The organism is Paludibacterium denitrificans, assembly GCF_009707705.1.
GTDB classification, from domain to species: Bacteria; Pseudomonadota; Gammaproteobacteria; order Burkholderiales; family Chromobacteriaceae; genus Paludibacterium_A; species Paludibacterium_A denitrificans.
Map to the genome: position 1 here is coordinate 2,972,395 of NZ_WLYX01000001.1, position 51,847 is coordinate 3,024,241.

General features: G+C 55.9%; 85 protein-coding genes, 1 other RNA gene and 2 pseudogenes (2 of these 88 running past the window's edge). 38 read left to right on the plus strand and 50 right to left on the minus strand.

All coding sequences use genetic code 11. The features are described from left to right. From GKE73_RS25135 to GKE73_RS19325, 29 genes and pseudogenes are all read right to left on the minus strand, one after another. Positions 1–426, minus strand: the 5' end (the start) of a protein-coding gene (locus tag GKE73_RS25135) for a DUF3486 family protein (protein ID WP_312854519.1). Its footprint begins 456 nt before the window's first position; 426 of the gene's 882 nt are visible here — the first part of the coding sequence; its start codon is at positions 424–426; its stop codon lies beyond the left edge, outside the window. After that, the gene (locus GKE73_RS19185) at positions 423–989 is read right to left on the minus strand and encodes a TraR/DksA C4-type zinc finger protein (protein WP_312854520.1); all 567 of its coding nucleotides are present in this window, start codon (positions 987–989) and stop codon (positions 423–425) included. Before GKE73_RS19185 ends, GKE73_RS25135 begins: the two co-directional genes overlap by 4 nt. Positions 990–1,008: 19 nt before the next feature. Beyond that, entirely contained in the window at positions 1,009–1,227 is a 219-nt protein-coding gene (locus GKE73_RS19195) for a hypothetical protein (RefSeq protein WP_230371148.1), read from the minus strand. Between the two features lie 31 nt (positions 1,228–1,258). Continuing rightward, on the minus strand, positions 1,259–2,086 hold the full coding sequence (locus tag GKE73_RS19200; RefSeq protein ID WP_230371149.1) for a DUF7940 domain-containing protein: 828 nt from the start codon (positions 2,084–2,086) through the stop codon (positions 1,259–1,261). Continuing rightward, positions 2,086–2,439 carry an N-acetylmuramoyl-L-alanine amidase gene (locus GKE73_RS19205; protein ID WP_312854596.1) on the minus strand — a complete coding sequence of 118 codons (354 nt, stop codon included), beginning with the start codon at positions 2,437–2,439 and terminating at the stop codon, positions 2,086–2,088. Before GKE73_RS19205 ends, GKE73_RS19200 begins: the two co-directional genes overlap by 1 nt. A gap of 5 nt (positions 2,440–2,444) precedes the next feature. Further along, the gene (locus tag GKE73_RS19210) at positions 2,445–2,612 is read right to left on the minus strand and encodes a hypothetical protein (RefSeq protein WP_230371150.1); all 168 of its coding nucleotides are present in this window, start codon (positions 2,610–2,612) and stop codon (positions 2,445–2,447) included. Positions 2,613–2,728: 116 nt separating this feature from the next. Beyond that, a complete protein-coding gene (locus GKE73_RS19215) occupies positions 2,729–3,160 on the minus strand; it encodes a hypothetical protein (protein WP_230371151.1) in 432 nt (143 codons plus the stop codon). Between the two features lie 9 nt (positions 3,161–3,169). After that, on the minus strand, positions 3,170–3,625 hold the full coding sequence (locus GKE73_RS19220) for a Mor transcription activator family protein (protein WP_230371152.1): 456 nt from the start codon (positions 3,623–3,625) through the stop codon (positions 3,170–3,172). After that, complete coding sequence (locus GKE73_RS19225) at positions 3,613–4,044, minus strand: gp16 family protein (protein WP_230371153.1); 432 nt, start codon at positions 4,042–4,044, stop codon at positions 3,613–3,615. Before GKE73_RS19225 ends, GKE73_RS19220 begins: the two co-directional genes overlap by 13 nt. Positions 4,045–4,202: 158 nt before the next feature. Then, a complete protein-coding gene (locus GKE73_RS19230; protein WP_230371154.1) occupies positions 4,203–4,613 on the minus strand; it encodes a DUF7694 domain-containing protein in 411 nt (136 codons plus the stop codon). A 9-nt stretch (positions 4,614–4,622) separates the two neighbouring features. Further along, a complete protein-coding gene (locus tag GKE73_RS19235) occupies positions 4,623–5,120 on the minus strand; it encodes a DUF7168 domain-containing protein (protein WP_446686356.1) in 498 nt (165 codons plus the stop codon). Positions 5,121–5,154: 34 nt separating this feature from the next. Further along, positions 5,155–5,331, minus strand: a complete 177-nt coding sequence (locus tag GKE73_RS19240; RefSeq protein ID WP_230371156.1) for a DUF2786 domain-containing protein — start codon at positions 5,329–5,331, stop codon at positions 5,155–5,157. Further along, positions 5,331–5,579, minus strand: a complete 249-nt coding sequence (locus GKE73_RS19245; RefSeq protein ID WP_230371157.1) for a hypothetical protein — start codon at positions 5,577–5,579, stop codon at positions 5,331–5,333. The genes GKE73_RS19240 and GKE73_RS19245 overlap by 1 nt, the downstream gene beginning before the upstream one ends. Before the next feature lie 7 nt (positions 5,580–5,586). Then, positions 5,587–5,651, minus strand: an RNA gene (locus GKE73_RS19250) — hammerhead ribozyme type II. A 19-nt stretch (positions 5,652–5,670) separates the two neighbouring features. After that, positions 5,671–6,105 (minus strand): HU family DNA-binding protein, encoded by a 435-nt coding sequence (locus GKE73_RS19255; RefSeq protein ID WP_312854521.1) that lies wholly within the window; start codon positions 6,103–6,105, stop codon positions 5,671–5,673. Beyond that, positions 6,018–6,629, minus strand: coding sequence for a DUF3164 family protein (locus GKE73_RS19260; RefSeq protein WP_230371159.1), 612 nt, complete (start codon positions 6,627–6,629; stop codon positions 6,018–6,020). The genes GKE73_RS19255 and GKE73_RS19260 overlap by 88 nt, the downstream gene beginning before the upstream one ends. Positions 6,630–6,631: 2 nt before the next feature. Further along, on the minus strand, positions 6,632–6,991 hold the full coding sequence (locus GKE73_RS19265; protein WP_230371160.1) for a hypothetical protein: 360 nt from the start codon (positions 6,989–6,991) through the stop codon (positions 6,632–6,634). After that, complete coding sequence (locus tag GKE73_RS19270; protein WP_230371161.1) at positions 6,988–7,533, minus strand: hypothetical protein; 546 nt, start codon at positions 7,531–7,533, stop codon at positions 6,988–6,990. Before GKE73_RS19270 ends, GKE73_RS19265 begins: the two co-directional genes overlap by 4 nt. Positions 7,534–7,553: 20 nt before the next feature. Continuing rightward, positions 7,554–7,808: a hypothetical protein gene (locus tag GKE73_RS19275; RefSeq protein ID WP_230371162.1), complete on the minus strand. Its 255-nt coding sequence runs from the start codon at positions 7,806–7,808 to the stop codon at positions 7,554–7,556. A gap of 16 nt (positions 7,809–7,824) precedes the next feature. Then, on the minus strand, positions 7,825–8,211 hold the full coding sequence (locus GKE73_RS19280; RefSeq protein WP_230371163.1) for a helix-turn-helix domain-containing protein: 387 nt from the start codon (positions 8,209–8,211) through the stop codon (positions 7,825–7,827). Positions 8,212–8,224: 13 nt separating this feature from the next. Next, complete coding sequence (locus GKE73_RS19285; protein WP_230370791.1) at positions 8,225–8,539, minus strand: HI_1482 family protein; 315 nt, start codon at positions 8,537–8,539, stop codon at positions 8,225–8,227. 174 nt (positions 8,540–8,713) lie between these two features. Beyond that, positions 8,714–8,857 carry a hypothetical protein gene (locus tag GKE73_RS19290; protein ID WP_230371164.1) on the minus strand — a complete coding sequence of 48 codons (144 nt, stop codon included), beginning with the start codon at positions 8,855–8,857 and terminating at the stop codon, positions 8,714–8,716. Then, the gene (locus tag GKE73_RS19295) at positions 8,847–9,356 is read right to left on the minus strand and encodes a hypothetical protein (protein WP_230371165.1); all 510 of its coding nucleotides are present in this window, start codon (positions 9,354–9,356) and stop codon (positions 8,847–8,849) included. Before GKE73_RS19295 ends, GKE73_RS19290 begins: the two co-directional genes overlap by 11 nt. Before the next feature lie 120 nt (positions 9,357–9,476). Continuing rightward, entirely contained in the window at positions 9,477–10,190 is a 714-nt protein-coding gene (locus tag GKE73_RS19300) for an AAA family ATPase (protein WP_230371166.1), read from the minus strand. A gap of 11 nt (positions 10,191–10,201) precedes the next feature. Beyond that, positions 10,202–10,573, minus strand: coding sequence for a hypothetical protein (locus GKE73_RS19305; protein ID WP_230371167.1), 372 nt, complete (start codon positions 10,571–10,573; stop codon positions 10,202–10,204). A gap of 119 nt (positions 10,574–10,692) precedes the next feature. Then, positions 10,693–12,249: a Mu transposase C-terminal domain-containing protein gene (locus tag GKE73_RS25140; RefSeq protein ID WP_312854597.1), complete on the minus strand. Its 1,557-nt coding sequence runs from the start codon at positions 12,247–12,249 to the stop codon at positions 10,693–10,695. A 199-nt stretch (positions 12,250–12,448) separates the two neighbouring features. Continuing rightward, the gene (locus tag GKE73_RS19315) at positions 12,449–12,865 is read right to left on the minus strand and encodes a hypothetical protein (protein WP_230371168.1); all 417 of its coding nucleotides are present in this window, start codon (positions 12,863–12,865) and stop codon (positions 12,449–12,451) included. Next, a complete protein-coding gene (locus GKE73_RS19320; RefSeq protein WP_230371169.1) occupies positions 12,862–13,344 on the minus strand; it encodes a hypothetical protein in 483 nt (160 codons plus the stop codon). The genes GKE73_RS19315 and GKE73_RS19320 overlap by 4 nt, the downstream gene beginning before the upstream one ends. A gap of 60 nt (positions 13,345–13,404) precedes the next feature. Next, positions 13,405–13,735 (minus strand): annotated as a pseudogene (locus GKE73_RS19325) (helix-turn-helix domain-containing protein). A 120-nt stretch (positions 13,736–13,855) separates the two neighbouring features. Between GKE73_RS19325 and GKE73_RS19330 the strand changes: the two are divergent. After that, on the plus strand, positions 13,856–14,554 hold the full coding sequence (locus GKE73_RS19330) for an XRE family transcriptional regulator (RefSeq protein ID WP_230371170.1): 699 nt from the start codon (positions 13,856–13,858) through the stop codon (positions 14,552–14,554). Between the two features lie 296 nt (positions 14,555–14,850). On the opposite strand, the gene GKE73_RS19335 is transcribed toward GKE73_RS19330, so the two are convergent. The 16 genes and pseudogenes from GKE73_RS19335 to GKE73_RS24295 form a co-directional block, all read right to left on the minus strand. Next, positions 14,851–15,873 (minus strand): tyrosine-type recombinase/integrase, encoded by a 1,023-nt coding sequence (locus GKE73_RS19335; protein WP_230371171.1) that lies wholly within the window; start codon positions 15,871–15,873, stop codon positions 14,851–14,853. A gap of 2 nt (positions 15,874–15,875) precedes the next feature. Next, positions 15,876–16,118 carry a DUF4224 domain-containing protein gene (locus GKE73_RS19340; protein ID WP_230371172.1) on the minus strand — a complete coding sequence of 81 codons (243 nt, stop codon included), beginning with the start codon at positions 16,116–16,118 and terminating at the stop codon, positions 15,876–15,878. Between the two features lie 565 nt (positions 16,119–16,683). After that, positions 16,684–17,175, minus strand: coding sequence for a hypothetical protein (locus GKE73_RS19345; RefSeq protein ID WP_230371173.1), 492 nt, complete (start codon positions 17,173–17,175; stop codon positions 16,684–16,686). Positions 17,176–17,210: 35 nt separating this feature from the next. Beyond that, positions 17,211–17,678, minus strand: a complete 468-nt coding sequence (locus tag GKE73_RS19350; RefSeq protein WP_230371174.1) for a hypothetical protein — start codon at positions 17,676–17,678, stop codon at positions 17,211–17,213. A gap of 194 nt (positions 17,679–17,872) precedes the next feature. Further along, positions 17,873–18,382: a class I SAM-dependent methyltransferase gene (locus GKE73_RS19355; RefSeq protein WP_230371175.1), complete on the minus strand. Its 510-nt coding sequence runs from the start codon at positions 18,380–18,382 to the stop codon at positions 17,873–17,875. Further along, on the minus strand, positions 18,379–18,987 hold the full coding sequence (locus tag GKE73_RS19360; protein ID WP_230371176.1) for a DUF551 domain-containing protein: 609 nt from the start codon (positions 18,985–18,987) through the stop codon (positions 18,379–18,381). Before GKE73_RS19360 ends, GKE73_RS19355 begins: the two co-directional genes overlap by 4 nt. Positions 18,988–19,191: 204 nt before the next feature. Continuing rightward, positions 19,192–19,458, minus strand: coding sequence for a hypothetical protein (locus GKE73_RS19365; protein ID WP_230371177.1), 267 nt, complete (start codon positions 19,456–19,458; stop codon positions 19,192–19,194). A gap of 136 nt (positions 19,459–19,594) precedes the next feature. Continuing rightward, positions 19,595–19,732, minus strand: a complete 138-nt coding sequence (locus tag GKE73_RS19370) for a hypothetical protein (protein ID WP_230371178.1) — start codon at positions 19,730–19,732, stop codon at positions 19,595–19,597. A gap of 157 nt (positions 19,733–19,889) precedes the next feature. Next, a pseudogene (ssb, locus tag GKE73_RS19375) lies at positions 19,890–20,370 on the minus strand (single-stranded DNA-binding protein). After that, on the minus strand, positions 20,370–20,645 hold the full coding sequence (locus tag GKE73_RS19380) for a hypothetical protein (protein WP_230371179.1): 276 nt from the start codon (positions 20,643–20,645) through the stop codon (positions 20,370–20,372). Before GKE73_RS19380 ends, ssb begins: the two are co-directional and overlap by 1 nt. Positions 20,646–20,686: 41 nt before the next feature. Further along, positions 20,687–21,019 (minus strand): hypothetical protein, encoded by a 333-nt coding sequence (locus GKE73_RS19385; protein WP_230371180.1) that lies wholly within the window; start codon positions 21,017–21,019, stop codon positions 20,687–20,689. A 184-nt stretch (positions 21,020–21,203) separates the two neighbouring features. Continuing rightward, positions 21,204–21,719 (minus strand): siphovirus Gp157 family protein, encoded by a 516-nt coding sequence (locus tag GKE73_RS19390; RefSeq protein WP_230371181.1) that lies wholly within the window; start codon positions 21,717–21,719, stop codon positions 21,204–21,206. Positions 21,720–21,744: 25 nt separating this feature from the next. Further along, a complete protein-coding gene (locus tag GKE73_RS27060) occupies positions 21,745–21,891 on the minus strand; it encodes a hypothetical protein (protein ID WP_512698908.1) in 147 nt (48 codons plus the stop codon). 55 nt (positions 21,892–21,946) lie between these two features. Beyond that, the gene (locus tag GKE73_RS27065; RefSeq protein WP_512698909.1) at positions 21,947–22,258 is read right to left on the minus strand and encodes a DUF4884 domain-containing protein; all 312 of its coding nucleotides are present in this window, start codon (positions 22,256–22,258) and stop codon (positions 21,947–21,949) included. Further along, complete coding sequence (locus GKE73_RS19400) at positions 22,255–22,545, minus strand: hypothetical protein (RefSeq protein ID WP_230371183.1); 291 nt, start codon at positions 22,543–22,545, stop codon at positions 22,255–22,257. The genes GKE73_RS27065 and GKE73_RS19400 overlap by 4 nt, the downstream gene beginning before the upstream one ends. Beyond that, positions 22,542–22,670, minus strand: coding sequence for a hypothetical protein (locus tag GKE73_RS24295; protein ID WP_280955036.1), 129 nt, complete (start codon positions 22,668–22,670; stop codon positions 22,542–22,544). Before GKE73_RS24295 ends, GKE73_RS19400 begins: the two co-directional genes overlap by 4 nt. A 505-nt stretch (positions 22,671–23,175) precedes the next feature. Between GKE73_RS24295 and GKE73_RS19405 the strand changes: the two genes are divergently transcribed. Next, positions 23,176–24,420: a hypothetical protein gene (locus tag GKE73_RS19405; protein ID WP_230371184.1), complete on the plus strand. Its 1,245-nt coding sequence runs from the start codon at positions 23,176–23,178 to the stop codon at positions 24,418–24,420. A gap of 372 nt (positions 24,421–24,792) precedes the next feature. Here the strand turns inward: GKE73_RS19405 and GKE73_RS19410 are convergent, their stop codons facing one another. The 5 genes from GKE73_RS19410 to GKE73_RS19430 all read right to left on the minus strand — a co-directional run bounded on the left by GKE73_RS19410 (position 24,793) and on the right by GKE73_RS19430 (position 28,749). Further along, positions 24,793–25,353: a hypothetical protein gene (locus tag GKE73_RS19410; protein WP_230371185.1), complete on the minus strand. Its 561-nt coding sequence runs from the start codon at positions 25,351–25,353 to the stop codon at positions 24,793–24,795. Positions 25,354–26,194: 841 nt separating this feature from the next. Next, on the minus strand, positions 26,195–27,046 hold the full coding sequence (locus GKE73_RS19415) for a DUF4760 domain-containing protein (RefSeq protein WP_230371186.1): 852 nt from the start codon (positions 27,044–27,046) through the stop codon (positions 26,195–26,197). A 509-nt stretch (positions 27,047–27,555) separates the two neighbouring features. Further along, positions 27,556–27,801 (minus strand): DUF3761 domain-containing protein, encoded by a 246-nt coding sequence (locus tag GKE73_RS19420; RefSeq protein ID WP_230371187.1) that lies wholly within the window; start codon positions 27,799–27,801, stop codon positions 27,556–27,558. A gap of 149 nt (positions 27,802–27,950) precedes the next feature. Beyond that, positions 27,951–28,199, minus strand: coding sequence for a S24 family peptidase (locus tag GKE73_RS19425; RefSeq protein ID WP_230371188.1), 249 nt, complete (start codon positions 28,197–28,199; stop codon positions 27,951–27,953). Then, positions 28,081–28,749, minus strand: coding sequence for a helix-turn-helix domain-containing protein (locus GKE73_RS19430; RefSeq protein WP_230371189.1), 669 nt, complete (start codon positions 28,747–28,749; stop codon positions 28,081–28,083). The genes GKE73_RS19425 and GKE73_RS19430 overlap by 119 nt, the downstream gene beginning before the upstream one ends. 212 nt (positions 28,750–28,961) lie before the next feature. Here GKE73_RS19430 and GKE73_RS19435 point away from each other — a divergent pair, with 212 nt between their 5' ends. The 36 genes from GKE73_RS19435 to GKE73_RS19610 form a co-directional block, all read left to right on the plus strand. Next, positions 28,962–29,165: a hypothetical protein gene (locus GKE73_RS19435; protein ID WP_230371190.1), complete on the plus strand. Its 204-nt coding sequence runs from the start codon at positions 28,962–28,964 to the stop codon at positions 29,163–29,165. Between the two features lie 481 nt (positions 29,166–29,646). Next, entirely contained in the window at positions 29,647–30,495 is an 849-nt protein-coding gene (locus GKE73_RS19440) for a replication protein (RefSeq protein WP_230371191.1), read from the plus strand. Beyond that, positions 30,492–30,911 (plus strand): DnaB-like helicase N-terminal domain-containing protein, encoded by a 420-nt coding sequence (locus tag GKE73_RS19445; protein WP_230371192.1) that lies wholly within the window; start codon positions 30,492–30,494, stop codon positions 30,909–30,911. The genes GKE73_RS19440 and GKE73_RS19445 overlap by 4 nt, the downstream gene beginning before the upstream one ends. Further along, positions 30,826–31,098 carry a hypothetical protein gene (locus GKE73_RS19450; protein ID WP_230371193.1) on the plus strand — a complete coding sequence of 91 codons (273 nt, stop codon included), beginning with the start codon at positions 30,826–30,828 and terminating at the stop codon, positions 31,096–31,098. The genes GKE73_RS19445 and GKE73_RS19450 overlap by 86 nt, the downstream gene beginning before the upstream one ends. Before the next feature lie 11 nt (positions 31,099–31,109). Continuing rightward, a complete protein-coding gene (locus GKE73_RS19455; RefSeq protein WP_230371194.1) occupies positions 31,110–31,868 on the plus strand; it encodes a replicative DNA helicase in 759 nt (252 codons plus the stop codon). Then, positions 31,865–32,311 carry a recombination protein NinB gene (locus tag GKE73_RS19460; protein ID WP_230371195.1) on the plus strand — a complete coding sequence of 149 codons (447 nt, stop codon included), beginning with the start codon at positions 31,865–31,867 and terminating at the stop codon, positions 32,309–32,311. Before GKE73_RS19455 ends, GKE73_RS19460 begins: the two co-directional genes overlap by 4 nt. A 34-nt stretch (positions 32,312–32,345) precedes the next feature. Next, complete coding sequence (locus GKE73_RS19465; RefSeq protein ID WP_230371196.1) at positions 32,346–32,924, plus strand: hypothetical protein; 579 nt, start codon at positions 32,346–32,348, stop codon at positions 32,922–32,924. Positions 32,925–33,029: 105 nt separating this feature from the next. Next, entirely contained in the window at positions 33,030–33,440 is a 411-nt protein-coding gene (locus GKE73_RS19470; protein ID WP_230371197.1) for a nuclease domain-containing protein, read from the plus strand. Continuing rightward, entirely contained in the window at positions 33,437–33,616 is a 180-nt protein-coding gene (locus tag GKE73_RS19475) for a hypothetical protein (RefSeq protein ID WP_230371198.1), read from the plus strand. The genes GKE73_RS19470 and GKE73_RS19475 overlap by 4 nt, the downstream gene beginning before the upstream one ends. Beyond that, a complete protein-coding gene (locus GKE73_RS19480) occupies positions 33,616–33,960 on the plus strand; it encodes a DUF1064 domain-containing protein (RefSeq protein ID WP_230371199.1) in 345 nt (114 codons plus the stop codon). Before GKE73_RS19475 ends, GKE73_RS19480 begins: the two co-directional genes overlap by 1 nt. A gap of 60 nt (positions 33,961–34,020) precedes the next feature. Further along, positions 34,021–34,509: a hypothetical protein gene (locus GKE73_RS19485; protein WP_230371200.1), complete on the plus strand. Its 489-nt coding sequence runs from the start codon at positions 34,021–34,023 to the stop codon at positions 34,507–34,509. Positions 34,510–35,355: 846 nt separating this feature from the next. After that, positions 35,356–35,874, plus strand: coding sequence for a BRO family protein (locus tag GKE73_RS19490; RefSeq protein ID WP_230371201.1), 519 nt, complete (start codon positions 35,356–35,358; stop codon positions 35,872–35,874). A 122-nt stretch (positions 35,875–35,996) separates the two neighbouring features. Beyond that, positions 35,997–36,557, plus strand: a complete 561-nt coding sequence (locus tag GKE73_RS19495) for an HGGxSTG domain-containing protein (RefSeq protein ID WP_230371202.1) — start codon at positions 35,997–35,999, stop codon at positions 36,555–36,557. Then, positions 36,541–37,053 carry a hypothetical protein gene (locus GKE73_RS19500; protein ID WP_230371203.1) on the plus strand — a complete coding sequence of 171 codons (513 nt, stop codon included), beginning with the start codon at positions 36,541–36,543 and terminating at the stop codon, positions 37,051–37,053. Before GKE73_RS19495 ends, GKE73_RS19500 begins: the two co-directional genes overlap by 17 nt. Then, positions 37,005–37,568: a hypothetical protein gene (locus tag GKE73_RS19505; RefSeq protein ID WP_230371204.1), complete on the plus strand. Its 564-nt coding sequence runs from the start codon at positions 37,005–37,007 to the stop codon at positions 37,566–37,568. Before GKE73_RS19500 ends, GKE73_RS19505 begins: the two co-directional genes overlap by 49 nt. After that, positions 37,565–39,067, plus strand: coding sequence for a phage portal protein (locus tag GKE73_RS19510; protein ID WP_230371205.1), 1,503 nt, complete (start codon positions 37,565–37,567; stop codon positions 39,065–39,067). The genes GKE73_RS19505 and GKE73_RS19510 overlap by 4 nt, the downstream gene beginning before the upstream one ends. 216 nt (positions 39,068–39,283) lie before the next feature. After that, positions 39,284–40,063: a hypothetical protein gene (locus GKE73_RS19515; RefSeq protein WP_230371206.1), complete on the plus strand. Its 780-nt coding sequence runs from the start codon at positions 39,284–39,286 to the stop codon at positions 40,061–40,063. After that, the gene (locus tag GKE73_RS19520) at positions 40,051–41,259 is read left to right on the plus strand and encodes a hypothetical protein (RefSeq protein ID WP_230371207.1); all 1,209 of its coding nucleotides are present in this window, start codon (positions 40,051–40,053) and stop codon (positions 41,257–41,259) included. Before GKE73_RS19515 ends, GKE73_RS19520 begins: the two co-directional genes overlap by 13 nt. A 146-nt stretch (positions 41,260–41,405) precedes the next feature. Continuing rightward, positions 41,406–42,065, plus strand: coding sequence for a hypothetical protein (locus GKE73_RS19525; RefSeq protein ID WP_230371208.1), 660 nt, complete (start codon positions 41,406–41,408; stop codon positions 42,063–42,065). Next, entirely contained in the window at positions 42,062–42,247 is a 186-nt protein-coding gene (locus GKE73_RS19530; protein ID WP_230371209.1) for a hypothetical protein, read from the plus strand. Before GKE73_RS19525 ends, GKE73_RS19530 begins: the two co-directional genes overlap by 4 nt. Positions 42,248–42,349: 102 nt before the next feature. Continuing rightward, positions 42,350–42,565 (plus strand): hypothetical protein, encoded by a 216-nt coding sequence (locus GKE73_RS19535; protein ID WP_230371210.1) that lies wholly within the window; start codon positions 42,350–42,352, stop codon positions 42,563–42,565. Between the two features lies 1 nt (position 42,566). Continuing rightward, the gene (locus GKE73_RS19540; RefSeq protein WP_230371211.1) at positions 42,567–43,466 is read left to right on the plus strand and encodes a hypothetical protein; all 900 of its coding nucleotides are present in this window, start codon (positions 42,567–42,569) and stop codon (positions 43,464–43,466) included. After that, entirely contained in the window at positions 43,463–43,810 is a 348-nt protein-coding gene (locus GKE73_RS19545; protein WP_230371212.1) for a hypothetical protein, read from the plus strand. The genes GKE73_RS19540 and GKE73_RS19545 overlap by 4 nt, the downstream gene beginning before the upstream one ends. Further along, positions 43,810–44,304, plus strand: coding sequence for a hypothetical protein (locus tag GKE73_RS19550; RefSeq protein ID WP_230371213.1), 495 nt, complete (start codon positions 43,810–43,812; stop codon positions 44,302–44,304). The genes GKE73_RS19545 and GKE73_RS19550 overlap by 1 nt, the downstream gene beginning before the upstream one ends. Before the next feature lie 64 nt (positions 44,305–44,368). Continuing rightward, a complete protein-coding gene (locus GKE73_RS19555) occupies positions 44,369–44,698 on the plus strand; it encodes a phage tail terminator-like protein (protein ID WP_230371214.1) in 330 nt (109 codons plus the stop codon). Between the two features lie 167 nt (positions 44,699–44,865). Continuing rightward, on the plus strand, positions 44,866–45,966 hold the full coding sequence (locus GKE73_RS19560; RefSeq protein WP_230371215.1) for a phage tail tube protein: 1,101 nt from the start codon (positions 44,866–44,868) through the stop codon (positions 45,964–45,966). A gap of 66 nt (positions 45,967–46,032) precedes the next feature. Beyond that, positions 46,033–46,452: a phage-derived protein YdaY family protein gene (locus GKE73_RS19565; RefSeq protein WP_230371216.1), complete on the plus strand. Its 420-nt coding sequence runs from the start codon at positions 46,033–46,035 to the stop codon at positions 46,450–46,452. Between the two features lie 77 nt (positions 46,453–46,529). Further along, positions 46,530–46,790, plus strand: coding sequence for a phage tail assembly chaperone (locus tag GKE73_RS19570; protein ID WP_230371217.1), 261 nt, complete (start codon positions 46,530–46,532; stop codon positions 46,788–46,790). Positions 46,791–46,815: 25 nt separating this feature from the next. Further along, positions 46,816–47,199 carry a hypothetical protein gene (locus GKE73_RS19575; RefSeq protein ID WP_230371218.1) on the plus strand — a complete coding sequence of 128 codons (384 nt, stop codon included), beginning with the start codon at positions 46,816–46,818 and terminating at the stop codon, positions 47,197–47,199. Positions 47,200–47,257: 58 nt separating this feature from the next. After that, a complete protein-coding gene (locus tag GKE73_RS19580; RefSeq protein WP_230371219.1) occupies positions 47,258–47,599 on the plus strand; it encodes a superinfection immunity protein in 342 nt (113 codons plus the stop codon). Between the two features lie 80 nt (positions 47,600–47,679). After that, complete coding sequence (locus GKE73_RS19585) at positions 47,680–48,138, plus strand: hypothetical protein (protein ID WP_230371220.1); 459 nt, start codon at positions 47,680–47,682, stop codon at positions 48,136–48,138. Positions 48,139–48,152: 14 nt separating this feature from the next. Further along, positions 48,153–49,484, plus strand: coding sequence for a phage tail length tape measure family protein (locus GKE73_RS19590; RefSeq protein ID WP_230371221.1), 1,332 nt, complete (start codon positions 48,153–48,155; stop codon positions 49,482–49,484). Beyond that, the gene (locus GKE73_RS19595) at positions 49,484–50,530 is read left to right on the plus strand and encodes a phage tail tape measure C-terminal domain-containing protein (RefSeq protein WP_230371222.1); all 1,047 of its coding nucleotides are present in this window, start codon (positions 49,484–49,486) and stop codon (positions 50,528–50,530) included. The genes GKE73_RS19590 and GKE73_RS19595 overlap by 1 nt, the downstream gene beginning before the upstream one ends. Further along, positions 50,530–50,874, plus strand: a complete 345-nt coding sequence (locus GKE73_RS19600; RefSeq protein ID WP_230371223.1) for a phage tail protein — start codon at positions 50,530–50,532, stop codon at positions 50,872–50,874. Before GKE73_RS19595 ends, GKE73_RS19600 begins: the two co-directional genes overlap by 1 nt. A 2-nt stretch (positions 50,875–50,876) precedes the next feature. Further along, complete coding sequence (locus GKE73_RS19605) at positions 50,877–51,584, plus strand: phage minor tail protein L (protein WP_230371224.1); 708 nt, start codon at positions 50,877–50,879, stop codon at positions 51,582–51,584. 56 nt (positions 51,585–51,640) lie between these two features. After that, positions 51,641–51,847 carry the 5' portion of a C40 family peptidase gene (locus GKE73_RS19610; RefSeq protein WP_230371225.1) on the plus strand. The gene runs 510 nt beyond the window's last position, so 207 of the gene's 717 nt are visible here — the first part of the coding sequence; it begins with the start codon at positions 51,641–51,643; its stop codon lies off the right edge, out of view.

A 51,847-nucleotide genomic window follows, 5' to 3' on the forward strand; every position in this document is an offset into this window, starting at 1 on the left:
GCGCAGGGCTTCTTCCAGCGCCTGGTAGCCGCTGAAGTTACCCTCGACCAGCGCATTCTCCAGCCATTCACGCACCTCGGCCGGAAGCATGGAAACACTATTGCGAGCGGCCATGTCAGCTCCAGTATTTCTCAGGGCGGGCAATGCCGGCTGGCAGTCGATGGTGTACTCGGCCAGATCCACACCATAGCGGGTGATATCGGCCCACCAGCGGCCACCCGGCTCCTTGCGCAACTTCACCATGGCGCGATCTTCCAGATAATCCAGTTCTTTGCGCACCTCCAGTGGAGACACATCAGGATAGATCGCTCGCATGGTTTGCTGGATCACATCTTCGACGACCTCGGTAGGCCGGGCGTTGTACGCTGCCAGCACTAGATACCAGCGCAGGCTTTCGCGGCGGATTTTGGCGGCATCGATATTCATTGCTGCAGTCCTTTCAGTTGGACGTTTTCAATTTTGAGAGCGACCGAGTCCAGCTTGGCTTCGATCACGGTCTGGTTACGAACGTAGTCCTCACGGCGCACATAGTTGATGGGTAAATCCGCCTGAAATCGCAGGAAATCCCGTTCCAATGACTGCCAGCCATCTGTCTCGCGCTGGTTCTGATCCATTAGCTGATTAAACCGGGACTCCCAGTTTTTATTAGCGGTCTCCTGTGACTGCTCCATGGTTTTAAAGCGCTGGCTCAACTGGTTATCGACCTGTGCCAGCAAAAGCCGGACAGCGACAAAACAGAAGGACATAAACGCCAGCAGCAGGCCAATCAGGAAAGTCAGCAATTGCCATAGATCCAACTGGATACTCATCGATGTGATCTCCCGAATCGTTCCCACGATGATTGGCAATCCACGCAGCGCCGACAGCCCTGGGACGGCTTTCTGTCGCTGTTCGGAAATCGCCTCACCACAGTCCTCACAGTGGCTTAGGCCCATACCGTGGCAGGACTTGGCCAACTGATCCGCAATGGCCTGATCGCGCTCTTCCACTTCCAGTTCCTGTGCGCGATCAAATTGATCCATCGAACGACTCCGTCGCCTTGTCGATCCACATTTTTGCTTCCTCAAACCGCTTGGTAGCTTCCATGGCCAGCACACGATTCCCTCCTAGCGGGGGAATCCGCTGGATCAGTTTTTCCAGGCGGTGGGTGGCTTCAGACAGGTCATCCAGCAGCTGGGCTTGTTCGTTCTGACGGACGCCAAGGTCCGCCGGTGGGAGTTGAGTCATGGGGTCTCCGATGCTTGAGTGTGAAACGTGATCAAGCTGTCAAACTTCGCTTCCAGCGCGCCGCACCAGGCGCCGTAATCACTGGCGTGAGCCAGGATGTCTTCTGGTGATAACCCGGCACCGGGGCTGCTTGATCGGCTTTTGCAGCATCTCCGGGCTGGGTTTCGGGCAGACCCGGATCACCTGCGGTTCCGTAGCCGAGTTCGGCTTGGTAGAGGCGCAGGCTGACAGGGCCAAGGCCAGTCCAATGCTGACCATCCATGCGTATCGCATCGGGAATCCTTTGCTTGAGTTGTTGCTGTTTGGCTTTGAGCTGGCTTTCTGTGGCCAGCAAGGTGACGCCTAACTGGTGAGCCAGCTGGGCGTACTTCTGGGTATCGGAAGCCGCCTTGGCCAGTTCGCGGGATTTGGCCTCAGCCTTCTGGCGCAAGGTCGACTCGTAATCCGCCTTTTGCTTGTCCAGCTTGGCTTGCCAGTCATGTGCAGCCGCTTGATAACCGGTGTGGTAGATGCCATAGCCAACACCAGCGAGAACGGTGACGATGGCCAGCGGTTTGACCCACCACGGCAGCAGGGAAACGGAAGGAATATTCATGCTGTCTGGTCCTTGTCGGCTTGCAGGTCGGCAAGCAATTGCCGCGTCGCTCGACTGATGTACCACCCGGCTCACAGCAGACAGAAAGCCAAACACCGTCGACAGGATGGCAAACGGCATCGGAGAAAGCGCGGCCTGCCAAACCGGCAGCAGATCGGTGCCGGTTTGCAGTAGAACTGTGATCAACCCACACATCGCGGACAGCAGCGCAAAGCGGATGGACCACAGGCGGTGCCAGACTGGGGCGATTGGATCGAAGCGCATCACACGCCCCCCAAAATCTTGCCGGACAGTGGCTTCATGCCTCCCTTGATCCAGTCTGCGACGGTGAAGCCGGGGCAAGTCTTGAGCCATTCGTTGGGTTCGATGGTGCCGTCGTGGTTTTTGTCGGGCGACAGATCACGGTGGCCAACAATCCGCGCGGCCGGATACTTCGCCGCCAGCGCTTTGATCAGGCTGGCCAACGCCTGCCATTGCAGCAACGTGAATTGATCGGTCCCGACCATGCAGACGCCGATAGAGTTGGCGTTGAAACCGGACACATGAGCGCCGATTTCATCCAGGCCACGGCCGGTCGACTTGCTGCCATCGGTATCCAGTACAAAGTGGTAGCCAATGGCTTTTAACGTGGGGTTAAACGCGCCGACAGCGGCTTAAGCTGACGGTGAAAACCTCGGGTACTGTGCCAAACGTCAATGGTGGTGGCGGCCGTCTGACCATTCTTGGCCAGCTGCTTGCCATTCGGGCTGGCCGAACAGTGGATGACGATCAAGTTGATAGCGCGGGGCATCATGCCTCCTCATGCTGAAAACATGAGGGCTATCGTAGGGATTCAGGCCGGGAGAGCGGATTGGGAAGGGGTTCGGTAAAAACAAAACCCCGCTGGGTGGCGGGGTTGGATGGCGGTTACTTACAAAGGCTCTGTGCTAGATCGAACAATGGAGACAATGGCTTTTTGGGAGGTCCATAGTAATTGCCACTCGCGTCGTAAAATGATGGATCAGGCGGTTGTACGGCAACAATCGGATCAATGCTTCCATACTGCGAGATGCCAAATCCGTTGATGCCGTATTTTTTACCAGAGTCATCCGTGAAGACCAGCGTGTCGCCGCCGCGTTCGCACGATACCCATCCATGGTCGACAGTTAGAGGCCATGCCTGTTTCATCTGTTCTGCAGATACTTCGATCCGATTGGATGGACCACTATTAGCGACTGTCTCTGATGCTTGAAAGCTGCCATTTCTTTGGTATTGCAGTATCGCGCCGATAATAAAAATAGCGAAAAGGATGACCAACAGTACCTTGATCCTCCTTGTACTTGTGTCAACCTCAACCATTTTCATCTCCTAAAAAAGCTGACCTTGGGGGACGTTATCAGGCAGCAGCTCGTCGGCCTTGCTCAAAATCTCTTCGATCCGGCGGTCACACAGTTTGAACTTTGGCACCAGTATATTATTGACGGTGGCATTATGTCCCAGCTCCCGGCAGTGTCTGTCATAGTCTGCCCGGATCTCTGCATCACGTAGCGCCCGCAACGCGGCGGCGCATTTCGGTACGTATAACCGCGTGTTCCCGTAGTGTTTGGTCAGTGTTCGGGCTGCATCCACTCCCACCACCTCAGCCAGCGCCGAAAAATACTGGCCTTCCTGCCGGGCGGTTTTAGGAATGGGGAAATGGGTGCCGCCCAACAGGTCGACCAGCTTCATGGTCATGGGCAGGCTGATCAGCCGCACCAGTTCACGGGCGTTTTCCGGCAGCAGGTGCTGGGCACGCAGAATCGCGTCCTCTCTTACTTTTCCCATGCTTCAGTTCCTTTACCATGGCGGCGGGCATCGATTTCCAGCCCGATCATCAACCGGCGCAGCTGGTCATCATCCAGCCATGCCACCTTCTCAACCTTGAACATGCGGAGCGCCATTCCATCGGCGTAGTCCCATGGCCGTTTCTGGTCAGCCAGCAGAGCCTCAACCTTGGCCATGTAGCGCTCGCGGTCATCTTGGGGCGTGGGACGTTTACCGATATTTCGCGCGGTCTTTTGCACAAATCCAAGGCGCTTCATTTCGGCCAGTACGTCATCCAGTTGCTGCAGGGTCAGCTTGGTACTGCTGGTCTTGCCTTCGGCCAGACGGGCGAGCATGGCCCGATAGCTGTCATCCGCCATCTGCAGCTGCTGCTTGGCGATATGAATCTTGGAGATCATCGCCTTGCGTCTATCGGTCATTGTTCTTCTCCTGGTCAAACTCAATGCACGCGTGACCGGCCATGCCGAGCTTTATCAGAGGACGGCACCCCAGTAAGTGGATCGGGGCTGGCCGGTCACGGCTGCATTGAGGGTTAAAACACGTTGCGGAGCCTGTAACGCAGGCTCGACACCGGGTTCTAAGTGGTACTACTTCGTCGCCAGATGAAATCCAATTCGCTAGGGAGTACCCATAAGTGCCGCATGTTTGCCACATTCACGACATCGCCGATTCGCGGGTATACCTCAATAGCATCGTTGCTGCCGTAGCCGACTCCATCCTTGATGTCCTGCAGCTCCTCCCAACTAATGCCATCGATCCAATGGCCATCGTTTCCCAGACAAGTACGGCACACAGACAGGCGCACAATGTCGTTCGGCTCGGCATAAAGCTGCACCATGAAGTCCTTGCTCCAGTAGACCGCGAAGGGGAAATTCCTCCCCTTGATTTCAGGCCACCGATCACGCGGGGCGGGTGTCAGTACGGCCGGTAGCGTAGCTACTAGCTCACGGTTTGCTTTTTGCCGTGCTCGTCGTTGTTCTCGGTTCATGCGGCACCATCAAGAAAGTTGCGGGGTATGACCCAAGGACAGGGGTGTGTCAGCCGCTCCGCCAACTCCATGGTTAAGCTGGGCATCCTTGCCAGACTGATAACCGGCGTAATGTGCATTGTCATCACCACTACGGAGGCTTTTCCCGGCCTGACGGTCACGGGTGGCCAGACTCTCCAGATCCGCGTACTCCTTGGCCATGTAGGCTTTCAGAGCATCGGTATTGCGTTGGCTTCCAGCAAATTTGGCGATCTTGCTGGCAACAGCATTCACCCAGCCTTCACAAAACAGATCAGCGCGACGGATACGGCTGGCGGGAATAAGTCGCTTGCATTCCCGTTTCTGATATTCAGCACGGGCTTTCTTGAGCTGACGCAGCAGCACTTTGTATGCGTAAGTGGCTATCTCTGGCGCAGGGCCATAGCCGATGAAGGTCCAATAGCCTGCAGACAGCGACCGGTTGAAGACAATTTCGCAACCAAAGGACTCTCCCACGGTGACGGCCAGCCAGCTTTCCCACTACACAGGCTTGGACTTGGCGCTAAGCCTTTACATGGTCTTTGCACACTTCAGACATCAGGATGTCGTCGTCTTCGACGCCAAACTTTTCCATCAGGGCTTGAGCCTGGCGCAGGGCGGCAGCGGCTTCATGCTCGTTGGCGCTCTTGGCCAGTGCCGGGCATTTTTTGATCTTTTCGATTGCGGACTTACGGTCCATCACTCGTCCTCCTCTTCATCCGTGCAGGGCGTAACGCTGAAGGGGAGTTCCCCTAGTTGGGACAATGCGATTTGCAGGCCGACACGCATACCTTTGGCAATGTCGCTACCGGCTTTGATTTCAATGTCAGCCAGCTTGATGTCGGCTTCTGGGTGATCCACGATGACTTGCAAGTTGGCAACACGGGATGCGTGCCAGCTTTGAAGCTGCTTGGTGAATTCAATTACTTCGGGGTCGAAAGTTTGCATTGCTGTCCTTTGGCTGCTCATCAGTACCGGACCACCACGCCCGGCAGACCACCCTTGCGGGCGGTTTCGCTGGGTTAAGCGATGGCGTCTTTCAGTGCCTTGGATGGAGCAAAAACGACCTTGCGTTTGGCTTAAGCACTTGAATGGTTTCGCCGGTTTTCGGGTTGCGGCCGGATCGAGCCGGAACATCCTTGACCTTGAACTTTCCGGTGCTGGCCAGCACGATCTCGCCGCCCTTGGCCAGTTCTTGATGGATTTCTTTTTCCAGTGCATCGACAACGCGCAGAACGTCGGCTTTGGACAGGCCAGATTTTTCGGCCGTGGTGGTGATCAGTTCTTGTTTAGTCATGTTGAAGTCCCTTATCAGGTGAAAAATTGAGTGTTTGGGAATGTTCCCGGTACGTAGGTTGCGAATCAGTAGCTTGTAATTGGCGAGGCTCATACCCCGGCAATATCCAGCGGAATCGGCACATACTGGTCTGCCTCGCCAACCCGCTCGTAGACGCGGATGTACGACTTGGAGCATTGCACCCGTACCGAGTCACTGAGGGCCGTCATGGCTCGTTGCCATTTCTCGTCCTGAATCTCCAGACGACGCAAACCGAGGATGCGGCCGGTTGAAATCTTTCCCTCCTTGTCGACGTTGAAGGCGTCATTGATCAAGGCACGGATCTCGCTACGTGCTCCCTCGGTCCACTCGTGCACGCACTCGTCGATTAGTGCTTTGGCCGCCTGCAGTCCCTCGTCAAACGTCAGCGTGTCGGATACGGCCCGCTTGATCTGGTAGCGACCATCAAAGGTGGTCAGGGTGGTATTGCCCTTGGCCCCGCCGACCTTGGCGCCATAACGCTCTGCCGACAGTTCGATAAAGGCCTGGATATCGGCAAAGGCCGTGGCCTTGAACGTAGCCAAATGTGCTTTGACCTCAACGGCTTTCTTGACGATTTCGCTCACCAGCTCATCACGGGCGATATCGATGGGCTTGATGGTCTCGACCGGAATCAAACGCCCCTTGGCGTCCTTTTTGTATCCCTGCGGGATGGCATCCATGGTTATTTCCTCAGTCCTACTAGTTGTTTCACTTTGGCCAGTTCGGCCCGGTTCTTTTGCAGCCACTCCGGCGTCATCGCCACTTCATCGGCTGCCCGCCAAAATCTTTTTCGTGACGGCGGCGATGGCGGTTTATCCGGTGGCGGCTCCGGTACCGGGGTGTCTGGTGGGCTAGGCTCGGGCTGTGGTGGCGCTGGGGCGGTGGCGACCACCGGTGTGGCAGAGGCCGCCAGCTCGTCCAGATAGTCATCCCACACAATGCGCCGGGCCTTCTTCCGGTCCATGCCCATGCCAACCAGACGCTCAACCTCTTCGGCCAACCTTGCCTTGGTCATGTCATCCAGCTCGCTGGCCTGCGTCATGCCAGCAACTCCCGTTGCGGCATGACTGGCTGTAACCGGTGCAAAAACTGGTACAGCTGATCGGTTTCATCCGGGCTAAGTACCGTCGTGCTGCCGTTCGTCAGGTCCAGATAAAGCCACCCGGCTTGATCCAACAGGCAGTTAAACGGCACGTCTTCTTTGGGCTTGGATGGCGACGGTTCTACCGGTTTCTTGCCCGACACATGCGAGGGGAATAGCACCTTGAAGCGTTCAGGTGCGCTCTCAAACAGCTCTACAGTGCCGTCATCACCAATGGAGCCAATCAACGGAATCGGGCTGCAGTCTGGAGCGCTCATGTCATCGTTTACGTTCCCATTCCCGGCTACTTCGGTATCCGTGTTGGAGTCGGCATGACGGGCCTGCTTGCTTTCCTTGGCGACGGACTGATCGGTATTGGAGACCCAATACCAGTGGCCATTGTCATGGCGTTTGACCTGATCCTTTTTGCGGTAGAACTGCAGGGCGGTGTTGACTGCTGCCGGTGAGCCGACCACTTGATCAACCAGTTGGGCCGATGTCATCCCGGTTTTGCCTACTCCCATCAATATCCGCTTAACCGGGCAGGAACGTTCTGCTTGTCATTCGGCTTGGCCTCCGCGACCACGTGCTTTCCGGGTCCGAACTGCCAGATCAGTTCGTTACCGACATCACGGCGGTTGACCTTGTTTTGGCTCTCAAGCTGCAACAGTGCTGACGTCAGTTCCATCACGCTATGCCCCAGCTGTTGTGCGAGTTCTTTGGTCGAGCGGCCATGTTTGTGTTCGGACAAGGCAGCCAGCACCTGCTGTTCAAGCACTTTTGCGTTCTCCATGTCACTGCACCTCAACGCAGGCGGGTTTGCCGGTCAGCATCGTGTTGACTCCAACCGAGGTCTCGACCAGATCCGTCGCCACCTTCCCGACGTTGACCATCAACTCACGGCAACGGTTAGCCATATCCAGCAACTCCTTGGCATCCAGTTCCTTCAGCAGAATGGCGCGGATCACGTCGGCGTTTTCCGGGGTGATGAGGGTGATATCAATGCCCAGCTCGTGGCGAAGGCGTACCATCTCATCGACCTGTGCCGGGGCTTTGCGGCCGCTTTCATAGCGGGAGCCGCCGGACTGGGTGACTTTGACCGCACTCCAGAAATCTGATTGATTCAGGCCAAGGGCACGGCGCATGGCGCGGTAGTCACGTTTTACGGTTTGTTCTTGCATGGTCATCTCCTGATTAATTTCCGATTTCTGTCCAAACGATGCGGCAACCGCCCAGCTGGAACTGTCCTTCGCGGTACTGGCCCACACGCTCACGCTTGCCAAAACTGAAGTACACCGCTTCGCCCTTGGCGATCAGGGTGTGGCACTGGCCACTGGTCTGAATGCGAATGGTCGGACGGGATACGCTCTTCAACTCCACATCGGTGACCGTGAAGCCGTTCTCGCTCAACGCTTCAATGGCGCGGGCCGCTTTATGCGTGGCATCCAGCAACGCCGCATTAACCTGCCGGGTTGAATGGGTACGTAAATGGGTCGTGCTCATTAACATGGTCAGTCTCCTTTGCAGCAGTTTTTGCACTGTCGGCAGGCTCGCCAGTGGCTGAGTTTTAACGGGTGGTGAGTGGGGGCGCGGCTACTGCTGAAAGCCCGGCAATCGGCCATCGTCATGTCAGCGCCATTGAATGGGCAGATCACACGGGCCAGTACCGCGAGCACTTTTTTCTCAACGGCGTCGGTTTTGCCAGCATATTTCCCGGCCAGTACCAGGGCTGACCGTAGAGCGCGAGTAGCCCAGCGCGTCGGCCACCGGTTTCTGCCCGCGTTCGGCCACCGCTTCCCGCAGGATTTCCAGCCAGTCAGCAGTCATGATCAGGCTCCTCTTGCCAGACCACTTTCCCCAGATTCGGGTCATAGACCGTCTTGGTGCGCTGGATCATCGGTGGGCGCGGGCCGGAGTTGCGGGCCGGGTTGAAGCGATAGCGGGTGGGGATGCCACCGGCGCCCTTGCCATGGCCCTTGGTCACGGTAATCAGATAACCCGCTGCTGACAGGTGCTTGACGTATGCCTTGGCGGTTTCGGTCGCGACGGTGACTTCGGAAGAACTGGATAGCGCGGCCAGCTCATGAAACGTGAAGTCACGGATCATCCGCATGGTTCGCCACATCGATTCATTCGCCAGCCCTTGGGTGACCGGCTTGCCATCACGGGTCAGGCGAGGCGCTTCGATTCCCTTATCCACAGCCAGCTTCCAGCGCTTCTCGGTATGACCAGATGCCTCCTGAATGACCTCAATGATTCCGGCCTTGGTCAGCGACCGCAGATAGGTCTTCGCCGTATCGATATCGGTATCGGCTTTGGCGGCCACGTCGATGACCGTGAAGTCGTCACGTTTTTTACGGATAGCCTCCCAAAGTCTCTGACGCCCCCCTTACCCCCCACCAGTTCAAGGTGAGCCGCGCGACGCGGATTTAGTGGTGCCCCCATCTCAGTTCCTCTTCGGTGCGTCGCCGGTATACAGCGGGTTAGTGCCCCATGTAGCCCGGTCAATCGCATCCAGCCCGTGCAGCATCGCGTATTCATGGAGGTTGACCAGGTTGACGCACACCCGGCGGACCGAGCCGTGAGCCAGATCTACCACGTAGGCCAGCAAGTCCTCAGCGATGGCGACCTGTGGGCTGTAAATCGGAACCAGTTTCGCCGCGTCAGCCATCGTCACCGGCTGGGCCGGTACCCATGCCAGCACCCGGCCGTGAAAGCGTTCAAACTTCTTCAGCTTGGTCGGCAGCATTTCTTCACCGACCAGCATCAGCGGCGCCTGGCTGCCTTCGTAAATGTCGCGCAACAGTTCCACCATGCCCGGTCGGCTGGCAGCGTGGTCAGCTTCGTCCAGGATCAGCGGCCGCTGGCTGGTGCTCATCTGCTCGCAGATCAGATCAAGGTTGGCCGATACCGTGGAGGCCGGACGCATGCCCATTTCAAAGGCGATTTTTTCCAGCAGCGCTTTTTTTCCCAGTGCACTACGCATCTGGACGTAATAAGCGCGGGTTTCATTGGACACCGCCACGATGGTGGTGGTCTTGCCGTAACCACTGGGGCCGTAGTACACGCCGAGGCCCGGCAGGCCATCTTGGCGATTGATCAGCTTGCTCATCGCAATGCTGACCAAATCGAGGTTGGCAATCGGTGCAATCTTGTTCACGGTTCAAACTCCTATCGACGACTCAAGGTCTTGTATTCGTTGGTGTGGGTGTATTTGTTCAGTACCCAATCCAGTTCACGCTCGCTGAGGCATTCGCCCCGTCCATGGCGATCACGTAGCGTGCAGAAATAGCGGTAACGGGCCTCCGGGCTGTCCGGGATGGACAGCACATTGCTCGGCAAGACGGTTTCAACGGGTACGGTCGGCGGTACCACCTGCAAGGTGGGTTTGTCGGTCAGAGGCTCGACCGGTTTTTCCGCGTGTTCGGCCCGAACCTTGGCAGCGGCTTCGGCCAACTGCTCACGGGTACCAAACACCACGCCGGGGATAACGATTTCCTTTTGGGCCTCAATGGTAAACTGGCCACGGCGTTCGGCTTCCACTTCTTCCAGATGCGCTTGCAGGCGGTCAGCGCGGGCATCGGCGCGTTTCTCTCGGGCACGCTCAATGACAGAAACCGGGAAGTAACTGCGGACATTCGCATTCCATTCGGCCGTGCAAATTAGCCTGCCATCGTCGGCATAAACCCATACCGGCTGGCGTCATTCACGTCATAGCCAATGCGCAGCTGTTCACCGTGAAATTCCTCCAGCTCACGGCTGAAATAGCGGTTGCCATACAGTTGTATTTCGCCCCGGCGAATAACCCGTTCGACTTGCGGCCGAAACAGATAGGCGTCTTCACCCGGCTTCAACGTATGAGGTTCCCAGCCAAGAGCAATAAACTCGGCCAGTTTCATATCCGGGCTAATGCCATTCAGGCTGGAATGAGGACGGGCGTTGTAATCCGCGATGCGCTGATTAATGAATTCGATAAATTGCGGCCAACTGATCAAATTAACGGTGCCACCGGTTTTGACGGCTTTACGGGTAATCTTGAATTGAGCCAGTTTGGCTTCACGGTCCATATCAACGCCGATATAGCTTTGCAACTCGCGGGCGGCACGAACAAATACCGACTGGTGCAAACGTTCCACGGCGCCTTTGGCCTGCGAGTTATACGGTTTGGCAAAGTGCATTTCCGCACCTAGCCGTCCCATAATCCCGGTCGATTCATTTCGCAGCAGGTCGTTTTTGTAACCAGAGCCGTTATCGACATAAAAGATCGCCATAACGCCTTCACGCGTTACCGCATGGGTAATGGCATCCAGTACGGCTAGTGATGATTCCGCCAGCCCGACACTCCATCCCACGATACGGCGGGTGGCCACATCGATAATGGCGGTGATTTCCGGGCGAAAAGGCTTACCATGGAACGGATGTTGAACCTCGGCATCAAAGGTGTGCCCATCAGCGGTCCAGACGTCGTTCGGCAGCAGATCAGAGATATCGCGGCGGACGAACGGCTTGATATTCTTCATCTCACGCGGGCCGATCCGACCGGTTTGGCGGCTGACGTTCCCCAGCTTGCCAATGAAGCGGCGCACCTGATGGATCGAGGGTAGATCCTCCGGGCTTCCGGCCCACTCTCGTCTGAACTGCTCATAGGAATGCGTCACGTTCGGTTTGCTGGGCAACTGCCAGAGTCGCAGGAAGGCGGCGGCCCATTCCGGCACATCCAGTAACGCCGTCATGGCGGTTTTAGGCGCCAGATGGCCTTCTTTTTCCAAGGCACGCCAGCCTTTGATGGTACGAATGGAGGGATAGGGACCATTCAAGCCCTTGCGGCCACGTCCGTCATGGGCAGCGCGGAGCATCATGTCCAGATGCGGGTCCAGCATCCCGGCCTTGGCCTGCGTTAAAAGCGTGTGAATCGCCGCCTCACGGCTCACGCCACACCCCGCCATCAAACGCTCAATGGCCACCAAGACCCCCTTGCGGGCACCTTCTACCGTCTGCTGACGGCTGGTCAGCGCCAATTCCAGCTGCTGTTCCTTGGTTTTAACGGCGGGCAGTGCCACGACCGGGGCAGAAACCAGCTTCGTAACCAAGCGATCCTTAATTGCCTTGATTGCTTCATCCGGCAGGCTGGTGAGGGCGTATTCGTACCCGCCACCGCGCCCTTGGCGTTTTTTTGATTCCCATAGTTCGGTTTTTGCCCGGATTCCAATTCCTTGGATGGTTCCGGTGCAGCCCCGGCAGCTTCAGGTCAGCCAACTCGGCGGCGCTGTAATGGGTTTTAAGTTCGGTCTGGCTCATGCCCAAACCCCTTGTTGGGTGAGGACTCTGCCAATCTGGGTAGAATGGCGATGCAGGCCGCAAACTTGCATGTCATCAACCTTCATTGGAGAGCCCCCATGGAAGACAAAGAATTGATAGCTACACTTGAGAATCGGGATGAAAACTTTGTTGCGCTGCGGGAAGCGTTTGTGGCGCTTGCTCATTCGCTCGCTCATCAAGGGATTCTTGACCTGGATGTTTTTCGGAAAGAGATGAAAGCCGCTGCAAATCATCTTCAGACCACTGCCGACGAACCAAAGGCGGCAGTTCTTTTGGAAAGCTTTTCAACAAACCTTCTCGCAGACCTTGAGAACAAAAGGGACATTGCTGCCGCTCGGCGTAAACGGGATCTTTCTCGTTCTCAGCAGGAGGATTGATACGCGCTGACAAAATTTGTTGAGCATGTAGCTGTGCTCGACGATCTAAGAGAATCTGTTTCTTCTCTGCTTTCTCAGAAAGAAAATCCGCAGAGAAAATGACGACCCCATCAACAATCTTTGTTGGTTGGTTTTTCATGTCATATCTCCAAACAGTTCAAGCTCTGGTTTGCTGGCCTTCATCACGTTCTCGCGGTGATAGGCCACTTCAGACAAGGTGCGAGTAAGCGAAGAAACGGTTTCTTCCAGTCCTGACCCATCCTGATAAAACCGTGCTAACAGCGAGATGGCTGCGGCGGCGTTGGCTTGCAGTTCGGCAACATCCGTCACGCTGGCTTTACGTCCTGCCGGGATAGCGATTACCACCTTGTTGCCATGGGCCAGACAGAGGTGCTCGCTGACGAATGAAGCACCGGCGAAATACTCAAACTGACGAACGCGGTTAAGGGGAATGGAGCTGTCAGCTAACCAGCGGTAATAGGTCTTGAGTTCAACGCCCATCAGGTCAGCCATCACCTTGGCTGGGCGGCGTAAAACCTCGCTGGCGTGATCGGCACATAGCTCAATCGCCTCATCCAGACTCGAAGGTCTTGCCGACTTCCAGTTGCGTTTTCTCATGATGGTTTTCCTTGCTTCGGGAAACGTAAGGCTGGTGCGCTGTCGCGCTTCCACCTACGCTTACTCCATGACAACAGGGCAATTTGCAGTGCCAGAAGGCACCGAAGGGAAAACCGGCTTAAAATGGCGATGCTCGTAACGGCTTGGCCAAATGGTTTCTGGCTTTACACCGATAGCAGCGGCGATAATTCGCTCGGCTTTCGGCCAAGGACGATCAAGCGCATTGTTCAGTGCAGAAGGACTCATTCCTGCCGCGATGGACAGCTTGCGGATCGACCAGCTCCTTACGAACTTCCGCCACGATGTCCGCCCTGTGCCAATCAACGGCGGCTTTTTTTCGGGTTGCATTGTGCTCATTCCTTAATCTATTTCGGTGATTAGGTGAGCACATGGTATGACCAAATGGGTTCAAAGTAAACATGAAAGAGGTCATTTTCATGTTCAAAACAAACTCAAGTGTTGCCATTTTGCAAACCTGTGAATTTGTTTGCTTAAAATTCAAAGGCTTAACATGAACTATAAAGCTGATAAAAATCCCATTGATCAACTTTCAAGTTCGAGCCGTGAACCTGAAAGTTCAGACTTTCACCAGCGGCTAGCTTCGCTACTACCCTCATTTAAGAGTGTTCGTGCTTTTGCTATTGCATCTGGGGTATCGCAAACAGGTTTGCAGAGATTGATTAATGGTGGTGAGCCGACTCTGTCCACCTTGGTTTCATTGGCTAAAGCAGGTGGCGTGTCTGTTGAGTGGCTTGCGACAGGCGAAGGTACAAGGATGCTAGACAGCGATGCGTCTACGACTGGATCGTTCGCAACTAATGAGCCAATCGCCCACTATGCCGTCGGCCCATCGACCTCACAGGTAATGGATACGCAGGGGAACCCGGTATGCTTGGAGGAGTTCGCCTTCATTCCGCGCTACAACCTGAAGGCATCGGCAGGCTACGGAGCAAGCACAGACGGCGAGAAACCGCTGTTTACCATGGCTTTCCGCAAGTATTGGATAGACAACTATCTGCGGTGCCAGCCTAGTGACCTGTCGGTTATCTCGGTGAAGGGTGACTCAATGGAGGGTGTGCTGAACGACCGCGACGTCATCCTCATTAACCATACCGACAATGATCCTGGTACGGGTCTGTACGTCCTGCGTATGGATGGCGATCTGATCGTGAAGCGCGTGCAGCGCATTCCGGTGGCAAGATCAAGGTAACCAGTGCGAATACGGCCTACGAGCCTTTTGAAGTCGATCTGGCCAACTTGCCTAACGACTTCTCCATCATCGGCCGTGTCGTGTGGTTTGGGCGCCAAATTTAACGGCTAGGTGTATTGGTACGTGTGAAGTATCGATCTGATGCCAATGCAAAAAAACCGCGAAACGCGCTACTTTAGGCGTTAATCGCGGTTTTCTTTTGCAGGTTTTAAAATTTGCATGTCGCCCGGCCTGAATCGGCCTGAAATCCAAGCCTGGCGCGGATTATCCCGCATCATCCCGGCTCATCCCACAGACTATCCCCCTGTGCAATTCACCTCACCACACCACACTTGCTCAAGAAGGTCTGTCGCGCCTTTCGCTCGCAAGTCATGAAAGTGAAATCGGCGATTTCCCGCCGCCTCCCGTGCTCGCATTATTTTCTGCACCAGAGCATTGAATCCGCTGTCGGTGTATGGTTTGCCAGTCCTGCTTGAAACGAATAAATACCTAGATCCGGATGGTCTAGGGAGCTTTTTCGCTTCAGCTACAGCTGCCATTAACTTTGGCGCCCACCCTATCAGTACGGTAACGGGTCGGCTGTTCCTGGTTTTTAGCTGACGAACTAAAAGCCCGTCGTCGCTTATTGCATCAAGCGACAGGCGCAATACGTCTTGCCTACGCTGTGCCGCAAGATAGGCGATTTCGAGGGCTGATGCGACGACCTTCCCTGTGCGCAATGTATTGCCATAGTCCTTGTTTGTCGCCTTTCTGACACCATCCTCACGTTCAGTAAGCATTCCGTGCCTTAGCTCACGAGCAAAGCTGATGAATCTATCGAGTTCATCATCATCGACGTATCTGTCGCGGGGCAACTCTTTGTTGCGCGTTACCCCTCGGCATGGGTTGCTTTCCACGATCCCCCAGCGCATTGCCATTGTAAAAACATGGGAGAGAAGCGCTTTCTCTCGATTTCCGGCCACTGCGGCGCCCTTTCCTGCCCTATAGTCGAGATATTGGGCAACGTGAACTGGCTTTATTTCATCAGGCCTAAAATCACCAAATGCTGCTTCAAGCAGCTTCATCTGCCGCTCTTGGTCCATTCGCGTCTTTGCCGCCTTGGTTGGTAACACCTCGACTGCATAACGGTTGAAAACAGCAGCCATCCCCTGTGAAGGCATCCGGCATGGTGCTTCCAGTTCTACCCACCGTCTTTTTGCCTCCCCCAGATCAGCAGATAGTCGAATCCATTTGTTTGCTTTGGTGACGTAGTAGTACGCGCCATTTTTTCGGTACATACGCGGAGGAAGGTCGCGATTTTTTAGACGGGGTCTTGCCATGTTTATCTCGTCGTGGCCATATCTAATGCATCAATGTTTATTGATCGCGTGCTCAGTTGCTGCTTTGGGTTTTCAAAAGATTCTCCAAGTGCTTGGCGGAACACTACCGAAGATACGATAGGGCGACCACTTGCGCTCTTTAAGTGCGGGATATTATTGGCCTCCAACCACTCGCACACGCGTCTTGCCAGCTTATATCCAGACAGCTGCTTTAGCTCATCGAATGAGACGATGGTGTCTTCCATCTTCACCCCCCAACAAAAAAGCCGCACTATGCGGCTGTGTTTACCTTCTTCATGTGGGCGAAGCCCATTCCCTTCTGCCAGACAGTGACACCATCGATTACGATACGCGTCGCCCCTTTCTTTCTTGCTTCCGTTACTCGATTGAAAAGCTTCCTGCCGATACGATCCTTATAGCGGCGGCGGCACTCTTCATTTCCAAGGGCAGCCGGTTGAGGTGCATCCTTACCAGGTCCATACACAAAAATGCGGCAGGCTGGGCACCGACTACCGGATGACTCGTACCGCCAGGGCGGCAATGTGAATCAGCTGGCGCAAGCGTAGCGCCTTGAGCATGGTCTGCATGGTGCGAAGATCAGGTATGGCCAGCTTGGTTTGGAGTTCCGTACGAGTCAGGCTTAGCCGGAGACTGCTGTAGCAACTGCAGCGCACGGCGCTGGTTAGGGCCAAGTCGTGAGGTGTCCATTATTTATTCACCTCCATTAGCACTTTTCTGTCAGTTCTCATGTGATTTACCCATGAAAAAAGCCGCTCAGTGGCGGCTTGGTAAATAGTTGACGGTAGCGTGTTAGTCCACGCGACCTTTGATCTTGTAGCGGCCCCCAACAACGTATCGCTTGTAGGCTGCGATCCAGTCGGTTGCCATGGCCTTTTGTGCCTCGGCCAGAGAGACATTTCCGTCGCAGACTGACCGGTACAGCACGAACTCCAATTGGTCTTTCTTGGCGGCGCTCCATTCGCTATTGCGGGGCTGCGGCCACAGGTTGCGTTCATCACGCGGATCACCACCGATCGACAGGGCAATCAGGTGGTCTTCCTCGTAATGTTTTGGGTCCGTGTCGGCATATCCGTATTCGACGATCTGCGCCTTCTTCAGCTTGTTGGTGTAGTACGCCGGTGGCCGGATAGTCTTGGTGAAGCCTTTGACGCACACGGTTTGCTGGATGTTGGACTGAGTAATGTCCGGGTTGATGGCGCCCGGAGTAAGTTTAGGATTTGGCAGGTCACCGGCCGCGGCGAATCCCGCAGCCAGTAGTAGAGCAAGTGCAATCTGTTTCATGTTTTCTCGGTGCGATGTTACTGAGCGACAGTATTTTACTGCGAGGCGGAGGAATCGGCGCCCGACTGGCTGTGTTTGTTGCCACGGGCGCGGATGGCGGTGGCGCAGTCGTTGGCACTTTGCCAGCCATCACGGCTAATGTCCCATTGCACACGCTCCATTTCACACACCCCCGCACACGCCTCGCGCTCGGCTTCTACTGCCAGACGCACTTCGTCCGGCGCGGCCACCGGCTGGGTGCTGGCGGGCTGCTGCGACTCGCCGTGATCTGCTGCACTGAACAGCGCGCCGCAGTCCATACACAGATAGCCGCTTTGCACCACTTGGTTGCGCGCGTCGGCAATGCGGTGCTGGCACACCGGCTGTGCTGCCTCGGCAGCGGCGATGGCTTCAACAGCCAAGTCATAAGCCGCACCTTGTAAGTGGAAATCGGTAGAGTTACCAAATCCGGCACGATAATAAGCTTTCAGCGCGAGGTAAAGCTTCGTTTCCAGTTCAGTCATGGCTGGTTCCTTTGCATTCGCACGGCTTTATTGCAACCTCCCAAGTCCCTGCAAACTGCGGATAGATAGTGCATCCATCAAAAAGCCATTTCCCTAATATCTTCCCTATGTCCTTGTTATTTGTTCGACGTACATCCAATGCACCGATGATTCTGCCGCACTGGCATATTGCAATAAACCCTGTTGGCTTTCGCTTAGTCATGCTCACCCCCTTTCGGCTTCATAAAGACGTACCAATGCGTAAGGCCCTTGCGCCCAGTCGGATGTCCAAACAGTGGCTGAACAGGGGTAAGAGTCAACAGTTCGCTAATCTTTACCTGTGTTTCATTCCACTTAAAAACAAGTACGCCATCATCGTCCAGAACACGGAAGCACTCCTCAAAACCTCGGCGGATATCCTCGCGCCAGTCTTTCCCTAGCTTCCCATACTTCGCAGCAAGCCAGCTTTTTGGCCCGGCGCGTACAAGATGCGGTGGGTCAAATGAAACAAGCTTGAATGACTTGTCTGGGTAAGGCATATCACGGAAGTCCATCATCACATCAGGCTCAATGTGGAGTGTGCGCTGTCCAGTAGGATTTCCATGTGAATGATCGGTAACGGTAATGGATTCACTACGGCGGTCACCAAAAACAACATCAGGATTCTTTCGATCAAACCAGAACATTCGACTGCCGCAGCATGGGTCAAGGACACGCTTATTCACATCTCACCCCCTTTCGGCTGAGGGGCGGCGGGTAGCGGCATCCAGTATGTCGGCTTAGTCAGCCAACATTGATTAGATTCGACAGATGTTTCATACCACCAAGCTGCGAACAGATCGCCATCTTCCCAGTTGTCGTCGATGTATTCCTTTGTGAACCACTGGCCGCGCATAGGGCGCCAGTTCCCGTGACTGTTGAAGTAGCCAAGAAGAACGGTTCGTCCATCTTTCGGCGCAGTGCTGATATCGCGCCACCCATCCGGAACCTGCGCGGTCGGGGCGTCGAAATCGCCATTCAGCACGGACAGGCCGAAATTCGTGTGCTCGTAGATATTGGCGGTGACGCGCCGCACCAGACCGATTTCAGCCGGGCGCTTCATCATGTCCTTCGGCACGTCGTAGCCTTCACCATCCGTTACGCATTCGTGGAAGCGGCGAAGAGCCTTCATTTCATCGGGAATGATTGCGAACGGCAGCGCCACCGCCTCACCGGCAGGCTTGGCGCGGGATGATTGCCATGCAATTAAGGCATCTCCCTTGGTGCCAGTGGTAATTTTCTGGCCTTCGCTATTCCACCACTCCTCAAACTCCTCGCGCATCTTGTCCATATCGAACTCCAAAAAAAATGAGGCCGCTCGGGCCTCGTTATTCCTTATCCTGGTATCGCTGACCGCACTGGTCTGAGCAGAACTCGTCAAAGTGATGCCGCACCCTATGACGCCCGGTGATCGGGTCACGGTCCTGCTGTACGACTTCGTGGATGACGCGATCCTCTATCGGCTTTCCGCAGTGCGGGCAGCGTGGGAGTGTGTTCACGCCACCTCCCGTACCATCTGGATGACGTTTTCGCGGCTCTCAGCAGGCAAGCGGCTTGCAGCCAGCGCAACTTCCAGTTCGCGGATGCGTGCGTCTGCCGCAGCAAGCTGGCGCTCTGCGATTTCGGTACGCTCGGCCTCGGCGGCCAGTGCGATGTTCTGGCGGCCAAGGTCCATGATGTTTTCGTTGAGCTGTTTGATCTGCGATTGTTGCCTGAGGATGATCTCAGCAGCTTGCAGTCTGATAATGGTTATTTGGTCCATGGCGTTTCCTCAAATAAGGCTGGGCTGCTCCAGCACGCCCAGCGGCGCGAGGTCTGATGCCTCGGCCACGATTGTTGTGTGTATGACGGCATCGACCAGAACCATCGAGACACCATCCCGCTCGTGATAGCCACCATTACGGCCGGCGGACTACGGTTTGCCCGGCATATAACTTCCAGTCGCCCTCCCCGTTCACGGTGAAAGCGGTGTCCATCGGAATGCGCCGGGCATCACGCTTGGCAGCGGCCAAATGCTCTATGGTTCCGTGTTCCATGCCCTCTCCTTCCGCCGCCAGTGTTGAGCGCCCTCTACCGGCTTTATCAGAGGACGGCACCCAAGCGAGTTGATCGGGGTGAAGGCGCTCAGGACTGGCGGCGGGGCAAAGAAAAAGCCCGCGGGTGGCGGGCTTGTCATACTTCAATAACGGGTGATCACATCACCAGCACGCTGAAGCGCGATTGCAGGCCGATTGGGGAGAACGGGATGTCGTCATCAAGATCGTCCATCTTCTTCGGCGCTGGATCTGGCTGACGTCGAGGCGGCGCAGCCGGGGCGCTGTGCTGCTCACCTGCCCCATCACGCCCACCCAACATTTGCATACGGTCGCCGCGAATCTCCGTGCTGTAACGGTCCTGGCCGGTTTCTTTGTCCTGCCATTTGCGCGTACGGATCGAACCTTCCACGTACACTTGCGAGCCTTTTTTCAGGTATTGGGCTGCAACTTCGGCTGTTTTGCCAAAGAACACGACACGGTGCCATTCGGTCAGCTCTTCACGCTGGCCGGTTTGCTTGTTGTTGTACGTGTCGGTGGTGGCCACGGACAGTGTGGCAATGGCGTCGCCTAAGCATGTAACGCGTTTCAGGATCGCGGCCAAGGTTGCCGACGAGGATCACTTTGTTGACTGATGCCATCAGGCTGCTTCCTTTTCGTCATCCGGTATTGCCTGCAAAAAACAGGCTTTTAAGTTTTCGTAAGCCGTTTGTAATCGTTGCTTTTCGCTTTCCCCACAACGCTTCCAAGCTCCGCCAAAAATCCCTTGCAGGCTTGCAAGGTCAGCACATCCTTGCATTGCCTCGATCGCCATATCGACTTCTTCGGCCTGCATGGCCGCGTTATCTTTTTCCTCTTTTTCAGCAAACTCTTTCTTCAAAGAGGTTACGTACTTGTTGTCATCGAATAGCCCCATGAACACATCAGCACTAAACCCAATGTGAGAAAGCCCCTTTGTCAGCGCGTCAGTTGTCGCCTTCTTAGCCGCATCGTCATCAAGCTTTCCTTTGGCGTTAAGAATTTCGGCAAGGCCGCGCCGGGACCAAAACAGTTACTGCGATCGCCATGCCATACAATCACATCAGCAGCAGCAAGAACGATGCTTCCTGCTGTGACAGTTGAATGCTCTACTGTGTATCCCCATCCCTGCCCCACAGGCCCGAATGTTTCCGTTGCCCGCATCACTTGGTAGTGCGCATCGATGGCGGTGAATTTACGGCCAAGACTTACATCTTTTGTGTGTCTTGGGTCTGTCTTGCTTACTTTGTTCCAAAGGTCCATGTTTGACATGTTGATCCCCTAAAACGGCAACACCTGCACGCGGGCAGGTGTTGGTTGATCTCTTCGGCACAGCATATTGCTGGCGAGTAGCTGTGACATTGTCTCGCATGGCCTAAGCGGGTCTTTCCTTGACCGCGCCCAGCGCCATGCATCGGCCCATTGTTTACGGTTCATGGCAATTATCATGGTCATCTCAGCGCCAAGTTATGGCGCACCTCGATGTGCGCACCGGTATTTGCTGGCCGTCTTTCAGCAGCTTCTTGACGTCAGCTTTGCGCACGGCCCAGCTGGCTGGGACGTACTCTTTTGCCGTGTTCGGGATAAGGCTTTCGTCGTCGATGATGACGGCCTCGCTCTTGCGTAGCCCCATGGCGATTTCGCTATCCTTTGGCGTGATGGCGCGCTCCAGCATCACCTTGACGGCCAGTGACGCCAGATTGTCTTTGCCTCCTTCTAGCGCCTTCTTGCGGGCTTGCAGTGACTTGATGCGCTCGTCCAAAGCTGCCGCCTCGGCCTCTTTGTTCTTGATCACCTTGGCGTAGTTGAGCAGCTTGGTTTCAATGTCCCCAGACTCGCCTTCCAGTGTGTCCAGATAGATTTGCTTTGCTTGCTCCTCTGTCAGCTTCCCTTCTGCTACATCAGCAGCAAGACTGGCCGACAGGCTGGCTTCCATCTCAGCAAAGGCTCTGTTCAGTTCAAAAAGGTTCATGATTCACTCCATGAAAAAGGCCGCACTAGGCGGCCAGTCTTGGTTTCTGTTTCAGACACTCGAACAGGATGTCTTCGATGGTTGATCTTTCGCGCTCGCGCTCGACGGCGTCTTTCCGTCGTCCGGGCGCTTTCGGCAGCCCGGAAAACAAGCATCCGGTGGTGCTTATCACGCGTCTGCGCCACGGCATTGCTGAGGGTCATTTCGGCAGGAATCATTTGCGGGCCTCAATCAATGGTTTCTGTCTTTGTCTCGCAAGTTCGTGTCTTTCCAGCCTGTCGGCATTCTTCCCAGCTACTCTCAGTGCTTGTCTTGCTGTTATTGCAGCGAGTGAAATAGTGGTAACGATCTCCAGATTTGAAGGTATAAACCTTGCACCCATCAGCCTCGCGGATTACGTGAGGCGTTTTCTCTCGGCGCTCACTTTCTGCCTGTTCTCTCTGATCGCGCTTGTACCACTCTGAGTTTTGGCAGGACGAAACCCCAAACAAAATCCCGGCAAAAACAGCAATTAATACAACTAAGTCTTTCCAGCTCATGCCGCCTTCCTTTGCATCATGCACTTCGCGTAGTCTTCTGCCGCCACTTCAACAATCGCGTCCAATGCCTTCTTGGCTAGGCAATCAGGTCCAGCGCTGACAAGTGCGAGAAAGTCTTCGAGCATGGGGCCGATTTCCTGTGTCCTACCAATCACATCCCCATAGTCGATTCCATCGCTCATGTATGAGCGTTTCAGCCTCTCGAATTCGGCCTTCTTGTCGGCGTCACGATCCAGCTCCTGCAGGTGCCTAAAAAGGTCATTCATCACTGCGCACGGGGCGTTCACCGCCGCACCTCATGCACAGGAAGGCCGTTGCGGCCGAAGTAGCGAAAGCGCAAGCGCAGCCCTTGCTCGCGGAGTTGGCTGGCCATTTCATCCGTCACCCAGCCGATGATTTCGGTAAGAGTCATGGTGTATTCCCCAAAAAAGAACCCCGCACATGGCGGGGCTAGGTTCAATCACAAGGGAAAGCCGGTGAGGCTTCTGGCCGTCCGGGTTTACGTAGACCGAGGAGATGGATAGTGACCAGTCGCCTCAACGGTTTCCCCTCAAAAAGATGGGCGACCCGAAAGCCGCCCCAAGTCAACGCTCGTTACAAAGGAGAGTCGATGGTTACCCATCATCAAGCGCACTCCGGCTACTGGACTGTGGCGTCCCACTGGTCGCTTGCTCACGAAATGTGCTTGAGGATGGGGGCTGGCCTTTAACCTCGCCAGCGCGGAGGCCGTGGTAAACTCAATTTCCACATGTCATCAACCACGGAGATGCCTTTATGCAAAAATTTTCCGATAACACACGCGGGCACGTTCCGCGTACCCCTCCTCCGCCCCCTCCTAACTCTTCGGGATTTGCGAAGGATCATGCGCCGAGAATGCCGCCACCACCGCCGCCACCGGCAAAAAAGTGAGGTAGTAAATGGATCGTCACGAAGTTGAATTCCAGCTTGATTACTCAATCATCATTGAGGAAATGCAGCTAATCCTTATGGGAAGAGCTGATCGATTCCTGACGTTTTTCCAGTTTTTACTGGGGAGTGCGGCAGCTGGTGATATTTTTTCAATCAAGTTTATTGGTTTTGTTGTGGCGATCTGTGCTGCATTGCAGTTTGTTTACCAACCAGCTTCAAAAGCGATGGAGGCCAAAATCCAGCGCGATCGATATTTGTTACTGAAAAAACAATCGGTAGAGATGAGCACTGAGCAATTGGATTTAGCATTAAAGGATGTCTTGCCTATTGATTCAATTATCCCTAATGCGCTCTGCCATCCTGCTTGGCTGGCTACCTGCTTACAACAGGGAAGGCCAATTGAAGATCATGTAAAAAAGATGACATGGATGGAGTCTTTCCTTTCCGGCTTGCAAGCAGGAGACCCGTTCTGGATAGAACCTCATAACTCTATTGCGTTAATCAGTGGTGGAGCTCCCGGAAGGGCTTCCGGTACTGTTTTCTCTCCTCCGCACATGACGACCGAGAGCGGGTCGTTGAAGTCTATCCGCCTGATGGCGGCCAGCGGTGCGGTACGCTGGTCATCGCAAACCAACACAGCTGCACGCTCCCACACTGAAATACAGACAAATACAAGGAAGAAAAACGGAGCGTGCATGTGTGTTGGTGCTGCATCCCGCCATTCCGTGCAGCGGCTGTCACTATTTCCCGGCCCTTACAGGTCGGTGCCGTGGCGAGTCGGCGTTGGGTTATGCTGGTCTTTAAAGACGCCAGCGCGGTCTCATCGGCAGTTAAGTCCGCCGCTCGCCTTGGTGCTCAGTTGGCGCATCCAGCTTCGCGGCTTTTTCGTAGAGCCGCATCATTCTGCGCATCAGTTTTTTGTAGTAATCGTCTTGGTGGTACTTGCAGACGTCACCCGGATAAATCATGAAACCGTTTTCGTACTCAGGGTGGCTGCACTCGCACTTCCCGCGAAGCTTCGATTTGATCTCTGCTTTGCACGCAGACTCAAAGCTAAACCATCGTCGCCCACCGCCGCGCCAAACAACGGCTACTTCTTTTCTTGGCAGCATGTTGGCCTCCTCGTTAAACATCAAAACCCCCTGTCACGAAGCTTTGATGCTGGCCCTGTTGCCAAGGCCTCCCAGCCCCTCCGCTCGTCATCTGGAGTTAAGGGCCTTCCCATCGGTGCGCTTACGTTCCACGCGCATTGACCACCGCTCATGGGGCTTCTGGGGCTGGGTGTGCAGTCTTGCGCCCGTCTGCCTGACGGTACGCCCCGGACTGGGCGGGTGCTTCTACTGGGTTGTTTGAGATCGGTGCCCGGTGTGCTGGGCTGATGGAGTGAATATACACAAACGTGTTTCTTGGTGTCAACACATTTGTGTTATCAGGATGTGTTTTTTGTGTCATGGAGATACAGCTACGTGTAGGTTGGTGTTGTATGGACGCAAAAAAGCCCGCGAACGCGGGCTGGATGGTGCGAGCCTGCCGCACCGGTTTTTACCCGAATGGTTAGATCCCGTCCGGAGTGTAGTTGGTGTGCAGCCTAGCTGCTGTCGGAGCAAGCCTATCTATGGATAGTCTCAATCTTGCAGTTTAACTAACTTGCCGTTTCGGTATCGGTATAAGACCCCGTAGCCTTGCGTTCCAATGGGAATAAAAACTTCACCGGACCGGAAAAAGACCTTGTCTTGCCCGGTATCTGACATTAGACGAACCCATTTACCATTACGAAGGGAAAATACTTCAACTACCGATTTAAAGTGCTCGGTATCGCAATGCACAACAGCTACTTGTTTTTTTCCGTCCGTTCCAAGTGAAATCTGGGCCACTTCAATTTGAGAACCATGAATGCTCTCTAAGTTATCCAAGCTTACCGGAAGTGCTTTTATTGGCAATTGGTAAGCAACGTTTGCGCCATCTCTTGCTGTGAAATAACCGATTTCACCACGGGCGCGCGGAATTATATCGACGTCATACAAATCGCCATCTTGCTTGAATTTTATCTTCAGTTCTTTAAATGTTCCATCACGGTCAAGTTTAGTAATCTTGGTGGGGACACTGGGATCAATGCAGCGAGGAGCAGCAGCGGCTATCGTAGAGGCCACGGAAAGAGTGATAGCTGCGATATGAAGTAATTTCATGAGATGTCCAGTTGGCAGTTAGCTTATCAGGGCAATTCATTCGCTACCATCCATGGAACCCATGATTGGTAATTGGATGGGCAGCGGAAATGATGGATGACTACGAGCCATTCTATCAGTCATTTTCATGCATTTGCCATAGGTCATGATGGTCATAATGCAAAAAAACCCGCCGAGGCGGGTTAGTGCAATCAACGCAGCATGTGCGCAATCAATAAAACAATTTGTGTTTCGTACATCAGGCCAAAGAAAAATCCAGACAGCAACGTTAGTATATCGTTCATGCTCTTACCTCTTAAATTAGCGCGCCACTAGGATTGGGCGCGTACCCCCAATTTTCAGGCCATAACATGAGGAGCATGCAGCTAACAAAGTGGGGTAACTCTGCCTATTTCCAACTTTTTTCAATTTTTTTGCTAGTTAACGACTAGACTTGCTTGCTTAGACCAAGAAAAAACCCGCTGAAGCGGGTTCATCAGCCATAGGGATGAATCAGGCAGTGGTGTTGATGCGGTTACCGACTGTAGCCGAAATCGGGCGCGATTGACGCTCAACTTCGCCTCGTTTGCTGTTGTCGTTGTCCCCATCGCTATCAGTGGCTACTCGATTCGCCTGACCTGCCGTTCTGCTGACAGCCTGCTGGCTTTGATAAGACATACTGCTGCTTACGCTTGAAATCATGGTTTTATCCTCTTAGGGGGTAGAGTCCCCATTTGTCACTATATCTACGCCAGATTAAAGGCACCTTAAGCCTCAGTCGGGGTTGGCAATGATGCAGGAGATCAGGATATGGTGGGGCAGGCATGAAGTGCAGACAATAAAAAACCCGCCTCGGCGGGTCTTACTTCATATACTTAGCAATAACATCATGTTTTACTTTAAAATAAGAAAACCCAGACTTTAGCGTGATGCAACATTCATCACCACCCACATGTAAATCTGCAATTTTGTATCTACCCTCCGGAATATATCCATGATCCGCGCCATTATAAAATGGTTCATGCATCACCATATCTTTAGGTATCTCAACAAACCCTTTATCGATCCATCTATCGTACAGCCATGTAAAGTCTGCAAAAATCCTATTATTTGGTGGATTTGTTATATTTCTTCGCTGGATTATGAACGGTTCAGAAATATCATAAACGCCAATTAGTATGCTTCTCAAGCTGCTCTTCATTAGCATCTCATCCAAGTCACCGTTTTTAATTCCGATAGCAATAAATTCCAAATAATTAAGTATATAGCGTACGGCTGCGACTTTCTCTTTATCATTAGTGTCTTCGCTAGCAATTAGCTCCAGTGACATCTTTCTTGTTTTACCGGATGCAGTCATGAAGCATTTATTAAGCATTTCAACATTTTCCATATACTTTGCTGACAATCTAGTCTGTAGCAATGTATTTATAGTATGTTGCTTAATTGAATTTCTAATAGTAACCATGGAGCTTGTAATCCAACCTGCGACCGCCGCATATGCCGCAGTTAGAGTTACCCATGACTGTGCATTAAACTCTGATGAAGTAAGTGGAAATGTCTTTGGAAGTAAAAAGTGCCAAGCAGCAAAAATAAAATACGCACATGAGACAAAAATAAGCAAAAGACCCAGCGCTCGGCTGGGTCTTGTGAAAGTCTTTACAGTATTGAAGTTAATCAATTTATACAGCCTTTGCTCCGAGGCCTTCACCTTCATTATATTTTTTCATATTGACATCTCCTGTCTGCGGGTAAAAATTTAAATAAAACGACCATGACAAAAATAGCCCTTGCGTCGCAAAGGCTTCTCATGTTCATGGTCGTTTTATTTAAAGATCTTCCTGCTATTTAGGCAGGTTAAAGTACTTGATTTGTACTTTGTAAGGTAATTCTAGACAGTTCCGCGAGCGCTCACAACCGAGTTATCCACAGATTTCATGTTTTTTTCGCACAGTCAAGTGTCCCACTGAGAGTAAGTAACCTATTTGCGCAATGACCAGCACATGCTGTGCTTGGGGAGCGATGTTCTCATTGAAGGTGCTGAGAAATCAACACCTTCTTCTAGATGTTGCGGCCACTTCATGCCTTTGTGACAGAGTGGCAACAGGTTGGCGATGCTACTAGGGTTGCCATTCCATCTTCGGGAACTCTCTGCTCGTAACCATTCCTGCATAGCCTGACATCACGCACTAGTGCTTGCAACCCAAGAAAACATGAATCTATACCTCAATACCACACCGCCACACCACCATGGTGCGAGCAAGTCCCCCGCCGATGGGCGCTGAACGAATACGACCCATCACCACACTTGGCCGACGCGCTTACCGGTTTGGAGGCCAAGTGCACCGGGCGATGAATCTGCCGACCATCGACGTTGGTGTAGGTATCGCCATCCGTGACAATGTTCGTTGTACCGGTGACGTGGTGCTTGTGGTGATGCGGCACCCTCGCCTTGGGCTGGTGCGGCGACAAGCGCCAGTGCAGCAATGGCGGAAATCAGTAGTTTCTTAAACATTTCGTTCCCTTTGCATGTTCAGCGTTTTGACATGTGACATTGGCATGTCCTCATGCGGTTGCAAAGAATCCCGCTTGCGCGGGACTCTGGTGTGGCGGCTATCGTCCTAGATATTGAAGCTAACGGATACCACCAACCCAACGACATGCAGCGTATCCGGATCATCTGGCTTAGCGTTGATTTCCCGGTAGAGCTTTTCATTGTCCGAGTGAATTGTCACCGAACCATCCATCTGCTTATAAAGCCGTTTCACGTAGCATTCGTTGCCCCGGCAGATAACGTGGACCTTCCCATTCGCTATCTCCTGTTGCCGGTGAACAATCAGGCTTGCCCCGTTCGGTATGGTCGGCTCCATAGAATCGCCCGACGCAACAATACTGAACAGGCTTTCTTTCTTGTAGCCGTGACGCTTCGCCCAGAGCCGTTCGGCAATAGTTAGGGTCGCCCTTGGTATCAACCTCAAGGATGGGCGTTCCATGGCCAGCTGACGCCTTGAGCGTGTAGCGAGGAACGGAAATTACGGCATCGCCAGCTTCATCTTCCGCGTCCAGCAACACAACAGGCCGCATTGGCGTGTTGACTGGCAAGCCGAGGTCAATGACCTCCTTCTGGCCTTCTCCAGTTTTCAGCCACTCAGGATTTACCCCAAGCACCTTAGATAGCTCCAAGGTGAAACGCGACTCGCCGGATCTGTTCTCGATGTTACCGATCGTGGAGGCATGTTTCGCCCCGATTGCCTTGGCAAGCCCAGCTTGAGTAAGCCCTAGCTCCTCGCGCCGCTCCCTAACTCTATCGCCGTATGTCTTCATGAACACAATCGTATCTGCAAGTTCTATCACATGCGTGTCAATATCCTTGCCTTCAAATACACAATCGTGTTTAATCTGTGTCATGGACTGGATCAACGTTATCTCCTCTCTCAAGGCAGCAGGACTCTCGCTTGAAGAAATAGCTAAAGAGGTCGACTGCTCTGTTTCTCTACTTCGGGCGCTATCTCGTAAAGCGCGAGGAAAGCGGCTCTCTTACGACGTCGGTCGGAAGCTTGAGTATCTGTATGAGAAATACCGACAGCCTGACGCTGCCTAATCCAACCAACCAACTGATAAGGAGGCTCCCCATGCGCAAGCGTGACCCTCTGGTGATGGAAGCAAAAAGCCGCTTAACGGAGGCGGAGTACGAAGACCTTCAGGTTGCTGCCGACATGGAAACCGGCGGGAACATTGCGGCATATCTTCGTAAAACCATCCGCGAAAAGCTGTACGGCCAACTGGGTTCAAGCGTACGCGATACCCCGAAGGCAGGCAGTCCCGTAGCGGCCTGAAACGTCCCTACTTCTGGCAGAAAAATGAGTGATGACCATGTTGAAACACGACTGCTTGTTCCGGCTGATATAGCCGCACAAGTGGAAATCGCCCGGTCAAGGGATGGGAAACCATTGAATGACTACTGGGTTGAGACGATGGACCGCCGACTCAATGGAGTTCTCGCGGCTTATCGGAAAGAAAAGCGGGATGAGCAGGGCTGAAAAGGCCCTAGTTCTGTTTTTGCAAAAGAAAACCCCACCGTCAACGGCCGGCCGGGCCTCGGGTGGGGTTCTCAGATACAGAGGTAAGTATGGCCGAATCATTCAACATAGACAAGCACAGCCGCCGTGTTTATTGGCTATGCAAGCGCATGGAGTCAGCCCGGAACCGTGGGCGTATTACTCGTGCCCGTGCGTGCTGCCTAGCCTTGCAGCGCGAGATTGACCGCCGCCCAGCGTGGTTTATCGCGCAGCTTGAGCAAGACAGGGGGCTGGCATCATGAGCGCCGCAGAGAAGATCATCAGCCTGGCAGAGCGCCGTGCAGCCATTGCCCCGGTCGAAGGGAAGAAGCGCATGCAGGACGGTTTCACCGCTATTCCGAATGACGTGGAGGACGCACTGCTTCGCTCCCCGCTGACGCATCGCCAAGAGCGTGTATTCCGCGCCATCCTGCGCAAGACGCTTGGCTTCAACAAGACCGAAGATTGCATTGCCACCACACAGATTTCAGAGCTAACTGGAATTGATGAATCCCCGGTTCGCAAGTGCGTCAATGATCTGGTTGACATGGGATTGGTTGCACGGGGTCGACGCACAAAATTTGGGACGTTCATCACCCCAAATCTTGATGTTTCATCATGGAATTTCAAACAGGACGAATCGTCCCGTTTACCGTCCCAAACAGGACAAATCGTCCCGAATAAACAGTACGATTTAGCCCCCCACAAAAGACAATTACAAAAGACAGTTAAAGAACCTAACGGTTCTTCGTCCTCGGCCAAGCCGAAGACCGACAAAATCGCCTGCCCACATGCACAGCTGATCGACCTGTATCACGAAGAGCTTCCTACCTGCCGACAAGTCCGTGAGTGGAACGATGCTCGCAAGAGCCTCATGCGTGCCCGCTGGAACGAGAAGCTGGCAGCTGGCAAGTATCACGACTTGCAGACTGGACTTGCCTACTGGCGCCGGTTCTTTGCCTACGTCAACCAATCCGACTTCCTGACCGGCCGCTCAGAACCGGGCAATGGCCGCAAGGTGTTTGTTGCTGACCTTGAGTGGATCATCCGTCCGACCAACTTCGCCAAGATCGTTGAGGGCAAGTATCACGAGGAGGCTGGCGAATGATCCCCCTGCACAGCCATGAATCTGAGCAGTCCGTCATCGGCGCGATGCTGATCGACCCTCGCCGCTTGGATGACGTACTGGACGTGATCTCCTCTTCCGACTTCTACGACCCGAGCCACCGAACGATTTTCGGCGCCATTGAGGCCGTCCACCTGAACAAAATGCCGGTGGATGTGGTGACGGTTGGCGAGCAGCTGGAAACGCGCGGCGAGCTGGAGGCGGCTGGCGGATATGGCTACATGGCCGATCTGGCAAAAAACATCCCGTCGGCAGCCAACGTCATGCGCTACGTGAAGATCGTCAACGAGCGCTCCCTGCGCCGCCGCCCTGGTGAACCTTGGCGAGCAGCTGACGGTTTCCGCGACCGAAGTCGAGGACGTCGAGGAGCTGATCGAATCCAGCATCAAGGCGATTGAGCAGGCCCAACCGGAGTGTAGCGAGGACGATCTGGCCACCGGCTCCGACCTGTGTGCAGAGGCCCTGCAATTTGTCACGGAACGCTTCGAGAACAAGGGTTCGATTGGCGGCGTGCCAACTGGATTCATCGACGTGGACAAGCGCCTGCTTGGCATGAAGCCGGGTGACCTGATCATCGTTGCTTAAGCCGCCCCGGCATGGGTAAGACCGTGTACGGCCTGAACATCGCCAACCACGTTGCCGACCACTCCGGCCCGGTGCTGTTCGTTTCGCTGGAGATGTCCAAGCTGCAACTTGGCCTTCGCCAGCAGGCCAACTTCGGCGGCATCAGCATGACGGCCTTGCAAGAAGGCAATCTTGACGCGGAGGACTTTAACTTCCGCCTGCCAAATGCCGTTCGCCGGGCCACGGAATCCCGCCTGTATTGCGACTTCCGCTCTGGCCAGACCGCCGCGCAAATCCGTGCCAAAGCCAAGGCCGTGAAGCGCAAACACGGTCTGTCCATGATCGTGATCGACTACCTCGGCAAGATGACCGCGCCCCGGGCAGAAAACCGCACGAACGAGGTACGGATGATGGTTTCCGCACTCAAAGACATGGCGAAAGACCTGCAAGTGCCCGTCATGGCGCTGGCCCAACTATCCCGCAAGGTTGAGGACCGACCCAACAAGCGCCCGATGATGTCCGACCTGCGCGACTCCGGCGACATCGAGCAAGAGGCCGACGTCATCCAGTTCCTATACCGGGACGAGTATTACGACCACGACAGCCCACACCGCGGATACGTGGAGGTCATTACGGCAAAGCAGCGCATGGGTGAGCCAGGCACCGATTTTCTGGTGTTCCAAGGACAGTACAGCCGCATGAGCAACGCCGACATGCGGGAGGTTCACCGAATGGATGCTGTCGCCTCGGCCAAGCCATACAGCAAGAAAACACGGGGGTTTGACGCATGACCGACACATTCGCTATCCCGAATCCCAACAGCCTGCGCCCCGTCATGCTCCGCGTATGGGAGGCCGTCAATGCCGAGGTCAAAGGCGAGCAAGAAGCCGTGCAGGTGGTCATCAAAAAGATGAGCAAGCGCAGTGCCGAGGCAAACGCCCTGATGTGGGTACGCCTGCATGAGCTGGCCGCACAGACCGACTGGCACGGCATCAAGCTGTCCCCGGATGAGTTCAAAGACCTGCTATCGGCCGGACTGGTGAAATCCAAGGTGGTGCCGAACATCGACGGCACCGGTTTCGTGATCGTCGGCCAGCGCACCAGCAAATTCACCGTTGCTCAGATGAACGACATGATTACGCTGATCGAGGCATTCGGCAGCGAGCGCGGGGTTCGGTTCAGTGCTGATCCGCGCATTGTTCCGAAAGCCAAGAAGCAACAGACCATCCGGTAAGCGTAACCGTGGAAGGCGAATATGAGGTGGCAGCATGAACGGCGTTGCTATCTTCCTCTGCGACATCACTGGGATTGCCGGTGAGCCGTGGCTCGCTGCTGGGTACGACATTGTGCTGGTTGACCCACAGCACACCCGATACATGGTGGAACGTACCACATCCGGCGCAACCGTCGAGCGTATCCCGCTGACGATCCTGCAAGCAGCGCAGCGCCTGGGTGAGATCGTACGCGGTCGGCATGTCGTTTTTGTCGCAGGTTTCCCTCCATGCACTGACGTAGCGGTATCTGGTGCCCGCTGGTTCGAGGACAAGCGAAAGGCTGATCCACATTTCCAGGCCAAGGCAGCACTGGTGGCCGAGCAGTGCCGCATGGTTGGCGAGCTTTCCGGAGCGCCTTGGTTATTCGAGAACCCAGTTTCTGTGCTCTCCAGCATCTTCGGAAAGCCGGATCACACCTTCCACCCATGGCACTTCACCTCGCTGGAGCCTGACGACAACTACACCAAGCAGACGTGCCTATGGGTCGGTGGCGGGTTCGTTATGCCTGACGCCTGCCCTGATGCCTCGCTGGGCGAACCGGATAACCGGATCCACGCCTGCCCTCCCTGGTGATGACCGGGCGAACATCCGCAGCGCTACGCCTCGTGGATTCTCGATAGCCGTCTTCATGGCTAACGCTCCGCACCTGAAACGCCAGCCGAATCTGTGGGAGGCGGCATGAGCAGCAAAACCACCCGCAGCGCCAAGACCGTGCCACGCCCCTACTCCGGCCCGTCTTTTCAAGATGTGGCGACAGCTGATTTCAAGAAGCCAGATCGCATCGAATCAGCTGCAATCCGCGCCAGTGCTAGAGGTGAGGACTGCACTTTCCAGATCGTTGGCGTCTGCAATCAACAAACAGACACGACCGTGCTCTGTCATCTACCTGACGAAAGCCATGGCATGAGCCGCAAGGCTGACGACCTCAGCAGCGCCTACGGCTGCTCTGCCTGCCATGACGTGATCGATGGCCGTGTGAAGCATGACTGGCAGCCTGGCGAAAAGGACTTCTACATGCGGCGTGCGCAGAACAGGACGTGGCGACGGCTGCGCGAAAAGGGACTGCTGATCATAAAGGGTGCCGCATGACATGGACAAAGGTTAGCGCCCTCTGCATCGCATCCGGCCCGTGGCGCATCTTCCGGTACAACCGCGCCGATCCCGAGTATTTCGAACTGTGGCGTGGCGATGAATTCACTGGGCGATACGAGACAAGCGCCAAGGCAAAAGAAGCGGCGGAAATGTTATGGGACGAAGCGGCGTGATGCAGAAAAATTTACTGGCCTTGGGCCGACTCAAAACTGGCGTCATGAACAAAACCGAGGCCGCCTACGCCGCGCACCTTGAACAACGCCAGCACGCTGGCGAGGTAGCCTGGTTCAAGTTCGAGGGCCTGAAGTTCCGGTTGGCCGACAACACGTTCTACATGCCCGACTTCGCCGTAATGCTTGCCACCGGTGAGATGGAGGCCCACGAGGTAAAAGGCCACTGGATGGATGACGCACGGGCAAAGATCAAGATCGCCGCCGACATGTACCCGTTCCGCTTCATCGCCGTGAAGGTACAGCCAAAGAAGGCTGGCGGCGGCTGGGCAATCGAAGAGTTTTGAAATCTGGCAGGTAGAAGCAACAAGGGGAATTGAATGACGGATTTGGGTTTGGTGAGATACATGCGACTGATGGACATTCCTCTGGAAGCACTGGAAGCACTGGAAAACTGGGGGCGCTGGCAGCGTCAGCGTGAGGGCCGCAATCGCTCACCCGGGCTTGAGGGGAAATTCCGCTCCAATCGCTGCCCTGCCTGCTACGAGCATGACGACCCATGCGAGGACTGCCAGCGTAATGCTCCGCACGGCCAGCAGATCGACATGGCGCTGGCGCTTGCTGTGGAGCGAGCTATCACGCGCGGCGCGTTCACACTGGCCAAGGTGTTTCTGTATAGCGGTACCGGGAAAGGCCGAATCGCCGAGCAGTGCTATTGCAAAGAGCAGGCCATCTTGCTGGCGCACTTCCGTGGCATCCGGGTATCACAGCACGGATACGCGAGCAGTAACCCAAAGGCCACCTGCCGGGCATTCGGCATTCAGATTGACGAGTACGACCGGCACGTGGCTAATCTCGTGCGCATGGTCTGGAACAGAATGAAAGCAACCCGTTGACATTGACAAGATCATGCTTCAAACTGTCTTTGACAGTTTGCCTACCTCAGAGCATCGAGTGATCTTCCAGCCGAATGGCTGGATTGTCATGCCTGAAAGAATCAGACATAAGCCCCACGTTTCGACGCGGGGCTTTGTCGTTTATGACAGCAATACCAACTTGGTCACCCCACTCTGGCAATCTTGCTTGTGATCAAAAATTCAGATACATCCTGATTATTGGTGGCCCTGATCAGCTTTTCGGCTACTTGTTGAATCTGATGGGAATTGTTTTCGTAACAATCTACCGCTGCCGCTTCGCCTCCGGGCTAAGCTTATAAACATCCTGAAGAGCTTCAGTTGAGATAAACACCAACTTCGTGGATCCATCCACAATGGCCTGAAAGCTGACACACATTCTTGTTCCGTTGAAACCATGCTTTCCAGCTGGGAAAGTAATATTCATAAAACTTACCTCTTTTCAGTTGTAAATGTATTAGATGTCGTGGCTTTTTCGATAAATACAAGCCAATTAATGCTATAGGGGTAATCCATGCACATGGAACACGCCAAGCCGGTACTCGACGCCTGCCACCTGCACGAAGGCCAGCATGTACTGATGGCATCAGGCCGAGCCGCACGTGTGGCTGACGTAGGCCAGCACGCCATACGCTTCGAGTACCGGAACAGCGCGGGCCGGATGACTACATCGTGCTGCCACGTCACCGGGTGCCTGAGATGGTGCGGGTTTAGGCTATTCCGAAGGTACAACACTGCATCTAATCGCCTCGCTTATGCGGGGCGTTTCTGTTTTTGGCCTCGCTATTTTCTGCGGGGCTTTTTTACGTCCATCCCATTGGAGAAACTATGGACAATTTGATGGAGCTTTCATTCGAGAATCAACCGCTGCAACTGATTGAGCACGACGGACGGCTGTGGCTGAAGTCTGCTGATATTGCTCGCGCGCTGGGTTATGCGCGATCCGATCGAATGGGGCGTGTTTACGATCGACACCAGGCGGAATTCTCCGCGTCGATGACCACGATTTTACGGACCCCCAGTTTGGGACGTGGATCGCCGCCTTTGGAAGAGCGCCTGTTCAGCCTGCGCGGCGCCCACCTGCTCGGCATGTTCGCCCGTACTGCAAAGGGTGTGGCTTTCCGCCGCTGGGTACTCGACCAGCTTGAAAGCATCGAGGCACAGAACAAGGCCAACCGATCGCTGATGGCAGAATGGTATGAAGCCAAAGCAGAACTCGATAACCAGCAGCGATTCGCCAGCCTATGCGGAAAAGGATTGAATGACCACAGGCGGCGAAAGCCAACACTAACTCAGCGTGTGATGCAGATTGCTGACCGCATACAGCCTTCACTGCTACTCACCTAACCCGGCCAAGCGCCGGGTTTTTTGTTTCGCACGGTTGCTGGCCACGGCCAAGCGTAGAACCACACGGTAAGCCGTGCACCCCTATCATTTTTGCGAAATTAACCCCATGAAGAGGTGCATCCATGCCGAAATGCGGGGCATCAACCCGCAAAGGCGGGAAGTGCCAACGCGAGGCGCTGCACGGCAAGCGCCGATGCGCCTTGCATGGCGGTAAAAGCACTGGACCTGTAGGACATAAGAACGCCGCCAAGCCGGGCAGCCTCTACAGCACCTACATGACGCCAGAAGAGCAAGAGATAGCCAGCCAGCTGGAGCTTGGCCGCGTCGATGAAGAGCTACGGCTCACCCGGATACGGCTGATGCGTGCACTGAAGCTGGAGCAAGAGCGCGGCGGCACGGCGGAACTGGACGAGCGCATCGAGCGCGATGGTGCTGAAAACGTCTCGGCGCGAATGGAAGAGAAGTACAAGGTCCGCGACTACGCCGGGATGATCGACAGACTGACGGCGCGGATTGAGTCGCTGGAGGCACGTCGGGCATATCTGATGGGGCAGGAGCAAGAACGCCGAATGCGCGAGCTTGATCTTGCCGAGAAGGAGCGAGCTGCGTCCGGGTTGATGGGTGGCGTGGACTTTACGGTACGCCGAGCTGGCGAGGAGTTGGGCGATGCGCCGTCAAATTGACATCCGCCTGACCGTTCCGCAAGAGGACTTCGTGTTCTCGCCTGCCAAGTTTCCAGCCTTCGTCGGCGGGTTTGGAGCCGGAAAGTCAGAGGCGCTGGTCACACGCCTGCTGTTGCTAAAGCTGCGCTACCCCGGAAACGATGTTGGCTACTTCGCCCCGACCTATGACCTGATCCGCCTGATTGCCTGGCATCGCTTTGCCGAGAAGCTGGAGCAGTGGGGTATCCCGCACAAGCTCAACAAGTCGGAAAACACTCTGGCTGTTCATGGTGCGGGCCGAGTGATCTTCCGCACGCTCGATAACCCCGACCGCATCGTCGGCTTCGAGATCGGCGATGCCGGAATCGATGAATTCGACACACTGGCCGAGAAGCAGGCCGACAACGCCCGGAACAAGGTTTTGGCGCGCTGCGCAAGAAGCCTGACGGACTGCCCAATACCTGCTGCGTGGCGACCACGCCGGAAGGCTTCCGTGCGACGTACCGCAAGTGGGTGAGGGACGCCAAGGCCGAATATGCACTGTACCGCGCGCCCACGCTGTCGAATCCGTACCTGCCAGCCGATTACGTCGATGGGCTGCGCCAGACCTACCCGCCTAACCTGCTGTCGGCCTACATCGAAGGCCAGTTCGTCAACCTGAACTCCGGCGCGGTCTACCCAGACTTCGACCGCCAACTTAATGGCTGTGACACGCTGATACAGCCGTTCGAACCCATCGACGCGGGGGTGGACTTCAACGTCTACAACTGCACGGCCATCCTCTACGTCCAGCGTGGCGACGAGTACCACGCTGTCGGCGAGCTGACCGGCGTCAGGGATACACCGACACTGGCGCGGATGCTGGTCGAGCGCTTCCCGGATAACCCGGTGACGGTCTACCCCGACGCCTCTGGGCAGGGGCACAAGTCGGTCAATGCGGCGCTGTCCGACCTCGCCATCCTGAAGGCCGTGAGCCTTACGGTGCGGGCGAACGGCACTAATCCCGCCGTGCGCGACCGCCGGCCGCGATGAACGCGCTGATTCAGGACGGCGCCGGGCGGCGACGGCTAAAGGTCAACACGATGGCCTGCCCGAAATACACCGAGACACTGGAGCAGCAGGCATACGGTCCGAACGGCGAGCCGGACAAGACATCCGGGCTTGACCACGCGGGCGATGCCATTAAGCGGCTATCCGGTGGCCTTCAAATTCCCTGTGCTACGTCGCGCAGGCTTTACCGTGGCGTAAACATGGCAAAACTATTCGACAACCTCAAGCGTATGGCTGGACGATTGCGCAAACAGCCGATGCGCGATACCACCAGCTACGCGATGCTGCGGCGCATCGGCCTCAGCCAAGTCAGCAAGGCCCGTCCGCTGCCAAAGCCGACGCTAACCAATCTGCGCGCGCTCAGTCACACCCCGTACTGCCGCCGCGCCATCAACGCGGTCAAGGGACGGCTGGTGCATCTGCAGTGGGAAGTAAGGCCGGTCAAGGGCGTGAAGCTTAACGCCGAGCTACAGCGACAGATCGACATCGCTACCGCCTGCCTGATGCAGCCGAACGGCGACGACTCGCTGCGCACGCTACTGGAGCAGGTTGCCGAGGACTGGATGATCTTCGGTGCTGGTTGCTACGAGCAGCAGGCGGCGAGCGACCCGAACCGGCCAGTATGGCTGTGGCCGGTAGATGCACAGTCCATCCAGATTTTCCCGCTGTGGTCTGGTGGCCCGAACGAGGCCCGCTACGCGCAGGAAATCGGCTATGGCCAACTGAATCTGCTGCGCAATGACGAGCTGGTCTATCTGCGCGCCAATCCATCGACGGCAACGCCATATGGCTACGGCCCGGTCGAGATCGCTTTCCGCGATATCTCGCGCCTACTGGGCGCGCAGGAGTACGCCGGACAGGTGGCCAGCAATGCCGCGCCATCGCAGATCATCGCACTGCTTGGTGCCGATCAGACTGCCGTCGATACGTTCCGTGGTTACTGGACCAACGAGATCGAGGGAAAGGGCATGACGCCAATTGCTGGCGCAGAGTCCGTTGGTGGTCAAGCTGACATCAAGGTACTACCGCTACACCCGAACAACGACAGCGCCCTATTCCTGCAATGGCAGAACCTGCTTATTCGCAGTATCGCCGCCGCGTTCGACCTGTCACCGGCAAACCTTGGCGCCGAGGACCACCAGAACCGAGCCACCGCCGAAGTGGCGGAAGAGCGCGATATGGACAGCGCCGTCCGCCCGTTGGCGTCTCTGCTGGCGTCGCACCTGACCCGCGAAACGATTCAGGGCCTGATGGGATTCAGTCAACTGGAGATCGTGCCGCTTGGGCTGGATCGTGATGATGAGAAGGCTGGAGCTGAGGTGTTCAAAATCGAATACACCGGAAACGCCATCACTCCTAACGAATACCGCGAGCGACGCGGCATGCCACCGCACAAGAGTGACGTGGCGAACATGCTATTCACCGATGCCAGGCCAAGTATGGCTTGCTTAGCCATCGATAAAACCACACCGCAAGGATGACCAATATGGCCGCAGCCAAAAAGACGATTCGCAGGAAGCGAAGACCGGACTGATCGAGCAAATTACCGCTGATGTACGTGAGCTGGCCGTCGCTGGAAAGCACACCGAGGAAGCGGCGCTGTCTACCGTACTCGCTCGCCTGCATAGCCTGAAAACCGCCATGGTTGGCGTCGAGCATGAGGCGCTTGGCGAGATTAAGTCGCTGCTGGGCTGACCATGGACCCGATCGAACAAAACGATCTACCGCCAGACGGCGAGCAGGATAAACCGGATGAGTCAGACAGCCACAAGGCGCTGATCGCGGCCATCCTGCTTGCCCTGCTTGGCTTCCAGCGCGATTACTTGCTGCTGTATTTCCCTCCTGAAGGGAATGAGCGGCCAGACCTGTCGCCGTATGCGCCGTCAGGACCAAATGGCTCTCCATCTCGAGGCCCCTCGTCACCCAATCCGCACCGACCGCCATCCGGACAGCCATCGCCGCACGCGCCAACCCTGAGCACTGACAGTCTGAAAAGCGACTCGCAGCGCATCGCCGACTGGATGGCTCGTGAGATCAGCGACACGCTACAGAAGCGTGCCGCCGCGGCTGCTGCCAAAGCTAGGCTCGATGGGCTGGACGAAGAAGGAATAAAGGACGCTATCAAGAAGGTGGTCGAGTCCGATGCGCTGGCCGATGTATGGGCCAATGCGCTGGCGACCACGCTACTCGGCGCCGCTTCGCTGGATACCGCCGAACAGATCGGCGTTGGCACGATGACCGGACAACGCAGCGAGATAACCGCGTGCGTGACACACACCGGGAAATGGATGGCCAGCAGCGTGCGCCGGGCGAGGAATTCGAATCACCCAGCGGCGCTACGGCACTGCACCCGGGCGGATTCGGTGACTGGAGCGAGGATGCGAACTGCCGATGCCAGCTCATTCCGTCAGACGGACAGCACGATGCTACATGGCACCGTTTCGAGCAAATCCGCGCTGATGCAGTGCCAGGACTGAAAGATGCCGTGCGCGAACTGATGAATTCTCACTTGGACGACTTGATGAACATGACCAACATACAGGCCATGCGGTTTGACCTGTCCGCCATGGCCATCGCACTACCCGACGAGTCTCACCCGAACCGGCTGCCGTTCTCCGGTGTGCTGACCAAGGTAGGCGAACCGAGCGACAACCCGCCGGACGGAGCAAATGGCAGGCGTGTGCTGATCCCGACCGATGTAGCGGAGAAGGCGCTCGACAGCCTTGCCGCCATGGGGGTGGACTTCACTGCCGATTATTCCGGCCACGACCCGACCAAGAAGATCGGGGTCATCACCGCCGCTGAGATTGAGGGAAACGACCTCACCATCAGCGGCTTTTTTTATGCGCAGGACTTCCCCGATGAAGTGGCGTTCATCCAGGCCAACAAGGACCGGCTCGGCTTCTCCTACGAGGCGCAAGTCATGGTCGAGGACCAAAACGCTAATCCTTTGACGGTTAGTCACTGTGTGTTCACTGGTGCAGCGGTGTTGTTCAAGGACAAGGCCGCCTACACAACCACCTCTCTTCAAGCATCAAAGGACTCCACCCAAATGGACGAACAACTGAAAGCGGCCCTTGAGGCCATCACCCAATCGGTGGCCGGACTGGCTGCCGAAGTTGCAACCATCAAGGCCAGCGCCACCGTACAAGCCGGTTCCGTGCTGCATAAGGTCAAACCGCACAGCGACGCACTGCGCGCCTGCGCTGACAAGCTCGAAGCCGATGGCATCGGCGCTGACCCGAAGCGTGGCCATGTTGCCGTGCTCCGCCATATGGCCGACAGCATGGAGGCCTCCGCCTGCACTGGCAACCTGCCGAACATCTATACCGGTGGCGATTTCTACTACGCCAGCGCCGAGCAGAAGGCCTACAAGAAGGTAGCCGAGCTGGAAAAGACCGTCGATGACCTGTCGGCCAAGCTGGAAGCTGCCGCCACCGTCGCCGCTGACGCCAAGAAGGCTGCATTCAACGCTGCATCCGCTCCCGATCGCAAGACCGTGTCCCCGGTCATCGCTGCGCTGCTGAAGAAGGGCGGCATTACGCTGGAAGCTTCCGGTGACAACAAACTCAACGACACGCAACTGGATGCCGTGATGAAGGCCTCCGGCGCGAATACTCCGGCCCAGCGCATGGCCAAGAAACTCGAACTGCAAGCCGCCTACCTGCTGTAAAGGAAACACGCAATGACTGCACAATTCCAAAGCCTGAAGGCAGCCGCTGACCAGCTCGGTAACGGCGCCATCGAAGTACCGATGTTCCGGACGAGATCGTTGATCTGGTACGCCGCGAGTCGGTAGCCCTGCAGCGCATCCCGGCTGTGCTTACCACCGGTCACCCGCACCGCTACTTCGAGCAATCCGCTGTTGCGGCTGGCTCGTTTACCGACCCGCGCAGCATCACGCCGACTCCGAGCGGCCCGACCCGCGTAGAACGCGCCCTGTTCATCAAGGCCATCGTCGCACAGACAAACATCGGCCTGTTCGACAAGGAAGTGACCCAACAGCAGGGCCAGTTCGCCAGCGTTGTCGCCAAGGACATCGAAGACGTGGCAAGCGGCATCATTCGCACCTCTGCCGCCGCGCTGTGGAACGGTAACGACACTTCGCTGACTGCCCCGACCACGACCCAATACATGGGCCTTCTGGCGCAGATCACGCAGCAATTTTCCGTTGCGTCTGGCGCATCCATCGTGGATGGCATCAAGACTGCCGTGGCAACCATGCTGGCAGACACCACCCACAACGTCCGACCGAGCGCGATTTACCTGAATCCGCTGCTGATCGACCTGATCGAAAAAGAAGCCAAGTCGGTCAAGCTGGAATTCAACACCATCGAAGTGACGCCGGGCGTTACCGTCAAGGCCATCGCCACGCAGGCGCCCTGCCGCTCATTCCGGACCCGTTCATCCCGACTGACAGCTCCGCCGCCTATGGCTTCACTGCGCCGACCGGTGGCACCAAGAACTACTACGCTGTGATCGTGACCGAGGACATGCTGGAGCGTGCCTATATTTCTGGTGAAACGCAGAACCCGAACCCGCGCGTGTTCCAGCTCGGTCTGCAATCGGCGCTGTCCGGCCAGTACGTCGGCGTGCTGTTCGATAACATCGTCGCCAAGGCTGCCGCCTACGCTCACGCCGTGGTATGCGTGAACAAGTAATACCCAGCAGTAACCGCGAAAACTGATCCGGCCACGAGCCGGTATTTTTTCGCCCACACCCCGGCCATGCGCCGGGGTTTCCCGTTTATGAGGCGACCATGATTGTCTATCACCCTGTCACCCGCGACCGCACGACGCGCACCATTTGCCAGCCCTGGAACCCTGTACCCGAACAGCGATTTTCTGGAGCCTGACGGCACGCCCAAAACGTTCGTCGTGGAGTTTCGCTACGGCAAGGCCGAGGTGGCTGACAATCTTGGGCGCTACCTAATTGACCAAGGGCTTGCACAAGAGTCCGTGATACTGATGGCGGCCTGACATGAGCTATGTGACCACAACCGAGGCGCAGGACTTCGGCGCCGAGCCCGATGTGACGCAGTCTCAACTTGATCAGGCTGGCCGGATGGTAGATGCCTACCTGAAGCGACCGGAAGGGCTGATCTACGAGGTGGATGGAACCGGCAACCCTGTCTGCATGGCCGGGCTGTCACCGTCAGGATCGTTCACGGTGGGCGCGCTGTCTCCGGGTCTGAACGTTGCCGCCACGCTGGCCGGGCCGGTGCAACTGCTGCAGGTGGGCGATGTGCTGATCGCAGATCGCGGTACGACTACTGCCGAGGCGCTGGTGATCGTCAGCCTGTCCGGAGCGAATGTGACATTCCGACGCGTGCGTTATGCCCACGACGGTACTCAGCCGCTGCTGTCCGGGCTGGCGCTGTCAGAGCAAAAGACCACGCCAAACGACCGAGCCATCATTAGGCTGTCGCGCATTCCTGTGGCCGTTCCGCTATCCGGTGTTGGGCGCTACGGATACCGACACCGTGGGGATATCCCGCAGACAGACCCGAACACGCTGTTCGCGCTGTCGGTGACGTTCGGCGGCCCGCCGCGCTGGGAGGTGTTCGACCCAATCAATGCCGCAATTGACCCGCGCACCGGTCAGGTATGGGTGCCAGCTGGTCTGCTGATGGCCTATTACGCCGAAGTGCGCCTGCACTATCTGGCCGGATGGTCTACCGCGCCAGACGCGATCAAGAGCGCCGTGTGCCGCATCGCCAACAACATCAGCCAGTACGGCTATGGCGTTCCGATGCAGGCCGAGCGCGTGGACGGAATCAGCTATACCCGCGCCAATGGAGGCAAGCTGGCCAACGGCGGAATGATCGACGCGGCAACCGAAGAGCTACTGCAGCCCTACCGCGTGAGGCCGCTGGCATGAGCATCGCAAAGACCCTGCAAAACATGGTGCGGAAGCGCGGAACCAAGCTAACCGTCACCCACACGACCGCCAGCGCGTTCGACCCGGCTACCGGTGGTGTGACGCAGACAACGCAGTCCTCCACCGCCAAGGGCATCGTGTCCGCCGTCAACACGCGCGAGGTAAACGGCACGACGATCCAGCTCGGGGATAAGAAGGTACGTTTCTACGCACCAGATCTGAGCTTCGAGCCGGTCCCGAACGACAGCGTGACAATCGGCGGCCAGCCGTGGAACGTGTCTGATGTGCTGCCGACGTGGGAAGGTGATTCCGCTGTTTCGTATCTGCTGATTGTGAGGCGCTAATGGGAGACTTCGGGCAGCAGGTCAAAGATGTGATGGATGCGTACAAAGCTCGGCTGCTTGCCGTTGCGCAGTCCAGCATCTCAGACCTGACAGACGAAGTACTGTTCATGGCGCGAACGCCTGTCGATACCGGTGCGTTTCTAGGGAACATGAACGCGAGTATAGGCAGCCCTGATTCATCATTCAGCCAAGGGAAAACCGATCCTGACGGCGATAGAACCCGCTCTGCCATACAGCAGACCATCATGGCTGTTGCGCTGGGTGATGTGTTCTACCTGACTAATGGGGCGCCCTATGGGCCAGTCTTGGAATATGGCCTCTACCCTAACCCGCCGAAAGGCGGAACCGGAAAGACCACCGGCGGATTCTCGACGCAGGCCCCGGCTAACGTGTTCCGAGTATCGGTTGCCAAGTGGGATGAGATCGTGAAGAAGAACGCACAAGGGCTTAATGCCTCCGGCCTAACCGCTACGTTTACTGGTGGTAAGAAATGACCGAAAACGACGTCCTTTCCGCGCTGCGCACCCGACTGGCCGCGCTTAAGGCCCCACCGATCGCATGGCCTGGTGTGCCGTTCACGCATGCCAGCTCTATCTGGCCTTCGCTGATCTTCCGGTGAGCGAGTCAGCCGCAGGCATTGGTGAAAACGCGCCTAACCTGCTGCGCGGAATCCTACAGGTGACGGTCGCCGGGCCGTCAGGTGTCGGTACGCAAGCGACCGATGCAGTATCGCAAGCCGTAATGCAGCACTTCAAACGCGGAACGGTGATTCCGGCTGGAGACGGTTATGTGCGCGTTGAGTCGGTGAAGCGCGCGCCGATCATCATGGGTGACGCATGGGTAAACCGCCCCGTCAGCATCACCTACTACGCCTACACGACAAACTAGCCCGCGCGAGCGGGATGTAACGATCACTGCCCGCCATTTGGTGGGCTTTTTCATTTGTTTGAAGGATGAGACATGCCCGCCATTGTCATTCCCGCTTACAGTAAAACCCGGCTGGCCATCTGCGCCGAAACCACGCCCGGAACGCTGCTTAAGCTAACCCGGTTTTCATGACCCGACGCATCGAGTCGCTGAAACCGAACTTTGCCCGATCGAACATGAAATCGAGCGAAATTACTCAGACGCGCCAGATCCTGTCGATGCGTCTCGGAACGCATTCCGCCAGCTACCAGTACGCCGCGCCGCTGATCTTGGGCAACCTTGATGCCGAGATTCAGGCAGCGTTCTCCAGCGCCCGGCAGTCCCCGACTTCCACCGGCTCGTTCGCGGCCGTCGCTGCCTCGCAGACCATCACCCGCTCGACGGGGTCATGGCTGACCGATGGCTTCCTTGTCGGCGACATGGTCAAGCTTTCAGGCTTCACCGTGACGGATAACAACAGCATGGTGGCGATGGTCACTGCACTGACGGCCACCACCATGACGGTGGACGTGCTCAAGCCGACCGATGCCACCACGCTGCTGGATGATGCGGCGGCAGCTTACCGCACCGTGGCACTGGCTGGCAAGCGCGTCTCAGTTGGCAATGCCGCGCTGACCACCTTCGGCATTGAGCACTACCTGCCGGATAACAGCGTCTATGAGCTGTTCAGCGGCATGGCCGTGAACAAGCTGCAGATCGATGCCAAGCCGGGCGACATGGTCAAGGCGACGATTGATTTCGTTGGCCTTACCTCGACGATTGGCAGCGCTCCTCAGGCTGGTGCCACCTACACATCCGCACCGACGAACGACCCGATGGATGCGTTCAGCGGCAAGCTGTACGTCGGCGGCGTGGCGTCTGGCAACATCACCACGCTGCAAGTCTCGCTCGACAACGGCCGCAAAACTGCTGACGGCGTAGTCGGGTCACCCGTCGCCCCGGGGCTGATCGAAGGCACCAACGACACGCAGGTTTCGTTGACCGCCTACTTCAGTGACAACTCGCTGGCCAACGCCTTCCGCAACGAGCAGTCAATTGCCATCGATGTTCCGTTCTTCGACCCGAACGGCACCGACTTCATCAAGCTGCGCATGGGTAACGTGAAGATCACCAGCGTTGACGAAGGCATCCAGATGAACGGCTACGTGCTGCTGACCATCAAGGGACAGGCGCTGCTGGATTCGGCATCAGGAACCAACTGCATCCTGCAGCGCAGCAATACGCCGTAACCGTCAACGACTTGCGCCCGCGCCTCTCTCCAAGGGGCCGGGCTTTTTCTTTGCCTTGGAGGCTACATGGACATTTCCGCACTCAATCTGACCGACAAAGCCGATCAGCCGAAGCCGGTAGAAATTTACCACCCTATCACCGGTGAAAAGACTGACATCGTGATCAACATTGTTGGCCGCGAGTCGACACAAGCACGCCGATTTGGACGCAAGGTACGGCAGGACATGTTCCAGCGTGCGCAGGAGCACTGGAAACAGGGAAAGGAAGTTCCAGCGCTGTCCGATGATGAGGAGGACGAGCTGGATGCCAGTCAGCTGGCCGCCATCATTACCGGATGGGATGGCATCGAGAAAGATGGCCAGCCGTACCCGTACAGCCAGGACAACGCGCTGGAACTGATGCGCACCTATCCGTGGATGGCGCGCCAGATCGACAAGGCACACAAGGATGACGAGCTTTTTTTCGGGAGCAAGCCGGACGCCTGATTGAGTGGGCACGGCACTACTTCGAGCTGAATCTGCCCGGTAAGGACGGAATTGCCCTCAAGTCGCATCTGGAAAGCGTGGAGAAGGCTACCGGTATCCGCCCGCCTGATCTTGATCCACCGTGTTCATTCCCTGCCCTGCTTGAGCCGGTGTGGCGATGGTTTGGTGAGCTGTCACAGTGCCGAGGCAACAACGGCTATGGGCCATTGCCGATCACCTATCAGGACATGGCAGCGTGGCAGGCATTGACCGGTGAAACGCCGACGTCGGAAGAAGTCAGGCTGATCATGGCGCTGGACGGGGAGTTCTTCTCTGTTCGAGCTGAGCGTGAAAAATAGGACGGTTGTACGCTATGCTGTTGTGATGGAAGTCGCCCTCATCATCCTGCTTGTTGTTATCGTCATCGCCAAACTGGCGCAGCCATCCGTGCGCGTCATGATCGTGATGACAGGGCAGCCGGAGGAAGATTACCAACCGCCTGAGCCTACTCCACCTGATGACCCGTACAAGCCAATATCGGTTGACCTTGAGTATCTATCCACGCTCAAGGGGGAAACGCAGGTTCAGCTAATGAGGATTGCTGCAGAAGATCACCTGCGCTGCATTCGGCTGGCTATCAAGGACAGAAAGCCTGATGTGGCCCGCCGTATTCTGCGATCGCTGATCGAGCAGTTCCCTGACGCCAAGATAAACGGAGTGGAACGAATGGAGCAGATCATCGCTGAGATGGAGCGGAATAAATCTTAAAATTTCGCTCGTTGATGGCATGGTGATAGGATGATGGCATCTAATGTTTGGTGTAGCCATGGACACATTTATTGATATTTGCGTTGCCATCGCTTTTTTCGGCGTGGCTATTTATCTTTATTTCCTGCCATCAACTATCGCAAGAAAGAACTTTCATCCAGACGCTGGCGCTATTTTCCTTGTGAACTTTTTACTAGGATGGATGCTTATACCTTGGGTTATCTGCCTTGCTTGGGCAAACAAAGAAAAAGAGCCGATAGACCTGAAAAACGGAGACGTGGTATTCGGCAAGAAGTACAAGTCATGCCCATATTGCGGTGAGACAGTGCTGTCCGTCGCCATAAAGTGCAAGCACTGCGGAAGCGACATCAGCAGTAAACCGGAAGTTTCTGACGCATAGACACCATAACCCGTTCCGGCGGGTTTTCATTTTCAAGCCTCGCAACTAATGCGGGGCTTTTTTATTGCCCTGGAGCAAACATGGCGATTGACCTTGCAACCCTAGGATTTGGCGTCGAAACGGCAGACTTGGAGCGTGCAGCCAAGATTCTTGATTCGGTGACTGAATCTGCCGGGCGTGCCGGTAAAGCCGCCAAGGGAATGGCGTCAGATGCCACCAGCGGCATGGATGGATTCACCTCCAGCTCACAGAAAGCCAGTCATGCCGCCCAGCAATACCTGCAAAGCCTGCAAAAGCAGTACGACATGCTGGGCAAGAACAGGATGGAAACGGCAGCATTGCAAGCTGCTTACATGGGATTCAATTCTGAAGTGCAGAAGCAGGCCGCCGCTATCGGCGCTCAGATCGACGCTTGGCACCGAAATGAGGAAGCGGCAAAGGCAGCAGCTAAGGCACAGGATGCAGCATTCCGTGGATCCAAACCGGGCGCTGATGAGGCCGCTGGCTTCATGGCAAAGCTTGGGTTAAATACCGCTTAGGCGCAAGCCGGGAAATGATCGTTCTCGCGCATGAGGCTCTGACCGGTAACTTCTCACGGATTCCGTGGTCATTAATGGTTCTGACAGAGCGCATGGGAAGTCTGCACTCCATCATTGGCGCCCTGCTATCTCCCATTGGATTGGTTTCTGCGGCTGGCGTTGCTGCCTTTGCCGGGATCACTTACGAGATTATTAAGACCGAAGAGGAGATCAAGAAGCTAAATATCGCCATGTCAGCCACGGGCAACTTTGCAGGCATGAGCGAAAAGCAGTTTACCGCCGTGTCAGAGTCGATTTCTGGGATGGGCCTTGCATCGACATCAGCTGCCAAGGAAATCGAAACCGGGCTGGTGATGTCTGGCAAGTACAGCGCCGACATCATCGGAAAGATGACGCTGGCCATTTCGCAGTACGCGTCCGTAACCGGCGAGGAAACGGACAAAGCATCCAGTCAGCTGACCCGGATGTTTGAAGACCCGGTGAAGGCCGCTAATGTTCTGGACGATCAGTTCCATATCATGACCTACACCGACAGGCTGTACGTCGAGCAACTGGTCAAAGTCGGCGATCAGCAGGATGCCGTCCGGTTCACGTTGGATAAGCTGTCCGCGCAATTGCAGGGGCCTGCATCAGAGGCCGTTTCGCACATAACACAACTGTGGCGCGAGTTTGGTTCTGCAATTGACGCCGTAGAGAACAAGCGCTTACGTGATGCTGCCATCGATAAGATTCAGGAATCGATGGGACCATCCTCAACCTTGACGTACAGCGATGCGCGCGCGCGTGCAGAGGCAATCTACGAAGCAGATCAACGTCAATCCGCTTCAGCTGCGCAGCGGGAAGGCGAGCGGCAACAGGCCGAACAACAAGCAAAGAACAACGCGCTATTCCTTCACGGCGAGTCTGAGAAGTACAGAACTGCCGAAAAACTGCGCGATGACTACGCCAAGAACATCAGGGCGCGTGAAACGGCAGATACTGCCGCTGTCATGAACATGACACTGGCCCAGCTTAAGGCGTATGACGACAAGCTGATTGCCAACTATGACGCAAAGCACAAGGACAAAAAGGGTCCGAGACAAAAGGTTGACATCGGGCAACGTACTGCCGACAACTACATGGCCGGACTGGTTTCAGAGGCGGCCAGCGCCCAGCAGGAAATCAACAACATCATCGCCGGGATTGATTTCACCAAGCTGACAAAGGGCGAGAAGCAGATCAATGATCTGCGAGCACAACTTGCCATTAGTGATCCAAAGATGCGCAACGGACAGCGCAGCAATTCCTCCATTCAGGAGGAAATCGCCTACCGGAAAAAGAGGTCGTCCCGCTACAGAAAAAACTGATGCTGTTGACGCAGCAGAAGGAAGTGAACGCCGTTCTTACCTCCGGCTACAACAAACTCAACGCCGAGACGGTAAAGTACATCGACGGCCTGCAGAGCGAAGTAGACCTGATTGGCGCCACATCCCTACAGCGCAAGGAAGCCGCTGTCATGCTGGATATGGAGGCGAAAGAACGCCAACTGCTGAATGAGGCGGCAAAAAAATCTGGCCTTTCCGACGAGCAATTTATCGCACGAAACCCCAAAACCGTAGCGGAAATCAGAGCTGTTACCGTTGCCCTGCAAGAGCAGCGTCTGAAAGCCCTTGCCTCGCATGAAGCAACCATGAATGAGTTTTCCACGGGTTGGGACAATGCGATGGCAGCGTATAAGGACAAGGCTTCCAACAATGCCACGGCGGCCGCAAACATCTTCAACGCGATGACAACCAGCATGGAATCGACCCTACTCAACTTCTTCAATACCGGGAAGATGGGTTGGCAGGATTTTGCCAAGGCAGTACTGGTCGAGATCGAGAAGATACTGATTGCCAAGCAGGCGGCTGGCCTGGTTGGAAGCATCAGCCTTGGCTGGGTTATGCAGTGGGCGTCCAATCTGATCGGCGGCCAGACGCAAACGGCGGCACCCATCGAATCTGGCGTTGCCAGCTGGACGGCAACGCAGGCCAATGGCGGCGCGTGGTCACATGGCGTGCAGCTTTACGCAAACGGCGGGGTATTTGACCGCCCTACCGCCTTTGCTCACGCCGTTAACGGCCTTGGCGTGCTTGGCGAGGCCGGTCCCGAGGCCGTTATGCCGCTGACTCGTGGAGCCGATGGGAAGTTGGGTGTGAAGGCCAGCGGGCAAGGAGGTGGTGGCGATGTCGTGATCCAGCAGACCTTCTATATCCAGCAGGACGGCACGGTGAAACAGACGGGCGATGCCGGGCAGTATCAGCAGGTTACCCAGCAAATGGCCGATGCAATGACCGGTATTGCTAGGCAGTCCATCGTCAAGGCCATGCTGCCTGGTGGTGAAATTGCCACCGTTTACGGGAATAAACTCTGATGGCTTCGACATTCACTTGGACGCCTGACTACAGCGCAAAACTGAGTCGAGCGCCGCGGGTACTCAAAGCACAGTTTGGCGATGGGTACGATCAGCGGGTTCCAGATGGCATCAACAATAATCCGCAATCGTGGGCGCTGACATTCAATAACCGCACCAACGCTGACGCCGACGCCATCGACGCCTTTCTGTCCGCACAGAACGGCGTGACATGGTTCTGGTGGACGCCACCTCGCGTAAACGCCGCCATCAAGGTCGTATGCGAAAAGTGGGATAAGTCTGAGGCGACGTTCAACGGCACCACCGTCACGGCCACCTTCGACCAAAAATTTGACCCAGGCTAATCATGGCAAATCCAATCCAATCCGATCTGCAATCGCTGCAACCGTCGGCGCTGGTCGAGCTGTTCGTGCTGGACGCGACGATGCTGGGCGGTTCGCTGACCTACTTCCACGCCGGTACCAACGGGCTGACCCAACCTGTCGTGTGGCAGGGAAACACCTACCAGCCGTTCCCGATTCAGGCCGAAGGCTTCGAGTTGAACGGCAAGGGGGCGCTGCCACAGCCGACGCTGACCGTTTCCAACGTCGGCGGCCTGATCTCGGCGCTGGTGATGCAATACGACGATCTGGTCGGGGCGAAGCTGACGCGCAAGCGCACGTTTGCCCGGTATCTGGATGGCGCGACCGATGCTAACCCTTCGGCTGGTTTCGATGACGACGTGTGGTGGGTACATCAGAAGGTATCCGAAACCAAACAGGCAGTGCAATTCAAGCTCGCCAGCGTGTTGGACGTGGCCGGGGTAAATCTGCCCGGACGGCAGGTCATCGCCAACAACTGCCAGTGGCAATACCGCAGCTGGAACGGTACGGCGTTCGACTACACCAACGCCACCTGCCCTTACACCGGCGGTGCGATGTTCGACACCAACGACGCATCGGTAGGCAACGGCTCACAGGACCGGTGCAGCAAGCGACTATCCGGCTGCGCAGCAAGGTTTGGTACGGCGGCGGTGCTGCCGTTCGGCGGATTCCCGGCTGCACAACGGTTCTGATTATTCATCGAGACAACAAGGCTCGCTTCGGCGGGCCTTTTTTATGGACGCTCGCCATGCTTGATCCCTATTTGATTGCCGAAATGCTGAAACACGCTGAGGCAGCCTATCCGAACGAGGCGTGCGGGCTGATCGTGGCGGCTGGCAAGAAACCGCTTCTTGTCGTCTGCCAGAATGTGGACGAGCAGCCGGGCCAGCAGTTCACCATCTCGGCTGACGATTACGAGGCCGCCGAGGAGTGCGGCCCGGTGATCGCCGTCTGG

Bases quoted from the DNA above. Each gene is read 5' to 3' on its own strand.
- GKE73_RS19575 (WP_230371218.1), top strand. From the start codon at position 46,816: ATGGAAGTCGCCCTCATCATCCTGCTTGTTGTTATCGTCATCGCCAAA.
- GKE73_RS19370 (WP_230371178.1), bottom strand. From the start codon at position 19,732: ATGGAACACGGAACCATAGAGCATTTGGCCGCTGCCAAGCGTGATGCC.
- GKE73_RS19365 (WP_230371177.1), bottom strand. From the start codon at position 19,458: ATGGACCAAATAACCATTATCAGACTGCAAGCTGCTGAGATCATCCTC.
- GKE73_RS19515 (WP_230371206.1), top strand. From the start codon at position 39,284: ATGGACCCGATCGAACAAAACGATCTACCGCCAGACGGCGAGCAGGAT.
- GKE73_RS19380 (WP_230371179.1), bottom strand. From the start codon at position 20,645: ATGGGGCTATTCGATGACAACAAGTACGTAACCTCTTTGAAGAAAGAG.
- GKE73_RS19555 (WP_230371214.1), top strand. From the start codon at position 44,369: ATGGCCTGGTGTGCCGTTCACGCATGCCAGCTCTATCTGGCCTTCGCT.
- GKE73_RS19230 (WP_230371154.1), bottom strand. From the start codon at position 4,613: ATGAACCGAGAACAACGACGAGCACGGCAAAAAGCAAACCGTGAGCTA.
- GKE73_RS19490 (WP_230371201.1), top strand. From the start codon at position 35,356: ATGGACAATTTGATGGAGCTTTCATTCGAGAATCAACCGCTGCAACTG.
- GKE73_RS19405 (WP_230371184.1), top strand. From the start codon at position 23,176: ATGGATCGTCACGAAGTTGAATTCCAGCTTGATTACTCAATCATCATT.
- GKE73_RS19600 (WP_230371223.1), top strand. From the start codon at position 50,530: ATGGCTTCGACATTCACTTGGACGCCTGACTACAGCGCAAAACTGAGT.
- GKE73_RS19475 (WP_230371198.1), top strand. From the start codon at position 33,437: ATGACATGGACAAAGGTTAGCGCCCTCTGCATCGCATCCGGCCCGTGG.
- GKE73_RS19345 (WP_230371173.1), bottom strand. From the start codon at position 17,175: ATGAAACAGATTGCACTTGCTCTACTACTGGCTGCGGGATTCGCCGCG.
- GKE73_RS19460 (WP_230371195.1), top strand. From the start codon at position 31,865: ATGACCGACACATTCGCTATCCCGAATCCCAACAGCCTGCGCCCCGTC.
- GKE73_RS19510 (WP_230371205.1), top strand. From the start codon at position 37,565: ATGAACGCGCTGATTCAGGACGGCGCCGGGCGGCGACGGCTAAAGGTC.
- GKE73_RS19500 (WP_230371203.1), top strand. From the start codon at position 36,541: ATGCGCCGTCAAATTGACATCCGCCTGACCGTTCCGCAAGAGGACTTC.
- GKE73_RS19390 (WP_230371181.1), bottom strand. From the start codon at position 21,719: ATGAACCTTTTTGAACTGAACAGAGCCTTTGCTGAGATGGAAGCCAGC.
- GKE73_RS19330 (WP_230371170.1), top strand. From the start codon at position 13,856: ATGAACTATAAAGCTGATAAAAATCCCATTGATCAACTTTCAAGTTCG.
- GKE73_RS27065 (WP_512698909.1), bottom strand. From the start codon at position 22,258: ATGAGCTGGAAAGACTTAGTTGTATTAATTGCTGTTTTTGCCGGGATT.
- GKE73_RS19260 (WP_230371159.1), bottom strand. From the start codon at position 6,629: ATGGATGCCATCCCGCAGGGATACAAAAAGGACGCCAAGGGGCGTTTG.
- GKE73_RS19315 (WP_230371168.1), bottom strand. From the start codon at position 12,865: ATGAAAAACCAACCAACAAAGATTGTTGATGGGGTCGTCATTTTCTCT.
- GKE73_RS19580 (WP_230371219.1), top strand. From the start codon at position 47,258: ATGGACACATTTATTGATATTTGCGTTGCCATCGCTTTTTTCGGCGTG.
- GKE73_RS19495 (WP_230371202.1), top strand. From the start codon at position 35,997: ATGCCGAAATGCGGGGCATCAACCCGCAAAGGCGGGAAGTGCCAACGC.
- GKE73_RS19385 (WP_230371180.1), bottom strand. From the start codon at position 21,019: ATGTCAAACATGGACCTTTGGAACAAAGTAAGCAAGACAGACCCAAGA.
- GKE73_RS19465 (WP_230371196.1), top strand. From the start codon at position 32,346: ATGAACGGCGTTGCTATCTTCCTCTGCGACATCACTGGGATTGCCGGT.
- GKE73_RS19435 (WP_230371190.1), top strand. From the start codon at position 28,962: ATGCGCAAGCGTGACCCTCTGGTGATGGAAGCAAAAAGCCGCTTAACG.
- GKE73_RS19340 (WP_230371172.1), bottom strand. From the start codon at position 16,118: ATGGAAGACACCATCGTCTCATTCGATGAGCTAAAGCAGCTGTCTGGA.
- GKE73_RS19605 (WP_230371224.1), top strand. From the start codon at position 50,877: ATGGCAAATCCAATCCAATCCGATCTGCAATCGCTGCAACCGTCGGCG.
- GKE73_RS19415 (WP_230371186.1), bottom strand. From the start codon at position 27,046: ATGAAGGTGAAGGCCTCGGAGCAAAGGCTGTATAAATTGATTAACTTC.
- GKE73_RS19245 (WP_230371157.1), bottom strand. From the start codon at position 5,579: ATGCAAACTTTCGACCCCGAAGTAATTGAATTCACCAAGCAGCTTCAA.
- GKE73_RS19590 (WP_230371221.1), top strand. From the start codon at position 48,153: ATGATCGTTCTCGCGCATGAGGCTCTGACCGGTAACTTCTCACGGATT.
- GKE73_RS19255 (WP_312854521.1), bottom strand. From the start codon at position 6,105: ATGCTCCAAGTCGTACATCCGCGTCTACGAGCGGGTTGGCGAGGCAGA.
- GKE73_RS19445 (WP_230371192.1), top strand. From the start codon at position 30,492: ATGATCCCCCTGCACAGCCATGAATCTGAGCAGTCCGTCATCGGCGCG.
- GKE73_RS19440 (WP_230371191.1), top strand. From the start codon at position 29,647: ATGAGCGCCGCAGAGAAGATCATCAGCCTGGCAGAGCGCCGTGCAGCC.
- GKE73_RS24295 (WP_280955036.1), bottom strand. From the start codon at position 22,670: ATGACTCTTACCGAAATCATCGGCTGGGTGACGGATGAAATGGCCAGC.
- GKE73_RS19410 (WP_230371185.1), bottom strand. From the start codon at position 25,353: ATGAAATTACTTCATATCGCAGCTATCACTCTTTCCGTGGCCTCTACG.
- GKE73_RS19485 (WP_230371200.1), top strand. From the start codon at position 34,021: ATGCGACTGATGGACATTCCTCTGGAAGCACTGGAAGCACTGGAAAAC.
- GKE73_RS19595 (WP_230371222.1), top strand. From the start codon at position 49,484: ATGCTGTTGACGCAGCAGAAGGAAGTGAACGCCGTTCTTACCTCCGGC.
- GKE73_RS19585 (WP_230371220.1), top strand. From the start codon at position 47,680: ATGGCGATTGACCTTGCAACCCTAGGATTTGGCGTCGAAACGGCAGAC.
- GKE73_RS19470 (WP_230371197.1), top strand. From the start codon at position 33,030: ATGAGCAGCAAAACCACCCGCAGCGCCAAGACCGTGCCACGCCCCTAC.
- GKE73_RS19265 (WP_230371160.1), bottom strand. From the start codon at position 6,991: ATGACGCAGGCCAGCGAGCTGGATGACATGACCAAGGCAAGGTTGGCC.
- GKE73_RS19210 (WP_230371150.1), bottom strand. From the start codon at position 2,612: ATGCCCCGCGCTATCAACTTGATCGTCATCCACTGTTCGGCCAGCCCG.
- GKE73_RS19350 (WP_230371174.1), bottom strand. From the start codon at position 17,678: ATGACTGAACTGGAAACGAAGCTTTACCTCGCGCTGAAAGCTTATTAT.
- GKE73_RS19195 (WP_230371148.1), bottom strand. From the start codon at position 1,227: ATGACTCAACTCCCACCGGCGGACCTTGGCGTCCGTCAGAACGAACAA.
- GKE73_RS19560 (WP_230371215.1), top strand. From the start codon at position 44,866: ATGACCCGACGCATCGAGTCGCTGAAACCGAACTTTGCCCGATCGAAC.
- GKE73_RS19360 (WP_230371176.1), bottom strand. From the start codon at position 18,987: ATGGACAAGATGCGCGAGGAGTTTGAGGAGTGGTGGAATAGCGAAGGC.
- GKE73_RS19545 (WP_230371212.1), top strand. From the start codon at position 43,463: ATGAGCATCGCAAAGACCCTGCAAAACATGGTGCGGAAGCGCGGAACC.
- GKE73_RS19480 (WP_230371199.1), top strand. From the start codon at position 33,616: ATGCAGAAAAATTTACTGGCCTTGGGCCGACTCAAAACTGGCGTCATG.
- GKE73_RS19215 (WP_230371151.1), bottom strand. From the start codon at position 3,160: ATGGTTGAGGTTGACACAAGTACAAGGAGGATCAAGGTACTGTTGGTC.
- GKE73_RS19240 (WP_230371156.1), bottom strand. From the start codon at position 5,331: ATGGACCGTAAGTCCGCAATCGAAAAGATCAAAAAATGCCCGGCACTG.
- GKE73_RS19270 (WP_230371161.1), bottom strand. From the start codon at position 7,533: ATGACATCGGCCCAACTGGTTGATCAAGTGGTCGGCTCACCGGCAGCA.
- GKE73_RS19540 (WP_230371211.1), top strand. From the start codon at position 42,567: ATGAGCTATGTGACCACAACCGAGGCGCAGGACTTCGGCGCCGAGCCC.
- GKE73_RS19220 (WP_230371152.1), bottom strand. From the start codon at position 3,625: ATGGGAAAAGTAAGAGAGGACGCGATTCTGCGTGCCCAGCACCTGCTG.
- GKE73_RS19550 (WP_230371213.1), top strand. From the start codon at position 43,810: ATGGGAGACTTCGGGCAGCAGGTCAAAGATGTGATGGATGCGTACAAA.
- GKE73_RS19455 (WP_230371194.1), top strand. From the start codon at position 31,110: ATGGGTAAGACCGTGTACGGCCTGAACATCGCCAACCACGTTGCCGAC.
- GKE73_RS19320 (WP_230371169.1), bottom strand. From the start codon at position 13,344: ATGAGAAAACGCAACTGGAAGTCGGCAAGACCTTCGAGTCTGGATGAG.
- GKE73_RS19200 (WP_230371149.1), bottom strand. From the start codon at position 2,086: ATGCGCTTCGATCCAATCGCCCCAGTCTGGCACCGCCTGTGGTCCATC.
- GKE73_RS19565 (WP_230371216.1), top strand. From the start codon at position 46,033: ATGGACATTTCCGCACTCAATCTGACCGACAAAGCCGATCAGCCGAAG.
- GKE73_RS19290 (WP_230371164.1), bottom strand. From the start codon at position 8,857: ATGACTGCTGACTGGCTGGAAATCCTGCGGGAAGCGGTGGCCGAACGC.
- GKE73_RS19225 (WP_230371153.1), bottom strand. From the start codon at position 4,044: ATGACCGATAGACGCAAGGCGATGATCTCCAAGATTCATATCGCCAAG.
- GKE73_RS19335 (WP_230371171.1), bottom strand. From the start codon at position 15,873: ATGGCAAGACCCCGTCTAAAAAATCGCGACCTTCCTCCGCGTATGTAC.
- GKE73_RS19425 (WP_230371188.1), bottom strand. From the start codon at position 28,199: ATGGAGCCGACCATACCGAACGGGGCAAGCCTGATTGTTCACCGGCAA.
- GKE73_RS19280 (WP_230371163.1), bottom strand. From the start codon at position 8,211: ATGCAAGAACAAACCGTAAAACGTGACTACCGCGCCATGCGCCGTGCC.
- GKE73_RS19285 (WP_230370791.1), bottom strand. From the start codon at position 8,539: ATGTTAATGAGCACGACCCATTTACGTACCCATTCAACCCGGCAGGTT.